This is a genomic window from Stenotrophomonas sp. TWI377, assembly GCF_039674525.1.
Lineage (GTDB): Bacteria > Pseudomonadota > Gammaproteobacteria > Xanthomonadales > Xanthomonadaceae > Stenotrophomonas.
The window spans coordinates 1-56,319 of the sequence record NZ_JBDJNT010000007.1 but is presented as its reverse complement, the minus strand read 5'-3'; the positions used below and the strand labels follow the sequence as shown (position 1 = coordinate 56,319).

56 protein-coding genes and 1 tRNA gene (1 of these 57 only partly in view) are annotated in these 56,319 nt (G+C 65.7%); 23 read left to right on the top strand and 34 right to left on the bottom strand.

Annotation, left to right across the window (positions count from 1 at the left end; all coding sequences use genetic code 11):
- Positions 1-1,323 carry the 5' end (the start) of an ATP-dependent RNA helicase HrpA gene (gene hrpA / locus ABE546_RS08325; protein WP_346463256.1) on the bottom strand. It extends 2,781 nt beyond the left edge of the window, so 1,323 of the gene's 4,104 nt are visible here — the first part of the coding sequence; its start codon is at positions 1,321-1,323; the stop codon falls past the left edge of the window.
- A gap of 96 nt (positions 1,324-1,419) precedes the next feature.
- On the opposite strand from hrpA, the gene ABE546_RS08320 reads away from it, so the two are divergent.
- From ABE546_RS08320 to ABE546_RS08295, 6 genes are all read left to right on the top strand, one after another.
- On the top strand, positions 1,420-1,971 hold the full coding sequence (locus ABE546_RS08320; protein ID WP_019185151.1) for a Dps family protein: 552 nt from the start codon (positions 1,420-1,422) through the stop codon (positions 1,969-1,971).
- A gap of 637 nt (positions 1,972-2,608) precedes the next feature.
- Positions 2,609-4,414, top strand: a complete 1,806-nt coding sequence (gene recQ, locus ABE546_RS08315; protein ID WP_346463254.1) for a DNA helicase RecQ — start codon at positions 2,609-2,611, stop codon at positions 4,412-4,414.
- Positions 4,415-4,509: 95 nt separating this feature from the next.
- Entirely contained in the window at positions 4,510-4,905 is a 396-nt protein-coding gene (locus ABE546_RS08310; RefSeq protein ID WP_346463252.1) for a CopL family metal-binding regulatory protein, read from the top strand.
- A gap of 104 nt (positions 4,906-5,009) precedes the next feature.
- Positions 5,010-6,803 carry a copper resistance system multicopper oxidase gene (locus tag ABE546_RS08305; protein ID WP_346463251.1) on the top strand — a complete coding sequence of 598 codons (1,794 nt, stop codon included), beginning with the start codon at positions 5,010-5,012 and terminating at the stop codon, positions 6,801-6,803.
- Positions 6,800-7,885: a copper resistance protein B gene (locus ABE546_RS08300; protein WP_346463249.1), complete on the top strand. Its 1,086-nt coding sequence runs from the start codon at positions 6,800-6,802 to the stop codon at positions 7,883-7,885. Before ABE546_RS08305 ends, ABE546_RS08300 begins: the two co-directional genes overlap by 4 nt.
- Before the next feature lie 100 nt (positions 7,886-7,985).
- The gene (locus ABE546_RS08295; RefSeq protein ID WP_346463247.1) at positions 7,986-8,498 is read left to right on the top strand and encodes a GNAT family N-acetyltransferase; all 513 of its coding nucleotides are present in this window, start codon (positions 7,986-7,988) and stop codon (positions 8,496-8,498) included.
- An 18-nt stretch (positions 8,499-8,516) separates the two neighbouring features.
- On the opposite strand, the gene ABE546_RS08290 is transcribed toward ABE546_RS08295, so the two are convergent.
- Positions 8,517-8,813: a zf-TFIIB domain-containing protein gene (locus ABE546_RS08290; RefSeq protein ID WP_088432901.1), complete on the bottom strand. Its 297-nt coding sequence runs from the start codon at positions 8,811-8,813 to the stop codon at positions 8,517-8,519.
- A 153-nt stretch (positions 8,814-8,966) separates the two neighbouring features.
- Between ABE546_RS08290 and ABE546_RS08285 the strand changes: the two genes are divergently transcribed.
- The 3 genes from ABE546_RS08285 (at position 8,967) to ABE546_RS08275 (ending at position 11,087) form a co-directional block, all read left to right on the top strand.
- Positions 8,967-9,731, top strand: a complete 765-nt coding sequence (locus ABE546_RS08285; protein WP_346463246.1) for a CPBP family intramembrane glutamic endopeptidase — start codon at positions 8,967-8,969, stop codon at positions 9,729-9,731.
- 133 nt (positions 9,732-9,864) lie between these two features.
- Positions 9,865-10,263: a response regulator gene (locus tag ABE546_RS08280; protein WP_313210441.1), complete on the top strand. Its 399-nt coding sequence runs from the start codon at positions 9,865-9,867 to the stop codon at positions 10,261-10,263.
- A gap of 158 nt (positions 10,264-10,421) precedes the next feature.
- Entirely contained in the window at positions 10,422-11,087 is a 666-nt protein-coding gene (locus ABE546_RS08275) for a DUF3011 domain-containing protein (protein ID WP_346463244.1), read from the top strand.
- A 21-nt stretch (positions 11,088-11,108) separates the two neighbouring features.
- Here the strand turns inward: ABE546_RS08275 and ABE546_RS08270 are convergent, their stop codons facing one another.
- A complete protein-coding gene (locus tag ABE546_RS08270; protein WP_346463243.1) occupies positions 11,109-11,798 on the bottom strand; it encodes a lysozyme inhibitor LprI family protein in 690 nt (229 codons plus the stop codon).
- Between the two features lie 327 nt (positions 11,799-12,125).
- Between ABE546_RS08270 and ABE546_RS08265 the strand changes: the two genes are divergently transcribed.
- Together ABE546_RS08265 and ABE546_RS08260 are read left to right on the top strand one after the other, a co-directional pair.
- Positions 12,126-12,884 (top strand): hypothetical protein, encoded by a 759-nt coding sequence (locus ABE546_RS08265; protein ID WP_346463241.1) that lies wholly within the window; start codon positions 12,126-12,128, stop codon positions 12,882-12,884.
- A 203-nt stretch (positions 12,885-13,087) separates the two neighbouring features.
- Positions 13,088-13,252, top strand: coding sequence for a hypothetical protein (locus tag ABE546_RS08260; RefSeq protein WP_183073690.1), 165 nt, complete (start codon positions 13,088-13,090; stop codon positions 13,250-13,252).
- Between the two features lie 209 nt (positions 13,253-13,461).
- Here the strand turns inward: ABE546_RS08260 and ABE546_RS08255 are convergent, their stop codons facing one another.
- Positions 13,462-13,932, bottom strand: coding sequence for a DUF2383 domain-containing protein (locus ABE546_RS08255; protein WP_346463239.1), 471 nt, complete (start codon positions 13,930-13,932; stop codon positions 13,462-13,464).
- Between the two features lie 199 nt (positions 13,933-14,131).
- On the opposite strand from ABE546_RS08255, the gene ABE546_RS08250 reads away from it, so the two are divergent.
- Entirely contained in the window at positions 14,132-15,607 is a 1,476-nt protein-coding gene (locus ABE546_RS08250) for a S41 family peptidase (protein ID WP_346463237.1), read from the top strand.
- Between the two features lie 89 nt (positions 15,608-15,696).
- Entirely contained in the window at positions 15,697-16,095 is a 399-nt protein-coding gene (locus ABE546_RS08245) for a DUF6713 family protein (RefSeq protein WP_313210427.1), read from the top strand.
- Positions 16,096-16,121: 26 nt separating this feature from the next.
- Here ABE546_RS08245 and ABE546_RS08240 read toward each other — a convergent pair whose 3' ends face one another.
- Positions 16,122-16,364, bottom strand: a complete 243-nt coding sequence (locus ABE546_RS08240) for a hypothetical protein (RefSeq protein ID WP_346463235.1) — start codon at positions 16,362-16,364, stop codon at positions 16,122-16,124.
- Positions 16,365-16,672: 308 nt separating this feature from the next.
- Between ABE546_RS08240 and ABE546_RS08235 the strand changes: the two genes are divergently transcribed.
- The gene (locus ABE546_RS08235) at positions 16,673-17,449 is read left to right on the top strand and encodes a hypothetical protein (protein ID WP_346463233.1); all 777 of its coding nucleotides are present in this window, start codon (positions 16,673-16,675) and stop codon (positions 17,447-17,449) included.
- Between the two features lie 669 nt (positions 17,450-18,118).
- Here the strand turns inward: ABE546_RS08235 and ABE546_RS08230 are convergent.
- The gene (locus ABE546_RS08230; RefSeq protein WP_346463231.1) at positions 18,119-18,466 is read right to left on the bottom strand and encodes a hypothetical protein; all 348 of its coding nucleotides are present in this window, start codon (positions 18,464-18,466) and stop codon (positions 18,119-18,121) included.
- A 39-nt stretch (positions 18,467-18,505) separates the two neighbouring features.
- Between ABE546_RS08230 and ABE546_RS08225 the strand changes: the two genes are divergently transcribed.
- Complete coding sequence (locus tag ABE546_RS08225) at positions 18,506-18,895, top strand: hypothetical protein (RefSeq protein ID WP_346463229.1); 390 nt, start codon at positions 18,506-18,508, stop codon at positions 18,893-18,895.
- A gap of 270 nt (positions 18,896-19,165) precedes the next feature.
- On the opposite strand, the gene ABE546_RS08220 is transcribed toward ABE546_RS08225, so the two are convergent.
- A protein-coding gene (locus ABE546_RS08220) for an IS3 family transposase (RefSeq protein ID WP_346463228.1) occupies positions 19,166-20,289 on the bottom strand; the annotation gives its coding sequence in 2 pieces (ribosomal slippage) (positions 19,166-20,013 and positions 20,013-20,289; 1,125 coding nt in all).
- Between the two features lie 224 nt (positions 20,290-20,513).
- Positions 20,514-21,212 (bottom strand): hypothetical protein, encoded by a 699-nt coding sequence (locus ABE546_RS08215; RefSeq protein ID WP_346463226.1) that lies wholly within the window; start codon positions 21,210-21,212, stop codon positions 20,514-20,516.
- Positions 21,213-21,301: 89 nt separating this feature from the next.
- Between ABE546_RS08215 and ABE546_RS08210 the strand changes: the two genes are divergently transcribed.
- On the top strand, positions 21,302-21,523 hold the full coding sequence (locus tag ABE546_RS08210) for a hypothetical protein (protein ID WP_346463224.1): 222 nt from the start codon (positions 21,302-21,304) through the stop codon (positions 21,521-21,523).
- 1 nt (position 21,524) lies between these two features.
- Entirely contained in the window at positions 21,525-22,664 is a 1,140-nt protein-coding gene (locus tag ABE546_RS08205; protein WP_346463222.1) for an integrase, read from the top strand.
- A gap of 17 nt (positions 22,665-22,681) precedes the next feature.
- On the opposite strand, the gene ABE546_RS08200 is transcribed toward ABE546_RS08205, so the two are convergent.
- The 22 genes from ABE546_RS08200 to aspS form a co-directional block, all read right to left on the bottom strand.
- Positions 22,682-23,272 carry a hypothetical protein gene (locus tag ABE546_RS08200; RefSeq protein WP_346463220.1) on the bottom strand — a complete coding sequence of 197 codons (591 nt, stop codon included), beginning with the start codon at positions 23,270-23,272 and terminating at the stop codon, positions 22,682-22,684.
- 189 nt (positions 23,273-23,461) lie between these two features.
- On the bottom strand, positions 23,462-23,869 hold the full coding sequence (locus tag ABE546_RS08195) for a hypothetical protein (protein ID WP_346463219.1): 408 nt from the start codon (positions 23,867-23,869) through the stop codon (positions 23,462-23,464).
- 2 nt (positions 23,870-23,871) lie between these two features.
- Positions 23,872-24,357, bottom strand: coding sequence for a hypothetical protein (locus ABE546_RS08190; protein WP_346463217.1), 486 nt, complete (start codon positions 24,355-24,357; stop codon positions 23,872-23,874).
- 41 nt (positions 24,358-24,398) lie between these two features.
- A complete protein-coding gene (locus ABE546_RS08185) occupies positions 24,399-24,845 on the bottom strand; it encodes a hypothetical protein (protein ID WP_346463216.1) in 447 nt (148 codons plus the stop codon).
- Positions 24,846-24,969: 124 nt separating this feature from the next.
- Positions 24,970-25,045: transfer RNA gene (locus tag ABE546_RS08180), tRNA-Lys, on the bottom strand.
- 72 nt (positions 25,046-25,117) lie between these two features.
- The gene (gene queC, locus ABE546_RS08175; protein ID WP_346463214.1) at positions 25,118-25,783 is read right to left on the bottom strand and encodes a 7-cyano-7-deazaguanine synthase QueC; all 666 of its coding nucleotides are present in this window, start codon (positions 25,781-25,783) and stop codon (positions 25,118-25,120) included.
- A gap of 114 nt (positions 25,784-25,897) precedes the next feature.
- Complete coding sequence (queE, locus tag ABE546_RS08170; RefSeq protein ID WP_259259409.1) at positions 25,898-26,596, bottom strand: 7-carboxy-7-deazaguanine synthase QueE; 699 nt, start codon at positions 26,594-26,596, stop codon at positions 25,898-25,900.
- Between the two features lie 132 nt (positions 26,597-26,728).
- Positions 26,729-27,535, bottom strand: coding sequence for a tol-pal system protein YbgF (ybgF, locus tag ABE546_RS08165; RefSeq protein ID WP_313210423.1), 807 nt, complete (start codon positions 27,533-27,535; stop codon positions 26,729-26,731).
- A 3-nt stretch (positions 27,536-27,538) separates the two neighbouring features.
- A complete protein-coding gene (pal, locus tag ABE546_RS08160) occupies positions 27,539-28,054 on the bottom strand; it encodes a peptidoglycan-associated lipoprotein Pal (RefSeq protein ID WP_121039134.1) in 516 nt (171 codons plus the stop codon).
- Positions 28,055-28,118: 64 nt separating this feature from the next.
- The gene (gene tolB / locus ABE546_RS08155; RefSeq protein ID WP_346463212.1) at positions 28,119-29,438 is read right to left on the bottom strand and encodes a Tol-Pal system beta propeller repeat protein TolB; all 1,320 of its coding nucleotides are present in this window, start codon (positions 29,436-29,438) and stop codon (positions 28,119-28,121) included.
- A 212-nt stretch (positions 29,439-29,650) separates the two neighbouring features.
- Positions 29,651-30,709 (bottom strand): cell envelope integrity protein TolA, encoded by a 1,059-nt coding sequence (gene tolA / locus ABE546_RS08150; RefSeq protein WP_313210418.1) that lies wholly within the window; start codon positions 30,707-30,709, stop codon positions 29,651-29,653.
- A complete protein-coding gene (tolR, locus tag ABE546_RS08145; RefSeq protein ID WP_019185220.1) occupies positions 30,699-31,127 on the bottom strand; it encodes a protein TolR in 429 nt (142 codons plus the stop codon). The genes tolA and tolR overlap by 11 nt, the downstream gene beginning before the upstream one ends.
- Before the next feature lie 23 nt (positions 31,128-31,150).
- Positions 31,151-31,930 carry a protein TolQ gene (gene tolQ, locus ABE546_RS08140; RefSeq protein WP_346463210.1) on the bottom strand — a complete coding sequence of 260 codons (780 nt, stop codon included), beginning with the start codon at positions 31,928-31,930 and terminating at the stop codon, positions 31,151-31,153.
- 10 nt (positions 31,931-31,940) lie between these two features.
- Complete coding sequence (ybgC, locus tag ABE546_RS08135) at positions 31,941-32,384, bottom strand: tol-pal system-associated acyl-CoA thioesterase (RefSeq protein WP_313219724.1); 444 nt, start codon at positions 32,382-32,384, stop codon at positions 31,941-31,943.
- Positions 32,374-33,414 (bottom strand): Holliday junction branch migration DNA helicase RuvB, encoded by a 1,041-nt coding sequence (gene ruvB, locus ABE546_RS08130; protein ID WP_121039149.1) that lies wholly within the window; start codon positions 33,412-33,414, stop codon positions 32,374-32,376. Before ruvB ends, ybgC begins: the two co-directional genes overlap by 11 nt.
- Positions 33,415-33,638: 224 nt before the next feature.
- The gene (locus tag ABE546_RS08125) at positions 33,639-35,489 is read right to left on the bottom strand and encodes a potassium transporter Kup (RefSeq protein WP_313210516.1); all 1,851 of its coding nucleotides are present in this window, start codon (positions 35,487-35,489) and stop codon (positions 33,639-33,641) included.
- 127 nt (positions 35,490-35,616) lie between these two features.
- Entirely contained in the window at positions 35,617-36,207 is a 591-nt protein-coding gene (gene ruvA / locus ABE546_RS08120) for a Holliday junction branch migration protein RuvA (RefSeq protein WP_313210410.1), read from the bottom strand.
- 10 nt (positions 36,208-36,217) lie between these two features.
- The gene (gene ruvC, locus ABE546_RS08115; protein WP_121039160.1) at positions 36,218-36,739 is read right to left on the bottom strand and encodes a crossover junction endodeoxyribonuclease RuvC; all 522 of its coding nucleotides are present in this window, start codon (positions 36,737-36,739) and stop codon (positions 36,218-36,220) included.
- A 129-nt stretch (positions 36,740-36,868) separates the two neighbouring features.
- Entirely contained in the window at positions 36,869-37,600 is a 732-nt protein-coding gene (locus ABE546_RS08110; RefSeq protein ID WP_313210407.1) for a YebC/PmpR family DNA-binding transcriptional regulator, read from the bottom strand.
- A gap of 83 nt (positions 37,601-37,683) precedes the next feature.
- Entirely contained in the window at positions 37,684-38,316 is a 633-nt protein-coding gene (locus tag ABE546_RS08105) for an alpha/beta fold hydrolase (RefSeq protein ID WP_313219722.1), read from the bottom strand.
- Between the two features lie 109 nt (positions 38,317-38,425).
- Positions 38,426-38,959 carry a GNAT family N-acetyltransferase gene (locus ABE546_RS08100; RefSeq protein WP_313210403.1) on the bottom strand — a complete coding sequence of 178 codons (534 nt, stop codon included), beginning with the start codon at positions 38,957-38,959 and terminating at the stop codon, positions 38,426-38,428.
- Positions 38,960-39,130: 171 nt separating this feature from the next.
- Positions 39,131-40,888, bottom strand: coding sequence for an aspartate--tRNA ligase (gene aspS, locus ABE546_RS08095; protein WP_346463208.1), 1,758 nt, complete (start codon positions 40,886-40,888; stop codon positions 39,131-39,133).
- A 171-nt stretch (positions 40,889-41,059) separates the two neighbouring features.
- Between aspS and ABE546_RS08090 the strand changes: the two genes are divergently transcribed.
- Positions 41,060-42,016, top strand: coding sequence for a DUF3011 domain-containing protein (locus ABE546_RS08090; protein ID WP_346463207.1), 957 nt, complete (start codon positions 41,060-41,062; stop codon positions 42,014-42,016).
- An 82-nt stretch (positions 42,017-42,098) separates the two neighbouring features.
- Here ABE546_RS08090 and ABE546_RS08085 read toward each other — a convergent pair whose 3' ends face one another.
- Positions 42,099-42,734, bottom strand: coding sequence for a hypothetical protein (locus ABE546_RS08085; protein WP_313219719.1), 636 nt, complete (start codon positions 42,732-42,734; stop codon positions 42,099-42,101).
- Positions 42,735-42,896: 162 nt separating this feature from the next.
- Between ABE546_RS08085 and ABE546_RS08080 the strand changes: the two genes are divergently transcribed.
- Together ABE546_RS08080 and ggpS are read left to right on the top strand one after the other, a co-directional pair.
- Complete coding sequence (locus ABE546_RS08080) at positions 42,897-44,165, top strand: MFS transporter (RefSeq protein WP_313212515.1); 1,269 nt, start codon at positions 42,897-42,899, stop codon at positions 44,163-44,165.
- 62 nt (positions 44,166-44,227) lie between these two features.
- On the top strand, positions 44,228-46,474 hold the full coding sequence (gene ggpS / locus ABE546_RS08075; protein ID WP_346463311.1) for a glucosylglycerol-phosphate synthase: 2,247 nt from the start codon (positions 44,228-44,230) through the stop codon (positions 46,472-46,474).
- A gap of 205 nt (positions 46,475-46,679) precedes the next feature.
- On the opposite strand, the gene blaL2 is transcribed toward ggpS, so the two are convergent.
- Positions 46,680-47,582: a L2 family extended-spectrum class A beta-lactamase gene (gene blaL2 / locus ABE546_RS08070; RefSeq protein WP_346463206.1), complete on the bottom strand. Its 903-nt coding sequence runs from the start codon at positions 47,580-47,582 to the stop codon at positions 46,680-46,682.
- A 204-nt stretch (positions 47,583-47,786) separates the two neighbouring features.
- Between blaL2 and ABE546_RS08065 the strand changes: the two genes are divergently transcribed.
- Positions 47,787-48,686, top strand: coding sequence for a LysR family transcriptional regulator (locus ABE546_RS08065; protein ID WP_346463204.1), 900 nt, complete (start codon positions 47,787-47,789; stop codon positions 48,684-48,686).
- 39 nt (positions 48,687-48,725) lie between these two features.
- Here the strand turns inward: ABE546_RS08065 and ABE546_RS08060 are convergent, their stop codons facing one another.
- Positions 48,726-50,588 (bottom strand): ABC-F family ATP-binding cassette domain-containing protein, encoded by a 1,863-nt coding sequence (locus ABE546_RS08060; protein WP_346463202.1) that lies wholly within the window; start codon positions 50,586-50,588, stop codon positions 48,726-48,728.
- A gap of 343 nt (positions 50,589-50,931) precedes the next feature.
- Between ABE546_RS08060 and ABE546_RS08055 the strand changes: the two genes are divergently transcribed.
- Positions 50,932-53,325, top strand: a complete 2,394-nt coding sequence (locus tag ABE546_RS08055; RefSeq protein WP_313212519.1) for a TonB-dependent receptor — start codon at positions 50,932-50,934, stop codon at positions 53,323-53,325.
- 242 nt (positions 53,326-53,567) lie between these two features.
- Positions 53,568-55,271: a YbaL family putative K(+) efflux transporter gene (gene ybaL, locus ABE546_RS08050; RefSeq protein ID WP_088433889.1), complete on the top strand. Its 1,704-nt coding sequence runs from the start codon at positions 53,568-53,570 to the stop codon at positions 55,269-55,271.
- Between the two features lie 6 nt (positions 55,272-55,277).
- Here ybaL and ABE546_RS08045 read toward each other — a convergent pair whose 3' ends face one another.
- Positions 55,278-56,159, bottom strand: coding sequence for an AraC family transcriptional regulator (locus ABE546_RS08045; RefSeq protein ID WP_313219716.1), 882 nt, complete (start codon positions 56,157-56,159; stop codon positions 55,278-55,280).
- Positions 56,160-56,319 lie beyond the last annotated feature (160 nt).

Sequence of the window (56,319 nt, the reverse complement as noted above, 5' to 3'; positions counted from 1 at the left end):
CAGGCTGGAGCGGCGGATTTCCGGATCGGTGAATTCGGGGCGCGACTGGAAATCCGCTTCGGAATACAGCCGGTAGCAGATGCCTTCGGACACGCGGCCACAGCGGCCCTTGCGCTGGTTGGCGCTGGCCTGGGAGACCGCTTCGATGTGCAGCCGGTCCAGCTTCTGGCGCGGGCTGTAACGCTTGATGCGGGCGAAACCCGGGTCGATCACATAGCGGATGCGCGGCACCGTCAGCGATGTTTCGGCGACGTTGGTGGCCAGCACGATGCGCCGGTTGGCGCCGGGGTTGAACACCAGGTCCTGATCCTTGACCGACAGCCGCGCATAGAGCGGCAGCACGTCGGTGCCACGGTACTTGCGTCGTTCCAGGGACTGGTGCGCATCGCGGATTTCGCGCTCGCCCGGGAAGAACAGCAGGATGTCGCCACGCGGGTCGATCCGGGTGATTTCATCCACCGCCGCGACCACCGCATCATTGACGGTGCGCTCGCCATCGCGCCCACCGTCAGCCTCGCCGCCGCCCTCACCTTCCAGCGGCCGGTAACGCACCTCCACCGGGAACGTGCGGCCTTCCACGCTGATCACCGGGGCATCGTCGAAATGCTGGGCGAAGCGCGAGGTATCGATGGTCGCCGAGGTGACGATCAGTTTCAGATCGGGCCGCTTCTTCAGCAGCTGCTTCAGATAGCCCAGCAGGAAATCGATGTTGAGGCTGCGTTCGTGCGCCTCGTCGACGATGATCGTGTCGTAGTTGGACAGCCAGCGGTCACTGCTGATCTCGGCCAGCAGGATGCCGTCGGTCATGAATTTGATGCGGGTATCGTCACCGACGCGATCGGTGAAGCGCACCTGGTAGCCCACCGTGGTGCCCAGCTCGGACTGCAGTTCCTGCGCAACGCGGGTCGCCACTGCACGCGCGGCGATCCGTCGCGGCTGCGTGCAGCCGATCATGCCGGCGGTGCCACGGCCGGCGGCCAGGCACAGCTTGGGCAGCTGGGTGGTCTTGCCCGAGCCGGTTTCACCGGCGATCACCACGACCTGGTGGTCGCGGATCAGCGCGGTGATGGCCTCGGCTTCACGCGCAATCGGCAGTTGCTCGTCCAGAGTGATGGTCGGCTGATTCAGCGCACGCGCTTCACGGCGCTGCACGGACGCCTGCAAGGCCTGCTCGAACGCCGCCGCCAGCCCCGTATCCGCCGGTTTGGCCCGCCAACGCGAGAGCATCCCCAGCAAACGACCGCGGTCGCGGCTCATGGCCCCGTTGATGGCGGCCTGCTGCTGGGCCAGGCGTGCTGCATGTGGTTTTTCGATAGCGCTCATCAACCGATTCGTTTAGAACTTTTGTTTACTACTGAAAGGGTAGTCTGATCTATTGTGAAGGCCATCCGATTCATCCCATCCATAAGGAGTTCTCCCATGGCGAAGACGACCAAGACCCCGGCAAAGCCCAAGACTGCCAAGCAGAAGCTCGGCGCGGCGGCCCCGTCGGCCCCGAACATCGATATCGGGATCAAGGAGGGCGATCGCAAGAAGATCGCCGATGGACTGTCGGCCTTCCAGGCCGATGCGTTCACGCTCTACCTGAAGACCCACAACTTCCATTGGAACGTGACCGGGTCGATGTTCAACTCGCTGCACACCATGTTCGAGACCCAGTACACCGAACAGTGGGCGGCCCTGGATGACGTGGCCGAACGCATCCGTGCACTGGGCTTCAATGCCCCGGGCTCGTACCGCGAGTTCGCGGCCCTGACCTCGATCGCCGAGGAGCCGGGCCTGACCGACAGCGCGGACTGGCGTGAAATGGTACGCCAGTTGGTCACCGCCAACGAGGCGGTGTGCCGTACGGCGCGCAAAGTGCTGGACGTGGCAGACGATGCGGACGACGCGCCGACCGAGGATCTGATGACCCAGCGTCTGCAGACCCACGAAAAGTACGCCTGGATGCTGCGTTCGCTGCTGCAGTAAGGGTTTGTTTTTTGGCGGGCTTGGCTGACTGACGGCAAAGGCAGAGGCAACGGCTTTGGCTGACGGGCATCTCCGTGTTGGCGAGCGGGGGCCAGGCCCCGCCGGGACGCGCCGTAAACCCATCCTTGGGGGCTCGACGTGCGCCATCCATGGCGCACGACGGTCCCGTCAGGGCCTGGCCCCCACTCGCCAGACAGATCTGGATGGACGGTTGGGCAAGCCAGAGCGGCCTCTTCGGCAAGCGGTAACAGGCCTCAGGCCACAGGTGTAAGGCAAGTAACAGCAGACAGGCGCCGATTGGCGCCTGTCTGCGTTTGACTGGCTCTCGACTGGCTCTCCTTTGAAGACCAGCCAAGTGTCGACGGCGCGGTGTGGGTGGGTCTGCAGGACCGTTGTGCGCCATGGATGGCGCACATCGAGCCCCCATGGACGGGTTCACGGCGGGTCCAGCAGACCCACCCACACCGCGCCAACCCCGTAGGAGGCCACGCCCGGCGCTTTGCGCCTTCAGCTCTGGCTCTGGCTCTGGCTCCCGCTCCGGCTTTGGCTCCGGCTTTGGCTCCGGCCTCGGCTTTCCTACACACCGATCCGGCATCCGAGGACACGGCCCGTAGCCTGGGCAAGGTAAACTAGCGCGATGTCTTCCCGCCCCGCGCACGACCTGCTCAGCCGCATCTTTGGTTACGACGAATTCCGCGGTCCGCAGCAGGCGATCGTCGAGCATGTCGCCGCCGGCAATGACGCGCTCGTCCTCATGCCCACCGGCGGCGGCAAATCGCTCTGCTACCAGGTCCCCTCCCTGCTCCGCGACGGCACCGGCATCGTCATCTCGCCGCTGATCGCCCTCATGCAGGACCAGGTCGAAGCCCTGCGCCAGCTCGGCGTGCGCGCCGAATACCTCAACTCCACCCTCGATGGCGAAACCGCCGCCCGCGTCGAGCGCGAACTGCTCGCCGGCGAACTGGAAATGCTCTACGTCGCCCCCGAGCGACTGCTGACCGGCCGCTTCCTCTCGCTGCTCTCGCGCAGCCGGATCGCCCTGTTCGCCATCGACGAAGCCCATTGCGTCTCGCAGTGGGGCCACGACTTCCGTCCCGAATACCGCCAGCTCACCGTCCTGCACGAGCGCTGGCCCGACGTCCCGCGCATCGCGCTGACCGCCACCGCCGATCCGCCGACCCAGCGCGAAATCGCCGAACGCCTGGACCTGACCAACGCCCAGCACTTCGTCAGCTCCTTCGACCGTCCCAACATCCGCTACACCGTCGTCCAGAAAGACAACGCCAAGCGCCAGCTGCTGGACTTTCTCAAGGTCCACCGCCAGGAAGCCGGCATTGTCTACTGCATGTCACGGCGCAAGGTGGAAGAAACCGCCGAGTTCCTGTGCAAGGAGGGCATGAACGCCCTGCCCTACCACGCAGGCCTGCCCGCCGAGGTACGCGCCGCCAACCAGCGCCGCTTCCTGCGCGAGGATGGCATCGTCATGTGCGCCACCATCGCCTTCGGCATGGGCATCGATAAGCCGGACGTGCGCTTCGTCGCGCATACCGATCTGCCCAAATCGATGGAAGGGTATTACCAGGAAACCGGCCGCGCGGGGCGCGACGGCGAGCCTGCCGAAGCCTGGCTCTGCTATGGGCTCGGCGATGTCGTGCTGCTCAAGCAGATGATCGAACAGTCCGAAGCCGGCGAAGACCGCAAAACGCTCGAGCGGTCCAAACTCGACCACCTGCTCGGCTACTGCGAATCCATGCAATGCCGCCGCCAGGTCCTGCTGGCCGGGTTCGGGGAAACCTACCCCCAACCGTGCGGCAACTGCGACAACTGCCTGCTGCCGCCGGATGCCTGGGATGCCAGCGTCGCCGCCCAGAAAGCGCTGAGCTGCGTCTACCGCAGCGGGCAGCGCTTCGGTGTCGGCCATCTGATCGACATCCTGCGCGGCGGTGACAACGAGAAGGTCCGTCAGTTCGGGCATACCGAGCTGAGTACCTACGGGATCGGCAAGGACCTGGATGCCCGCAGCTGGCGCAGCGTGTTCCGCCAGCTGGTCGCCTCCAGCCTGCTGGAGGTGGACAGCAGCGCGTACGGTGGCCTGCGCCTGACCGATGGGAGCCGCGAGGTGCTCAAGGGCCAGCGCAAGGTCATGATGCGCCGCGAAACACCCAAGGCCGCCCGCGAGCGCGAGCGCAGCGGCCAGCGCACCGGCCTGTCGGTGCTGCCGCAGGATCTGGCGCTGTTCAACGCGCTGCGTGGCCTGCGCGCCGAACTCGCGCGCGAGCAGAACGTGCCGGCCTTCGTGATCTTCCACGACAGCACCCTGCGCAATATCGCCGAACAGCGCCCCACCAGCGTCGACGCGCTGGGCCGGGTCGGTGGCATCGGCGGCACCAAGCTGGCCCGCTACGGCGACCGCCTGGTCGAGATCGTGCGCGAGGAAGGCTGATGCCCCGGCCTGTTCAGGCAGACCCGGCTCCAGAGTTGAACCCTGCGTTCAGCCACAGGTGCGGCCGCCAGGGTTTGGCAGTAAGGTGAGGCCCCATGTCCGCCAGTGGCCTGCTCCTGCGAGTCGTCCTGATGCTCAGCCTGTTGCTCAACGGGCTGAATGTCGCCATGGCCGGTCCCATGGCGCTGGCCATGGCCGAACCGAGCCGAGCCAGCACACCCGGCACGCCCTGCCATGGCGATGCACCGATGCCTGCCGCGCACCATCACGACGCCATGGCCACCGCCGACACCAGCGTCCAGGCCCCGCACGATGGCGACCATTGCAAGATCAAGGACTGCCTGCGCAGCTGTGCCCAGCAGCCCAGCCTGACCGTCCAGATCGCGTGGATCGCCACGCCGCCACCGTTGTCGCTGGCACCGATCCTGACCGCGCATCCGTCGCGGCCGATGCCCCCGCTGGACCGCATCACCCGCCCTCCGATCGCCTGATCCGCCGCGCTCTGCGAGCGCCTGCCTGATGCTCTGCGCGCATGCCCCGGTGTGCGTGCGTTGACGGCACTGCGTGTGCCATTCGAATCAGATCCGGAGTTGCAATGTCTTTCCCCAAAACACCCGGCACGGGCACCCCGCCCATGCCGTCGCGCCGCTTGTTCGTCCAGGGCGTGGCTGCCGGCGGCGTGGTCGCCGGCCTGGCCGCCACGGGTCTGAGCCCGCGTGCGTTCGCCGCCGCCGGCCCCGGCCTTGCCGGTGCCCCACAGGTGCTCAGCAGCCATGATGTGCAGCTGAGCATCGGCGAATCGCTGGCCAATTTCACCGGCCGCACCCGCCCGGCGATCACCGTCAACGGCAGCCTGCCCGCGCCGATCCTGCGCTGGCGCGAAGGCCAGACGGTCAACATCCGGGTCGCCAATACGCTGCAGGGCCACCCCACCTCCATCCACTGGCACGGTCTGCTGCTGCCGGCCAACATGGATGGCGTGCCCGGCCTGAGCTTCAACGGCATCGCCCCGGGCGAGGCCTACCAGTACCGCTTCACCCTCAAGCAGTCGGGCACGTACTGGTATCACAGCCATTCCCTGTTCCAGGAACAGGCAGGCCTGTACGGCGCGCTGATCATCGACCCGCTCGAACCGGCGCCGTATCACGTCGACCGCGAGCACGTGATCCTGCTCTCGGACTGGACCGACCTGGACCCCGGCGCGCTGTTCCGGCGCATGAAGAAGCTTGCCGAATACGACAACTACTACAAGCGCACCCTGCCCGACTTCCTCCGCGATGTCCGCAAGGACGGCTGGGCCGCGGCCACCGCCGACCGCGGCATGTGGGGCCGGATGCGGATGACGCCAACCGACATCTCCGACATCAACGCCCACACCTATACCTACCTGCTCAACGGCACCGCCCCGGCCGGCAACTGGACCGGGCTGTTCCGCAGCGGCGAGAAGGTGCTGCTGCGCTTCATCAACGGCGGCTCGATGACCTATTTCGACGTGCGCATCCCGGGCCTGAAGATGACCGTGGTCGCCGCCGATGGCCAGTACATCCACCCGGTCAGCATCGATGAATTCCGCATCGCCCCGGCCGAGACCTTCGATGTGATCGTCGAACCCAGCGGCCAGGACGCGTACACGATCTTCTGCCAGGACATGGGCCGCACCGGCTATGCCGCCGGCACGCTGGCGGTACGCCACGGCCTGCAGGCGCCGATTCCCGCCCGCGACCCGCGCCCGCTGCTGACCATGAGTGACATGGGCCACGACATGGGCCATGCCACCAACGGGATGGCGGGCCACGACATGAAGGGCATGGAAGGCGGCTGCGGTGCCAGCATGGGCCACGGCGCGCACGGCGCCGATACCAACGCGCCGCGTCACCCGGCCAGCGAGCAAGGCAACCCGCTGGTGGACATGCAGAGCATGGCCACCGAGCCCAAGCTGGATGACCCTGGTATCGGCCTGCGCGACAACGGCCGCAACGTACTCACCTACGGCGCGATGCGCAGCCTGTTCGACGATCCCGATGGGCGCGATCCCGGCCGCGAGGTCGAGCTGCACCTGACCGGCCACATGGAAAAATTCAGCTGGTCCTTCGACGGCATTCCCTTCGCCAGCGCCGAACCGCTGCGCCTGAACTACGGAGAGCGCATGCGCATCGTGCTGGTCAACGACACGATGATGCAGCACCCGATCCATCTGCACGGCGTGTGGAGCGATCTGGAAAACGCGGACGGCGAGTTCCACCTGCGCAAGCACACCATCGACATGCCGCCCGGCACCCGCCGCACCTACCGCGTCCGTGCCGACGCACTCGGCCGCTGGGCCTACCACTGCCACCTGCTGTACCACATGGAAGCGGGCATGATGCGCGAAGTGAGGATCGAAGAATGAGCCGCTCACCTTTCATCGCCACATCGGCCTTGAGCACTGCCCTGCTGCTGGCATTGTCGGCACCGGCCTGGGCGCAGTCGCATGCCGGCCATGCCAGCCATGCCACGACACCGACCCCGACCGATGCGCCACCGGCAGATGACGGCAACGTCGATCACAGCCAGATGGATCATTCGAAGATGGGCCACGGTAGCGTCGACCACGCCCAGATGGATCATTCGACGATGGACCACGGCAGCACTGATCACAGCCAGATGGACCATTCGACGATGGACCACGGCACGACCGATCACGGCGAGATGGACCATTCGAAGATGGACCACGCCGCGATGGGGCATGGCACGCCGAAGCCGCCTGCCCCTACCGAACCGCTCGAACCGATTCCTGTCGTGACCGCCGCCGACCGCCTCGCCGCGTTCCCGCCGATCGACCACGGCGCGATGGAGCATGCGCCGGAGATCCACAGCATGCTGCTGGTCAACCGCCTCGAACACTGGGACGGTCAGCACGGTACCGGCCAGGCGTGGGAGGCCAGCGGCTGGGTCGGCGGCAACATCCACCGGCTGTGGCTGCGCAGCGAAGGCGAGCGCAGTGACGGCCGCACCGGATCGACCGATCTGGAAGTGATGTACGGCCGCAGCGTGTCGCCGTGGTGGGACGTACTGGTCGGCGTGAAACAGGATTTCCGCCCGGCCGATTCACGCACCTGGGCGGCGTTCGGCATCCAGGGCTTGGCGCCGTACAAATTCGAGACCTCGGCCACGGCCTATGTCGGCGAAGGCGGCCAGGTCGCGGCCACGGTGGAAGTGGAGTACGAGCTGCTGCTGACCAACCGCCTGATCCTGCAGCCGCTGGTGGAAGCCCGTTTCTCGGCCAAGGACGAACCGGAGTATGGCAACGGTTCGGGACTCAACAAGGTCGAGGCCGGGCTGCGCCTGCGCTACGAGTTCAGCCGCCGCTTCGCGCCTTACATCGGCATCAGCCACGAGCGGCTGTTCGGCGATACCGCTGATTACCACGAGGCGGCCGGCGAGCGCGCGCGCGATACCCGCTGGGTGGCGGGCGTGCGGGTCTGGTTCTGATCCAGCCGCGATGACAGGTTCCGGGTACCGACGTACCCGGAACCACGGCCGACCCCAGGCGATGGCGTAAGCTGCCGGCCCCACCTGCCTGCCTTGCGCCATGATGTTGACCCTCCGCCGTGCCACCGTTGCCGATGCCGATGCGCTCTCGGCGATCGCCATCGCCACCTACACCGAAACTTTCGGCGATTCCTACCCGCCGCAGGACCTGCACGCGTTCCTGCACAGGCACTATTCGGTCGAGCCGCAGCGTCACGAACTCGCCGATCCACGCAACGCGGCGTGGCTGCTGCAAGACGGGGAACATGTGGTGGGTTATCTCGCCGCAGGGCCCAACAGCCTGCCGCATGCCGAGGCCAGCGAGGGCGATATCGAGCTCAAACGCCTCTACCTGCTCGCCAGTCACCAGCGTGGCGGCCACGGCGCGTGCCTGATGGACGCCTTCCTGGCGTGGCTCGATCAGCCACAGCGGCGCACGCTGTGGATCGGCGTGTGGTCCGAGAACCTGGGTGCGCAGCGCTTCTATGCGCGCTACGGCTGCAGCAAGGTGGGCGAATACGATTTCCCGGTCGGCGACAGCGTCGACCGGGAATTCATCCTGCGCCGCGCCTGAGCGCAGCGCAGGCGTGCATCAGAAGTCGAACAGGTCCGACAGGAAGCTCTCTTTCTTTTTCTTGCGGTAGCCCTGCTGGTCACCGTACTGCTGCTGGCCCAGGTGTCGGGTATCACGGTGCTGCACGGCAGCCGGCGGCGGCGGTGCGGCCGCGCGCACCGGCGCGGGGGCGGCGGCACCGGCCGAGCGCTCGATGATCTTGTCCAGCTCGCCTCGGTCCAGCCACACGCCACGGCACTGCGGGCAGTAGTCGATCTCGATGCCTTGGCGCTCGGACATCTGCAGCGCTTGGGTCTTGCATACGGGGCATTGCATGGGCGGCAATCCAAGGGGCAAAGCCGCACTCTAGCCGGTCATACCTGACCGTGGTGCAACGCGGCCATGACCGATGGCCCCCCGACCTATGCCCCATGCTGCGGGTGTGGCAATCGCGAACAATCCACGCCGTCCCTGGATATGGAGCGTCCCATGCCGTCCCTCCGCCTGCCCACCTGGCTGTCCGCCTGCGTGGTGGTGCTGACCCTGGCCGTGTCGATCAATCTGCGCGACCTCGCCGCGTGGCTGGGCACGCCGATTCCGAAGCTGCCGATCCCCTATGGCGGCGCCATCCTCGACAACGGCCTGGGCGTGCTGCTGGTGCTGGCCGTGGCTGCGCTGCTGCTGCGCCCCGGGCAACGCCTGCACGCACTGCTCGGGTTGCGCTGGAATGGCTGGCAGGGGCCGGGGCTGGCGCTGCTGGCCACGCTGCCCTGCTGGCTCGGCCTGTGGTGGCTGGGCGGGGTGAATCCCACCCAGGACCTGCTCGCCCTGCTGATGCTCGGCGTGCTGTTCCCGCTCGCCGAGGAAATCATCTTCCGCGGCTTCGGCTTCATCTTCGCCCATCGCCAGCAGCGCTGGCCGTGGCTGGCGGCCGCGCTGGTGCAGGCGGTGATCTTCGGTGCGATCCACTGGTGGTCGTTCGGCGGCGGCGGGGGCATGGCGCTGCAGGTGTTCGCCATCACCGGCATCGGCGGGCTGGTATTCGCCTGGCTCAACACCCTGGACGACTACACCCTGTGGAGCGGGCTGGCCCTGCACGTCTCGCTCAACCTGGCCTGGAACGTCTTCGTGATCAGCGAGGCCACCGCGGTCGGCTGGCCGGCGACAGTGCTGCGCCTGTCGGCAGCGGGGTTGGCGGTCGGGCTGGTGTGGGCCTGGCACCGTGGACGCCGGCGGTCGGCGGCCGTTGCCTGAGCGCCGTGGGCGCTACGGGCGGTACGATCCCGCCCCCGATTCACCCGGCATTTGGTCGCCGTCGACGGTCTCCTCACCGGCGGCCCGCGATACTTGCGCGCCCCTCTCCGGGGGTAAGCAGGAACCACGCTCCATGTTGTTGTCCAAGCACCATCCCGAACCGCGCGTGCTGTTGATCGAAGACACCGAAGACACCCGCGAACTGAGCCGCATGGCGCTGGAAAGCCAGGCCTGCGAAGTCGTGGCGGTCAGTTCCGCCGAAGCCGCGCTGGGCCTGCTGCAGGCCGGCGAGCGCTTCGATCTGGTGTTCACCGATGTCTGCCTGGGCGCGGTGAGTGGCATCGAGGCGGCGCATCGGGTCAAGCAGGAACAGCCCGGGCTGCCGGTGCTGGTCACCTCGGGCCTGGAGCCCTCCGTGGTGCTGCCTCAGCTCGGCCCGGGCATGCATTTCCTGCCCAAGCCTTACAGCATGAGCGAGCTGCTCGACGCGATCCGTGCCTGCTTCCAGCACCCGCTGGCGGCCTGCGCCTGAGGCGAGTCACCTGCGGGGCCCGGCGACCGTCCGGGCGCGCAGCTCGGTGATCTTCATCCGGATTTCATGTCCGCGTGGCCATCGTCGTTGCCGGGAACGGGGGTCTCCCGCTTCCCATACGATGCGACGCGCTCCTTTTCCTTGCCGGAATCGACGACATGCTCTTCCGTATGCTGCTGGCCACGCCCCTGCTGTTGATGCTGCCGTTGGAAGACGCGCGCGCGGATGACTTCGTCACCTGCGAGAGCCGCGACAACCGCTATCAATCCTGCGCCCTGCCCCGCGCGGGCTACGTCACCCTGGACCGCAAACTGTCCGGTGCAGACTGCCGCCAGGGCCGCAACTGGGACTACGACCGCCGCGAGGTGTGGGTCGACGATGGCTGCCGCGCCTCGTTCCGGGTGCACGGCGGCAGCGACCGCGATGACCGCCATGACGATGACAACCACGACGCCAAAGTCGCCGCCGGCGTATTGATCGGCGCGGCGATTCTCGGCGCGTTGGCCCACAACGCCAACAAGGATGACGCGCGCTACGACGACGAGAACTACCAGGGCGCCCGCCACACGTCCTATGTGCCCGACTGGATGGTCGGCGAGTTCGAGGGCTACAACCCGACCTTCAACGCCGACATCCGCATGCGCATCGACAGCGACGGCCGCATGAGCGCACAGACGCGTGGGCAGTCGTTGAACGGCTGGGTCAATGGCGGCCAGCTCAACGTCGGCAGCAGCGTGTTCGACATCAGCCAGAGCCGCGACGGCTTCGTCACCACCGAAGTGGGCGACCGGCAGAACGAGGTGCGCTACCGCCGCGTGCGCTGAGCAACGCGGCGGTGGCCGCCATCACTTGGCGATCTGACACTGCAGCGTGGTGCCGTAGAACTCCAGCGTGGTCTGGTCGTTGTGGGTCCGCAGGTCCACGCCTTCGCGCCCCCAGCGACCGCCGTTGTTTTCCTCGCGGGTGACCGGCACCGGGAACACGATCGCCTGGTCATTGCCCCAGCTGATCACGGCCGCAGTGGGATCGATGTCGTTGTAGAACACCGCGGTCACCGGCTTGCTGTTGTCATCGCAGCGGTACTCGACCTTGGCCGGCACCTGGATGCCGCCGGCGTTGAGGGTCAGCTCGACCAGACGCGTCTGGTAGGACTCCACCAGGCAACGGTGCGGGTCCACCGCGCGCGAACAGGCATCGCGACCCTTGATCCAGCCACGCTGCTCGGCCGCGATGTCCAGCTCGTCCGGGCTGGTCTGCACGCGCTTGTAGAGCGCGGCCAGCTGGCGGTCCAGCGCGGCCAGGCGGGCGTCGCCACACACCTGCTGCTCGGCCTCGGAGTGCGCCTTGGCGCAATCGAACGACGGCGGCTGCAGGGTCGGGCTGGCGGGGGTGGCGGGCGCGCTGGCAGCGGGGGCCGATGTGGCCGACGTGGCCGGCGCGGCAGGCTCTGCCGGAGTCGCGGTATCGGACGGCGCCGGCTTGGAACAGGCCGCGAGCGCAAGCGCCCCCACACCCAGCAGGACGAAACGGTTCATGGCACCTCCAACAACGATCAGCGAATGACTGGCTATTGTGCCCCCGTAACCGATTCTGCGGTGTGCACAGGCAGACCGCTCATGGCCCACGCCTGCATCTCCCAACCGTCATTCGAGGACAACCGATTGCCGGGCACCCGCAGGATGCCCCGGCGACGCATGCTGCGCACCGGGTTGCCGCCCTGCCCCGGGTCACCTAGGCTCCATGCCCGAATCGATCCAAGGACCATGCTCCGGATGAGTTGCAGCCTGTTTTCTTCTCTCATGCGACGACTGGCATGGCCGGCGCGTGCGTCTGCACCGACACCGCTGGGCGCGGCCCTCCTCGTGATCTTGCTGGTCCCCTCACCCGCACGTGCCGATGACATACCGCCGCAGTTCATGGCGCAGTACGAAGCCACGCGCGACTACCTGCAACTGCTGCAGCAAGCCGACGCCGACAACGCACCGGAGCAGCTCGACAGCCCACGCGCCATGCAGCTGCTGGCGGCGGTGACCAACACGACCGACGTCCTGGCGCCGGACTACGCGACGGCGGACCTGAGTCTGCTGACCAACGCGTGCCAGTACGGCGTAACGCTGTCCACCCGGTTGATGCAGTTCGGCATGGGTGCGATGCCAGCCGCCGTGCTCCTCCATTCCGGCGAGCAGGCCCGCCAAGGCAACCGCAACGCCGAGCGCTTCCAGGCACAGCTGGGCCTGCTGCTACCGTACCTGCTGCAGTGCGGCGCACGGATGCAGCCACTGGTGGATACGTGGCTGACCGTTGCAACGCCCGCAGAGCTCGCCGGTTTGGGACCGGGCGGCACCGACACCCTTCGCCGCAATGCGCAACGCCAGTACCTGGAGATGCTGGAGGTGATGCGTGCCCAGCCGGCCGGCAGCACGCTGAAGCGGACCCTGGTCCGTGCGCTGGCAGAGACGGCGGCGCCTTACGCGCAGATGCTGCAGCTCGAGCAACGGCAGCCAGTGCGTGACGCGTTGAAGGACGCGCTGGAACAGGTGGACCCAAGCGACGTTCCGCTCCTGCAGCAGGCCATTGCCGGGTTCAGCAGCGACCATTGCGGGACACTCTGCCAATCCTGATACATCGACGGCCGCAGCCTCCAACTCGGCGCCTGGGATGAAGGCACGTTGTGGACCAGCAGCGCCGTGGGTGGTCCCGCCCACGCGGTGTAGCACTTGGTCATGAGACTACCCTGACCCGATGCTCATCCCAGTGCGACCCTCGCGTAACAGCGGCAGGTCCACGCTGGGGTTGCGACATCACGTCGCCTTGGAGTCACACCATGTCCAACATGCAGAACAACGAAAACAACGTCAAGAATGCTGCTGCTGCACAGAAAGGCCCGCAGTCCGAACAGGACCGCAAGGACGCGCAGGCCAAGCAGCAGAAGCAGGAACAGGACACCAAGAACGCCCCTGACGCAGGCAACAAGCCGCAGCAGAAGTAATTCGTCTGCCGCATGGTGGGGCTGCGCATCCGCGCAGCCCTCACATGCAGACGGCGACTAGGCGCACTCGGCGCCATCCCGCACCCTTCAACGTCTCGCGTCCTTCAATCTCCTTCATCCTTCACTACGAAGCTCATTCGCGACGCTGTTGATTCGCGACGCTACGCATGCGCGTGCTTCCTTGAAGGTGTAGGTGACGGTGTGGATGACTATGCATCCCGGCCCCGCAGGTCATCTACCTCCTGGCGCATGTCGTCCCAACCGAGCCGCGTCTCCAGCAGCATGCCGTTGAGCGTTCGTCGCGCATGTGCCGTCAGTGCGCCATCGCGCGCGGCAACTTCGAGTGCCCTCACCAGACGCGCTTCAGCTGCCTGGCTCTCACTGGCGTACTGGATGCCCGCATCCCCGAGTACGGTGCCCAACCTGCCGAAGCCGCCACGGAGGCTGCCGGCCAGGGTACGGTGGCGGGCGGGCTGACCGCCGGCGTCGCGCACCAGCCGCGTGACCCCATCGATGACCTGCATTTTCGCTGCGGCCATCCGCATCATCAGCGCGTTCAACTGCGGATCCTGCGTCCCGTCGTCGGCGACGGCTCTGGCGTAGATGTCGTGGCCGTCGCGCGCGATGCCGATGATCTGGTTGAGTTCGCGTATCGCGTGGCCGGATTGGACGGTACTCATCACACCGCTCCGTGGGATCGTGGCCCACTGTGGCCGGGTATGGCCTGATCGTGCGCGCGTCGTAGGGACGGTGGCGTGATGCGACCCCGGGGACTTCCGGGGAACACGCGCATTGGCTACGATCGACCGGAGTCGATCGCACACACGATCCCGTCACCCTTGCCCCGTGCGGCACTGCGCCGGGTCGCAAGGAGGCTGTATGGCAGGGATGAGAGGGATCGTGATCACGCTGGCGATGCTGGCCATGGCATCGCCGGAAGCATGCCGTGCCACACCGGCATTCGATCGAAGCGGCTGGCAGGCCGACCACGCGGCACTCAAGCAGATCCTGGCGCACGATTACGCGCACCTGGCCTGGGTCGCCTCGCCTCAGGGCGGCGTGGATCTACCCGCGCTGGATGCCTCCGCGCAGCGCGCACTGGCCGAAGCGCATACCGATGCGCAGGCGGCCCAGGCCCTTCGCACCTTCCTGGCCGGCTTCCATGACGGCCACCTCAGCCTGCTCGACCCGCTTGAACAGGCCCCCAGCTCCCCGGCGCCCGCTGCTGTGGACCCACGGGCCCTGGGCGCTGGCGCAGGCTGTGCATTGCTTGGCGTATCCGACGAGGGTCGCCACGATTTCAGCCTGCCGCTGGACACGCTGCCGGGTTACCACCCCTTGAATGATGTGGCCGAGCCCATGCTGCGCGCCGGCACGCTGTCCTTGCCGGACGGGCACACGATCGGCCTGCTGCGGTTGCACGAGTTCGATGCGCTGCGCTATCCAGGCGTGTGCCACGCGCTGTGGCCACAGCTGCGGCAGGCCGACGCCACCGCGGAGATGCGCGGCACAGTGGGCCGCAGTTGGGTCGCTGCGATTGCCGCCAGCCTGCGGCGCTTCCAGCAGGACGGCGTGGAGGCGGTACTGGTGGATGTGGGTGACAACCCGGGCGGTGACGACAGCGGCGACACCCTCGCGCGCCTGTTTACTTCGCAGCCGGTGGCCTCCGCCGTCCTGGAGGTCAGCCAGTCGGCGGCGGGCAAACCGTATCTGGACGAGCAGTACGAACGGCTCGACGACGCGCTGCGTCATCACCACCCCAACGCGGCCGCCCGACGGCTGTTGAGCACGCAGCGCGCCGCCTTCCAGGCATCGCGGCAGGCGGTGGCCATGCCGCCCTGCGATCTGTCCTGGGCCTGGCGCACGCAGCAGGCATGGGACGCAGCACCGTGCCGGCGCCTGGTCGCGGCGGGTACGTCCGGCGGTCCGCTGCCGAGCCCTGCCGTGGACACCCTCGATGATTTCCTGATCGCCCACCGCCTGGACTGGGCACAGGATCTGCGCGGGCACTGGGGCGCATGGAATGGCCCGGTGTATGTGTTGACCAACGGAAAGACCGCGTCCTCGGCCGAAATGTTTGCCGCGCGCATGCAGGACAACCACATCGCCCGCATCGTCGGTACGCACAGCGGCGGCTATGGCTGTGGCTTCATGAGTGCAGACGCGCCGCCTGAACTCCCCCATTCGCACCTGCGCGTGCGCGTACCGAACTGCGTACGCCTGCGTGCCGACGGCAGCGACGAAGTTGCCGGCATCACCCCGGACCTGCCCGTCATTCCGCGCAGCGGAGAAAGCGCCCGGGCACGGGCGCAGCGCGTGGTGGATACGCTCGCCAGCGACATCGGGATGCATTGAGCCCGGCCCCGGCGGCGCAGGGGTCACCCCTGGTGGGCCGCTACACTACGCACGCTGCAGGATCCGCAGCGTCTGGCACCGCCCGCCTCATGGAACGACGTTACTTCGCCACGCTGCTCGCCTTGATTCTCCATCAGATCGATGCCGCCTTCTGGCGTGAGTGGGAGATGTTCCTGCTGCCGGGTGGCGTGCAGGGCTTCCTGGTGTTCAATCTGATCGCCGTGGGCGTGGTGGTGCTCGGCTACCGCCATGTGGTGCTGCAGACCGGCAAGGCACGCGGTTTCGCGAGGCTCTGCGCGGCACTGGGCCTGGCCACCTTCATCATCCACCTCGGCTTCGCGCTGTATGGCCATCGCGCATTTCATCTGCCGGTGTCGATGGCGATCATTCTTGCCTGCCTGGTGTCGGCCTTGTGCCTGCTGCGCTCGCTGCGCAGTGCAGCTGCTGCCTCGGCCGGCGGTCGCGGAGACGCCCATCCCCGCGCATGAAAAAGGCGACCTCGCGGTCGCCTTGATCATGGATGCAGTGCTTGATGGCGCTCGATCCATAGCTCGGCCCCGGCCCGGCCCTTCTCATGGGTGCTGCATGGCCGTCGGATCTGCTGCTCCCGCGGCAGGTGCTGATCCAGAGCGGCGAAGTACGGACCGCCCCAGTGTTTCTGGTATAGCCGGTCCACCCACACGCCCTCGAACGCGATCACGTCCTTTTCGTGGGCGGCGGCGGCTCTCTGCCAGCGGAACTCGGGGGGCAACGGCATGGGCGGAGGATACCGACCGAGGTCTCAAATCACGCGACGGTTGGTCAACAACGGCCAAACGACCAAACGCGGGGGCCCCTGCAGGACTTAGGGCGCCGGCATGCTGCTTGGGGCACCTTAAATCTCTCGCCCCCCCCCCCAAGCACCGTCGTGACAAATCTTTAACCATCCCCCAGAGTAGATAGCCTAAACAGGGAGTAGTTATGGGGCCATCGGCTCGCAAATCCAGACTCGGCCACTTTTCGGATTGGCACCAGGAGCTCGCGAGACTTCGCGATCACAAGCGTTGCGAAAGCCCGACCTTCTTCATGCCGTATCACTTCGCGACGATGGCACTTGTTGCAAAGGAAATGGGCCCAGGACAGCTTGTTCTCCCGAATGAAGTGACGGAATACGCTGCGAAGATTCGCTTGTGGGAGGCCATCGGGCAGGAAAGCCCAATGATCGTGGAGGGCCGCCCAGCAAGTACGCGGTACCACGACCTCACGCCAATCAGATCAAATGACGATGTCGACAATGTTGCAAGTGCCATCGCCGAAATGCTCACAAGTCACAGCGGAGCATGCACATTCGAGACAAGAAACGACCTCTTCGTGATGCTTGCTGAGTTGATTGGCAACTGCTACTCCCATGCCAGGGCCGAAGACGGGCTACATGGCTTGGTGTGCGCTCAGACGTGGTACAAGGAGTCGAGGGCCCAGTTTGCTATTGCCGATAGCGGCATAGGCATACGTGAGAGCCTGAAAGAGAATGCCGATTTGGCAGAGAAGCTGTCCCAACGAAACTCCTGCTCGTTGGCTTGTGAGTGGGGAGTCTCGAGCAAGCTCGGCGTGGGCCATCAGGGCTATGGTCTCACCGTGGCGTGCGACATGGCGCTTAACACTCCCGGATCGACCCTCTTTGTTCAGTCTTGTGATGAGGCTATTTTTATTGACAATGGAGCGGTTCAGGAGATCTCATCTTTCAAACACGGCTTTTCGGGTACGCTGGTTGTGTTCGAGTGGGACATTGGCACAAAGCTGGACCTAGCTCAGGTCTACGCTAACTGGCCACAATCACAGGGTGATAGCGATGAATACTTCTAATTTCATGGTTAAGATGATCTCGCCCTCTACCGCCACGCGGCCGAACGGACTTGCCGCTCGCCAGCGCATAAAGAGGGAGCTTGCCACGGCCGAGGCTGTGGTGGTTGACCTACAGGATGTGGTCCTGACTCCCTCATTCGCGGATGAGTTCCTAGGTGTTCTGCTAGTTGAACTAGGCGAAAGTGACTTCAGACGACGAATTCGCATCATCAATGTCGGGTCTACTTCGAGACCGTTACTGCGTCAGGTTCTCAATCACAGATCCGGCAGTTCGCCCATTGACGTCAAGGCACACGATGCATTGCATTCTAGGCATCTAGTGCCTCATCACTGAGGGCAAAGTCCAGACCGACTAAACGGCCCTACGGGGCCGTTTTTCTGTGGAAAGCTTAAGCGGCAGCTCGCTTATGACGGCCAGTAAAGCTAACAGAAACCTCGCGAAGACTAGACGCGCACCTCTATCAGCGGCAGGTTTGGCGCCACCACAACGATCCGCCCCCCAAGAACCCACACGTTGCAGGGAATGGTGCCCCCCGCAAGATGCCAATCGCCCGCATCTGCGCCCAGTCATAGGTCGTCAGGCTGCGGGTCCCATCTGAGTTATGCGCGGTGACCGTCGCCAGCAGCCGCGGGCTGGCGCTGACCAGCCCGTCAAATTGATCCCACAGTTCAGTCCGCATCGCTGTAGTGCCTCTCAAGGGTGATGGTCTGCTCGATCACGACGGCCTTCTCGCCGATGCGTGCCTCGGTCCTTACGGCCGTACACAGGCCATGCCACGTGCCTTCCTCCCCCACTACCTCGACCAGGTCGAGCGGCGGGATCCGGCCGACCTCGCCAGAGCGGAGGGGTGCGGTGAACAGGGGCAGCACCAGATCGATGGCCGCCTGCTCGCCGCGGTCCGCCAGAATGTTGCGGCCCCGCTCGGCGCCGGCGGCAGCGGTGTTGATCAGCGGGCTGCTCACCTGCTGGGCGAACAGCTGCCCGGCCTTGCCAGCACGGCGCACCTTGCAGGTCACACCCTTCCCCGCCAGCTCAAGGAGCGCGGGAAGATCAAGATGCCCTCGCCATCGAGCTACGCACGCCTGACCGCGTTCGCACGCGAACGTGGTCAGCGCGATGCACACACCGCCGGCAGTGTGGCGCCATACCTGGCCCACCTCATGGTGATCGCATACAGCTGCCGGCTGCGCGGCATTGAAGTGGTGACCCTCACCGAGGCCAATGCGACCGAGGAAGGCATCCTCAGCAACCGCCGGAAGGGTAGCCGCGACAACATCACTGGGTGGTCGCCTGCGTTGCGAGAGGCATGGGAGGCGCTGATCCAACTGCGTAAGGCCGCCGAACAGCGTCACCGCCGGCCACCGCAACTGCATGCGTCGAAGAGACCAATGTTAGTGAGTCAGCACGGCACGGCGCTTTCGAAGTCCGGACTGGACTCTGCGTAGCAACGGCTCATCAGCCTGGCGCGCGAGGGAGACGATCCGGTGCTGGCCGAGGAAGAAGTGTTTACCCTGCACGGACTGAAGCACCGTGGCATCACCGACAGCAAGGACAAGGCGTCAGGTGGTCATCGAACAGAGCGAATGCGGCAGCGATACGACCACGAGACACCTCTCGTGGAACCAGCCGAGCTCCCCGCACTCTCGATGAACACCAAAGAGCGGGGGTGATACGCCCTTCAGCCGACGTACCCCCGACCTGAGTAGTGGGTGGGTTTAGAATCCAGTGCTGATGGTATCTTTCTTCGCCGCCAACTGCGCGGCGTGCTGGGCGGGTGTTAGTCCGCCAAGCGCTATTTTGGGCCTTTCTTCGTTGTAGTCGCGCCGCCAGCTTTCGATGCTGGTACGGGCATGAAGCAATGTCGGGAACCAGTGCTCGTTGAGGCATTCATCGCGTAAACGCCCGTTGAAAGACTCCACGTAAGCATTCTGGTTCGGTTTGCCCGGCTCGATCAGACGCAGGGCAACTCCCTTGTCGTGAGCCCAGGCCACCATCGCCTTACCGCAAAACTCCTTGCCGTTGTCTGTCCTGATCACTCGTGGCAAGCCGCGCTGCATGGCCAGTCTGTCCAGCACCCTGGACACACCTTGCCCGGAAATTGCCCGCTCCACTTCGATGGCAACAGCCTCGTGGGTGGCGTCGTCGACGATGGTCAGGCACTTGATCACCCGGCCTTCCGCGGTGCGGTCGAACACGAAGTCCATCGACCACACCTCATTGGCTGCGGACGGCCGCAGGAGGGGCTGGCGCTCGCCTACCGGCACCTTCTTACGCTTTCTGCGACGCACCTGCAGGCCCGCTTCCTGATACAAGCGCTCCACTCGCTTGTAGTTCACGACCAGACCTTTCTGTCGCAGTTTCAAATGGATCATGCCCACCCCGTAGCGTCTGTGCCGATGCGCCAGCGCGGCGATCTGCTCGCGCAGCTCAACGTTGTGGTCGGCCCGAGGCTCATAGCGCAGCGCGCTAGCGCTCATCCGCACCACCTTCAGCGCCCGCCGCTCGCTCAACCCCTTCTCGACCATGCTCCGCACCAGCAGCCTGCGCGCCGGTGCGGTCACCACTTTTTTCGCAACGCATCCTTGATGACGTCGTTCTCGAAGACCTGTTCTGCCAGTAGCTTCTTCAGGCGTGTGTTCTCCGCCTCCAGGTCCTTGAGCCGCTTGGCGTCGGGCACGCTCATGCCGCCGAACTTGCTGCGCCACAGGTAGTACGAGGCCTCGCTGAAGCCGTGCTGGCGGCAGAGGTCCTTAATGGGCATGCCGGCCTCAGCTTCGCGTAGGAAGCCGATGATCTGCTCTTCGGAAAAGCGCTTCTTCACGTCCAATCTCCTTGTCATTGAGGATTGGACTCCAAACCGCTTCGCTACTCAATCTCGGGGGGACGTCGACTGGAGCCCGTCGCGCTTCCGGCCAGCGGCCACCAACGCCGCGCGCATCACCCTGGCTACCGTCAAGCCGCCGCGTGACCGGCGCACAAGGCTTCGCCCCGATGACAATTGCTCAGCGAATCAGCATGGCTAAACGGAGCTCCCCCCATAGAAAAAATCTCGATCCGATCAGCTCAAAGAAGGCTAATGAGCTTGCTGATATCGCCGACGAATCTCACCATCTTCGCCTGAAGACTAGCGTATTCCGCTGGCTCCACCGCTCTCGGCATGAAGCCGCCCAGGTCCGGGACATAGGGACCCTGCCGAAGCTTTTCCCAGTCCTCCCAGAGCACCCTGCATGCATCAACCGCCCCAGCGATCCGGCGGCACATGAGGGCTTGCTTCGGATCCACTTCCAGATGCTTTCGTACTTCCTCAAAGCTCGCTTTTGCCACGCTTGCCGCAGCGATGATGTCCAGCAACTTTGCCTCAACGTCGTCTTGCTCGCCCTGCTCGGCGGAAAAAATCCCAAGCTTAAGCTGGATTACAAGAGGCCTCATTGTATGTCGGGCCAGGTTACGGCGCGCTGCAGACTGCTGACCCAAGGCCTTATTTGCTCGCTTGAGCTCTTCATTAACGAGATCCATAGATTTCCTATGGCTCTCATTTGCAATTGCCAAATTTACCTTGTTCTGCCGCTGCCCGACGAGCATAGCGACAACGACTGCGAATGCGGACAGGATTGCTTGCGCCCATGCTGCCTGAACAACCAAAGCGTCCTCCTTTGGGAGGTCAGTCGGGTCCAAAAAGATCCTATTGCTCGCAAGCCAAGCGATCAGCGCCACAAGAGCAACCAATCCGATAAATCCTGCTATCCAACCCCACTTCTTCATAGCTCCCCTTCGCGCTTCGCCAGAAAATCTCTCAGCCAATTATCAGCACTTCACGCGAGCGAAGACAGCGTATCCGGTAGGAGCACTCTTTGATTGGTCCAATCCTCCAGTTCGAAGACCTTCAGCAGCTCTGCAAGCCGGGCGAAAGCCCCCGCCTGTCGACCGTCGAAGCATGGGCGCGGCGTTGCGGCATCCGCTATCAGTACGACGGAAAGGGCGGCATATGGACCACGGCCACCGCTCTGGACGCCGCTCTCGGCGTGAACCGAGCAGCCGCGAACTCAGACTCTTACCCTACCGACCTATTCTGAAATGACCCCACGCGCCCGAAAGCATCAACCAAATATCCCAGATCACATCGACCAAGCGAAGATCCCAAAAGGCGTCTACTGGGACCCCAGCGGCCGCGGTAGGTGGTTCGTTTTTGAGGTGGAGGGTGGCAAGAAGAAGCGGCGGACAGTTGCCGGGCCGAGCGCAAAGCTCTCCGATCTGTTTGCCATTACCGAAGCCAGCACCCAGTCGGGCACGGTCCAATGGGTCTGCGATCAGTACCATGACAGCCCCAAGTTCAAGAAGCTCGCCAAAGGAACGCGCGACGACTACAGCCAAGCTCGCGATGTCATGCTCAGCTTTCCAACTTCCCTGGGCGTCAAGTTCGGGCAGCTGCAGGTAGCGCGACTCCGCAACTCGAACTTTCAGCGACTTGTCGATCGCATCGAGGCTGACGGCACGCCGACAAAAGCCAACAAGGTACTGCGTTACTCGCGGCTGGTCTTTCGCTGGGCGCTCAACCGAGGCCTTGTCCCCCACAACCCAGCACAAGGCCTTGAATCCGCCCAGGAGCGAAAACGGCAGAGGCTACCGACGGATGCCGCTTATGACGCACTCCTTGCCTTCGCTCGCGAGCGGGGAACACGCGGCTCGCACACCGAGGGCTCTGTCCCGCCCTATCTCTGGATCGTGATGGAGATCGGCTACCTGTGCAGGCTGCGCGGCGTCGAGACAATTACCCTGACCGACGCACACGCGCATGAAGAAGGCCTGCATACCAATCGACGAAAGCGTAGTCGTGACAGCCTGGTCGAATGGTCGCCGCGCCTTAAAGCGGCTTGGGAGGCGGCGATAGCGCTGCGACAATCCGTTATTGATCGCCACGCACTGCCTGTCCAACTTCGAGCGGAGCACCGCTTCTTGATCCTTGCGCAACATGGCGAGCCAATTCAGAAGTCAAGCCTAGATAGCGCTTGGCAGCGCTTCATTCAAATGGCGCTTCGTGAGGGCGTCATTCGGGAAGACCAACGCTTTGGAATTCACGATCTGAAAAGGAAGGGTGGCACCGACACCGAAGGTAATAGAGCTGATAGGCAGGACGCCCTAGGCGTGAGCGATGCCATGATGAAGGTTTATGACAAGAGCGTTCCCCGAGTCAAGGCATCCCGCACTGTTGAGTAAGGCATTAACCAGACCGCTTACTCAGGATCAATACTTGCGAGCTGCACCTGCTCATCCTCCAACATCCTGATCGCACTTCCGATTTCTTCCTGCAACTCCCTACCTACGGGTGAAACGGACTTCCAAGATGTAGCACTATCCTCGAAGTCAATCTGCTGGACGGCATTCATACCTGCAGCGGCCAATCTACCAAGCATCTCAGCGATCTTTCGATCATGAAGTCTGGATCGCACTGGGAGCATAAAGGAAGCTTGCAGTCGCATGGCCTCCAAGTGACGCTCGAAGTCCTCTCCAACTAGTTGGTGGGCACTCAGGCTGCGCGGAGCTCGCGAGCATAGGGAGCCCGCGCGCATGAAATCCGTCACCATCGGTTGAAGCGAAAGCAGATTTGCACGCTCTGACTCTATTCGACGCGCGCGAAGTGTATCGAGCCGCACCTCCCTTCGGCTGGCCAATGCATCTTTGCGACGACTATTTTCCATGAAGTGATCGCCAATGACCTTCAGCAACCAACCCAGAAAAACACCAGCCAACGCCCCCCATCCAGGGCTACTAGGCCCTGACAGCGCTGTCGCGAAAATTAGGGTAGAAAAATAATCTCCATTCATCCCATTACACCAGCGAAAGACTATGGATGGTGCCTTTGCGGTACCAACATCTACGGCCAGACCGAACTATCTAACTCGCGATCGCCTAAACACAACGATGTCTCATGATGATCAGACGAATGGCGGAAAAATCAGGATCTACGCCGATACGTATCGGCGGTGCATCAAAGCCGCAACTGGAACCCCTGCCTAGACAGCGGCCTGACCCTCTTTCACGACGAAATCGAGCGGAACTGTCGTCTCTGCAATCCTAAGAGTAACAGCGTACTTGCCGGCCTCGGGAATTGGAAAGTCCTTGAGATGCAAATTAAGTATGTTCTCTTTTTCGGTGAACAACCGAACGGGCCCGGCATCAATTTCAGGATAGAGATCAGGCGGCCCAGAAGGAGAGCGGGCGGAGAACTTAATCGGGACCTCGCACTCTTCTAACGTTTCTAATTGAAGATAGAAATGCAAAGAAGAGAGCTTTGTAGGAAAAAGCTCCCCCTTAGGCAGCGCTATCTCTCGCCGGGGGTATACCCCGACAAGGGAGACCTTATTGTCAGCCTCTCTACGAACATCCTCGCAAATAATCGAGTTAACAATAACTAACGACATAATCACACGCTCCAAGCGGCAACGGAAATTCGTCGCTCGTCAGGCGCGAACGCCCCGACCCTTTCAGCGCCACGACTTTTTGCCCTAGAAATATTATCGATCAGACTCGTAGTTACCGACAGAGAATCATCAATAACAGCGTGTACCACTGCATAGGAAATTAGGTTTTCAACCGTAAGCAGCTCAGACTTCTGCCTCGGCCGCATGTCCGAAACAGCAAGCCCGCAGAATTGATATACGATGTGAACGTACTCCGATTCGACTTTCTTAAGCAGAACCAGTTCCGACGAACCAACACCACGAGTAGCTACCGCCACTCTTGTGCGTTTGACGACAAGCTCGACAGCATCAATTATGCGACCTAAGGCAAAAGTACCAAGCAGTATCCCAGCCACACCGCCAAAAAGAATGAGCGGAAGTAGACCCCCCGCTAGACCGTCTGCAACTGCGCCTGATTGCAGGAAATACCCCACAGTAAGTACAGACACTATGAGCCAGGCACCGCCAGAAATTAGCCGCAAAGGTCCCATTATTCCTTACTCCTGAGCATCGCGCGAACACCACACCAAGGATCTCTCCAACCGACCTCTCCAACCACCATTAGAAGCACCAGAACAGAGGCGCACCAATATATAGCAAGCCTATCTGTGCAAAGGGTGATGATCGCCGCGACCCAGGCCATAAGGATCACAAGGCGTACATGTCCAATCCGTCGCATCGTGCGAGGACAGGTGTGATCGAGCGACACCAATCCACCTCCATAGATCTCCTTGTCTTGCACTTGGCTGGTGAAGAGAGCCCAGAGCACGATAGAGGTGATGACCCCAAACATCCTAATTGCCTGCTGCAGATGGCCGGCCCCCTCGAGCGTACCCAAGCAGTACGCGATGAACCACGCGACGAATGTGCCGGCAGCGATGCCAAAGACGGGCGACATGTTCGTCGCCCAGCGCCCCCCTGTTTCAGCGTTGCTCACCATCACCCCTCCTTGAGTGGAACAATGATCGCACGATGGCTGCGTTGCCAGCCAGCTATTACGGAGCTATTTACGGAGCGCATGAAAAAGGCGCCCACCAGGCGCCTTAAGTCATTGATGCAATTGGTGGGCCGTGATGGATTCGAACCATCGACCAAAAGATTAAAAGTCTTCTGCTCTACCAACTGAGCTAACGGCCCATTGCATCCCCGACGTGACGCCGGGGGTGCGCATTCTAACGCATCTTCGCGCTCATGCGTACCCGGCCCGCATCACACGTAGTGGGTCGGGTCCGGCACGCCGGCATCGGTGAAGCCCTGCGCGCGCAGGCGGCAGGCATCGCAGTGCCCGCAGGCGCGGCCCTGGTCGTCGGCGTTGTAGCAGGACACGGTCAGGCCGAAGTCCACGCCCAGGCGAACGCCTTCACGCACGATATCGGCCTTGCTCAGGAACTGCAGCGGCGCGTGGACCTGGATGCCCGCACCTTCCACGCCCGCCTTGGTGGCCAGGTTGGCCAGCGTCTGGAAGGTCTGGATGAATTCGGGGCGGCAATCCGGGTAACCGGAATAATCCACCGCGTTGACGCCGCAGAAGATGTCGTTGGCGCCCAGCACCTCGGCCCAGCCGAGTGCGACGGACAGCATGATCGTATTGCGCGCCGGCACGTAGGTGACCGGGATGCCCTCCCCGCCCGCTTCAGGAACGTCGATGTCATCGGTCAGGGCCGAGCCACCGATGCTGCGCAGGTCGACATTGACGGTCTTGTGGGCGACCGCGCCGAGCGCGCTGGCGACGGCGGCAGCGGCATCGAGTTCGGAGGTGTGGCGCTGGCCGTAGCGCACGCTCAGGGCGTGGACGGCGAAGCCCTGCTCGCGGGCGATGGCGACGACGGCGGCGGAGTCCATGCCGCCGGACAGAAGGACGACTGCTTTTTTCATGGGGGTGTTTCCGGTGGTTTGCGGGGAACCAGCACGCTGTCCCGCGCCGGACGTCTTTACTGATGGTGAGGCCTGGTCGATGGCAAGCGCAGCGCCGTAGCGCTGCAGCCGCCGTTACCTCCCGGGTTCGTCATTCCACAACAGCTTGTGCAGCTGCATCTGGAACCGCACCGGCAGCCGATCAGCCACGATCCAGTCGGCCAGCTCACGCGGGCTGACCTCGCTCTTGCTCGGCGAGAACAGCACCATGCTGCGCTCATTGAGCCGGTGCTCGCGGACCATGCCGCGGGCCCATTCGTAATCCTCACGGCTGCACAGGACGAACTTGATCTGGTCGCGCTTGGTCAGCAGCGGCAGGTTCTCCAGGCGGTTGCGGGCCATTTCGCCGGAGCCGGGGGTTTTCAGGTCGACCACGCGCGACACGCGCGGATCGACGGCGCTGACATCCAGCGCGCCGGAGGTTTCCAGCGAGACGTCCAGGCCGGCATCGCAGAGCTTCTCCAGCAGCACCAGGCAGCGCTTCTGCGCCAGCGGCTCGCCACCGGTCACGCAGACGTGGTGAACGCCCTGGGCCAGCACCTCGTCCACGATCGCGTCGATGTCCCACCAGGTGCCGCCATGGAAGGCGTAGGCGGTATCGCAATAGGTGCAGCGCAACGGGCAGCCGGTCAGGCGCACGAACACGGTCGGCCAGCCGGCGGTATCGGCTTCGCCCTGCAGGGACAGGAAGATCTCGGTGATCTTCAGTCGCGGCAGCGGGGACTGCACGATCTCACTGGGGAGTGCGGCAGCAGCGGACAGAGTGGTGGTCATGGCGGTGATTCTTGGCGGACGGCTTCGGAAACGACAACAGCCGGGCATGGCCCGGCACGGAGGACCGGGCAGCGCCCGGTTGGCAATCCATCATTATACCGGGCCCGGCCGCAACAGCGGCCCGGGGCGGGTTCAGCGGATCTGCTGACCCAGCCGGATCGACTGAAGACGGTCCTGCGCGGTGCGCGCGGCGTCGGAGCCGGGATACGTGGACACGACCTGTTCGAGAGTCGCCTGGGCCTGGTCGACCTTGCCTTCGCCATACTGGGAAAGGCCGATCTTGAGCAGGCCACCGGACGCCTTGTCATGGGTCGGGTAGCGCGAGATGAGGTCGCGGAACTGCGCCTCAGCCAGCGGGAAATTACGGGTGGCGTAATAGCTTTCGCCCAACCAGTACAGCGCGTTGGGGGTATAGACGCCGTTGGGGTACAGCTCCAGGAAGCTCATGAACAGCTGCGCCGAGTCGTCGTACTTGCCGGCCTTGAGCGCATCGAAGGCGACATTGTAGGCGGTGCGTTCATCGCCACTGGCGGCCAGGCTGCCGGCATCGCCGTGCACGCTTGGCGGCCGCTCGGAAGCGGCCGTTGCCGGTTTCGGGGATGCAGCGGGGGCAGGCGCGGCTGCGGCCGGGGCGGCAGGAAGCACGGGGGCTCCACCTTCCAGGCGGTTCAGGCGGCTGTCCAGGTCCAGATACTGGTCCTTGGCGGACTGCTTGAGCTGGTCATTGTCGTGCTGCAGCTGCTCGACCTGCGACTGCAGGGCCTGCAACTGGGTACGCAGCTGATTCAGCTGATTGAGCATGTCCATGTTGGACTGGTTGTTGTTCGCCTGCTGCTCAAGCGCGCCGACGCGGTCGGCCAGACTCTGGCGCTGCGCATTGGCCGGTGCGGCAGCCACGAGGGCTGCCGCAACGATCATCGATAGAAATCGAAAGCGCATCTATTACTGAGCCGTGTACACGATCTCGACGCGACGGTTCTGCGACCAGCAGGACTCGCCCGACTCGGTGCAGACCGGACGCTCTTCACCGTAGGACACGACGGTCAGCTGCGAAGCCGAACCACCGTTGGCCTGCAGTGCCGAGGACACGCCGTTGCCACGACGCTCGCCCAGGGCCTGGTTGTAAGCGCGCGAACCGCGCTCATCGGTGTGGCCCTGCAGGGTCATGCGCGAGGACGGACGGTCACGCAGGTACTTGGCGTGGCACGCCATGATGGCCTGGAACTCCGGCTTGACGCTGTCCTGGTCCAGATCGAAGTACACCACGCGCTGGCGCAGGCAGGAATCGGTATCCAGATCACCCGGACCGTACAGACCCGAGGTGGACGGGCCGGTCGGAGCGGTGGTGCTGCCGGTATCAACCGGGGCAGCCGGCACTTCCTTGACCTTCTTGGAACAACCGGCCAGGGCGGCCACGGACAACAGGGAGACAAGCAGAACGCGGGTGGTCTTGTTCATGGCGATACCTTTGAGGCTCCTAAAGCCGGATGAGGGATGAATACGGCGAAATCTTAACACTCTGTTAGCGCTTTGTACGGTATGGCGACCAAGAAGGCTCGCGAACATCACCGTCCGCCAGAACCAGCCGCTGGCGCACGCGCGCATCGGCCGAAACGGCGTACAACACTCCACGACCCCCCTCACGGGCGGCGTACAACACCATGCTCGCGTTGGGCGCGAAGCTCGGCGATTCATCCAGCGACCCTGGCGACAGCGTGTTCCAGCGGGCCGAGCCCGTGCTGCTGTCCATCATCGCGATCTTGTAGGTGTTGCCGCTGCCCTGGGCGACCACCAGCTTCTTGCCGTCGTAGGACAGGCTCGGGGTGGCGTTGTAGTTGCCCTGGAAGGTCACGCGCGACGCGCTGCCACCGCTGGAAGCCACCTGGTAGATCTGCGGGCGGCCGCCACGGTCGGAGGTGAAGTAGACGCTGCTGCCATCCGGGCTCCAGGTCGGCTCGGTATCGATGGCGAAGTGGTTGGTCAGCTGGGTCAGCTGCTTGCTGCCCAGGTCCATCACGTAGATTTCCGGGTTGCCGCTGCGCGACAGCGACAGGGCCAGGCGGCGGCCATCCGGCGAGAACGACGGGGCGCTGTTGATGCCGCGGAAGCTGGTGACCAGCTCACGGCCACCGCTGGAGATGTTCTGGATGTAGATCGCCGAGTTGCCGCGCTCGAAGCTCACATAGGCCAGCTTGTTGCCGTCCGGGCTCCAGCTCGGCGAGAGCAGCGGCTCGGCCGAGCGCACGATGGTCTGCGGATTGAAGCCGTCCGAATCGGCCACCATCAGTGCATAACGCATGGCATCGCCCTTGCCGCTGGCGGTGACATAGGCAATGCGGGTCCAGAAGGCGCCGCGCACACCGGTGATCTTTTCATAGATGGCGTCGGCCATCTGGTGGGCGACATCGCGCATGGCGTTGCCACGGGCGGTCATCGCCAGGCCCAGCAGGCGCTCGCCCTTGGGCACGTCGTACAACTCGTACTCGACGCGGTAGGCGCCAGCGCCGGCGTCCATCACCCGGCCGACCACGATGTAGTTCTGCTTCAGCGCGCGCCAGGTAGCGAACTGGATCTCGCTGCCACGGGTCGGCTTTTCGACGATCTGGGCTTCCGGCAGATTGCGGAACTGGCCGGAACGGTCCAGGTCGGCACGCACCACGGCGGCCACATCGGTCTGCGGTGCACCGGCCGACCCCTGATACGGCATGGGGACGACGGTGATCGGCGTGGCGGAGGCATTGCCGCCAATGATGTCGATATCCAGCCCCTTCTGCTGCGCCATGGCAGCGAAGGGCAACAACAGGGCCGCAACAACGGCAAGCCAACGAGGCATTTTTTTCATGGAGCGCTCAATAGGGGGGAAACCAGAACGAGGGATAACAGGACCGCGGTGAACAGTTTCGCAATCATGAACCAAGGCCGTGTGAATTCCGAGTCACCGGGCGCACAAAACTCACACACCGTTAACCCCTCCAGGCGCCGTCGGCCTGCGCGGCGACCGGTGGCGCGCGGCTGCCACGACCGCTGATCCGGCGGGATCAGCGGCCTGCCGCGTCAATCCTGGGCGGTGAACGTGAAGTTGATGGTGCGCGCGAACACAGACTCGAAGCCGCGGTACGGCAACGGCTGGGCATTCAACACGGCGGCCTCGATCGAACGGCGGCCTGCCTCGTCGAACGGGCAGCTGCCGCTGACCTTGGCCTGGATCACCTGCCCACCGGGAATCTGGGTGATCGAGACCTGGCAACGCTGGCCCAGCGGGACCGAATCCGGACGGGTCCACTGTGCCGAGACCTTCTGCTGGATGGCCGCCGCGTACTTGGCGCTGAGATCGTCACTGGTGCCACCAGCACCGGCGGCCGGCTTGGCGGCACCGGTCGCCCCGGCGGTCGAGGCCGAGGCATTGGCCGCACGCGCGGCCGTGACCTGGCGCAGCTTCTGTTCGGCCAGCTTGGCTTCGTTCTCGGCCTGGGCCCGCTTGCGGCGGATTTCAGCGAGTTTCTTGTCGCGCTCGGCGTCGGCCTTGGCGTCGTTGGCCTTCTGTTCCTGCTCGGCCAGCTTCTTCTTCTCGGCTTCTTCCTGCTGCTTGGCCAGGCGCAGCTTCTGCTCGGCCTGTTCCTGGCGCTTGCGCTCGGTCAGGTCGATCTGTTCCTGGCGGCGCTTGGCTTCCTGCTCCTGCTTGGCCTTTTCCGCCGAGATCGCCAGCGCGTTGACCGCTTCCTGGTCGACCGTGTCGGGCTGGGCGATGCGCTCCTGCGCCTGCGACTGCTGCGGCGTCGGTGCGTCCTGCGGGCGCGGCTCGGGCAAGGGCTGCGGTGGCGGCACGGTGTCTTCCGGAATGGGCTCGGGCTCGGCGACCGGCTCGGGCAGGTCCGGCAGCGTTTCGGAGGCCCGCAGGGCCTGGCGGGCGGCCGAGGCTTCCGAGGCGGACAGCTGCAGGCTGGCCTCGATCGCCGGATCGCCGGCGGCCGCTTCGGTGGTGCGCTGCGGCGACCACAACCAGGCGGCGATGAAGATCAGGGCCAGCAGCAGGTGCACACCGAGCGCCAGCGCGATCGGCAGACCCCACTTCTCTTCAGGCTGACGCTGCGGTGGCAGGGCTTCAGCGTGCATCGGTCGCCAGGCCCACCTTTTCCACGTTGGCGCGCTTGATCACGTCCATGGCCGCGACCACCTTCTCATACGCCACGGCCTTGTCGGCGGCGACGATCACGCGCAGGTTCTTGTCCTGCGAAGAAAGCGCGGACAGCTGGGCCTGCAGCCGGGCCGCATCCATCGGTTCCGGATCCTTGGCCTCGGGCAGCTTCAGGCTGAGCTGGCCATCCAGGCGGACGGACACGATCACCGGATCCTGCTTGCTCTCCAGCGCCTTGGCCTGGGAGGTCGGCAGATCCACTTCAAAGCTCAGCGTGAGCAGCGGCGCGGTCACCATGAAGATGATGAGCAGCACCAGCATGACGTCGATGTACGGCACGACGTTGATTTCGGATTTGAGCTTTCGGCGCTTGCGGCGGCCAATGGCTGCGGTCATGGCAGGACTCCTGTGCTGGGCGCTTACTCGTCGCCCGCGGTCTGACGCTGCAGGATCGAGCTGAACTCTTCTGCGAAGGTTTCAAAGCGCACCGACATGCGCTCCACGCGGGTGGTGAAGCGGTTGTAGGCCCATACCGCCGGGATCGCCACGAACAGGCCGATCGCGGTGGCGAACAGGGCTTCGGAGATACCCGGGGCGACCGAGGCGATGCCGGCCTGTTCGCCGCTGTTGATCATGTCGTGCATGGTCACCATGATGCCGAACACGGTGCCGACCAGGCCCACGTACGGGGCGGTCGAGCCGATGTTGGCCAGCAGCTCCAGGCTGCGCTCCATCTGGTCCACTTCACGGGTGTAGGTGGTGCGCATGGCGCGCTGGGCGCCCTCAAGCTGGGCACGGCCATCCAGGCGACGCTTGTCGCGCAGGCGGGTGAACTCGCGGAAGCCCGATTCGAAGATCGCTTCCAGGCCGCCGACCTGGCGGTTGCGGTCGGTCGCCGAGCTGTACAGCTTGCCCAGGTCCGCACCGGACCAGAAGCGGCTTTCGAACTCGTCGGCGGCGCGGTTGGCGGCGTTGAACACGCGTGCCTTGCGGAAGATGATCACCCAGCTGATGAACGAGCCGGCCAACAGCAGCAGCACGATGATCTTCACGGGGATGCTGGCCTTGATCATCAGGTCCAGGTAATTGATGCCACCGCCATGCGCGGCTTGGGCGACAGTCTGCGCCGCGGCGCTGGTGACTTCCTGCGGCAGCGCTTCGGTCACCGTGGCCTGCAGGGCCAGGAGCATTGCGATCATCCGTTGTTCCTCAGTATGCGGATTCTGGAAATTCGAGGTGTTTCAGCGCGGCATGCAGTGCATCGTCCATGCCACGCGGTTTGAAGGTGGTTGCATCCAGCGCGGCGATCTTCACCTGCGCGGTCAGCAGTGTTTCCCCGCCCCGGCACACGGCCTGCGCGAATACCATGCTGGCGCGCTTGCACTGCACCAGCGTGGCGGTGACATCCAGCGCATCATCCAGGCGCGCCGGTTTGAGGAAATCCATGGTCATGCTGCGCACCGCGAACACCAGGCCGTGGTCGCAGCGCATCCGCTCCTGACCATACCCCAATGCGCGCATCCATTCCGTGCGCGCCCGTTCCATGAAGGCCACGTAGCGGGCGTGGTACACCACCCCGCCAGCGTCGGTATCTTCCCAGTAAATGCGTGTCGGCCAACTGAATCGGGGCTCAACCCGGGGCTCAACCGACATCCGGGACCTCCGCGAACAGGTCCGCCGGGGGGTTCTTCGGCTTCAGCCCCATGTGCCGGTAGGCCTTGTGCGTGCACATGCGCCCCCGCGCGGTGCGGATCAGGAAGCCCTGCTGGATCAGGTACGGCTCGACCACGTCTTCCAGCGTGCCACGTTCTTCGGACAGCGCCGCCGCCAGCGACTCGATGCCGACCGGGCCACCATCGAAGTAATCGACCATGGTCCGCAGCAGGCGCCGATCCAGCTCGTCGAAGCCCTCCGGATCGACCTTGAGCATCTGCATCGCGGCCTGGGCCACGTCCTGATCGATGTGGCCGGCCGCCTTCACCTGGGCGAAGTCGCGCACGCGGCGCAGCAGCCGGTTGGCGATACGCGGGGTGCCGCGCGAGCGCCGTGCGATCTCGGCCGCGCCTTCGGCGGTGCAGTCGATGTTGAGGATGCTGGCCGAACGCCGGACGATCTTCGTCAGCTCTTCCGGGGTGTAGAACTCCAGCCGGTGCACGATGCCGAAGCGGTCGCGCAGCGGCGCGGTCAGCAGGCCTGCCCGGGTGGTCGCACCAATCAGGGTGAACGGCGGCAGATCGATCTTGATCGAGCGGGCCGCAGGGCCCTCACCGATCATGATGTCGATCTGGAAATCTTCCATCGCCGGGTACAGCACTTCCTCCACGACCGGCGAAAGGCGGTGGATTTCATCGATGAACAGCACATCGTGCGGCTGCAGATTGGTCAGCAGCGCGGCCAGGTCACCGGCCTTTTCGATCACCGGGCCGGAGGTGACGCGCAGCGCGACCCCCAGCTCGTTGGCGATCACATGGCTCAGGGTGGTCTTGCCCAGTCCCGGCGGCCCGAAGATCAGCACGTGGTCGAGTGCGTCGCCACGGGCCTTGGTCGCCTCGATGTAGATCGACAGCTGCTCGCGCACTGGCGCCTGGCCGAGGTAATCGGCCATGCGCTTGGGGCGGATGCTGGCGTCGGTGCCCTCGTCTTCGCGGGTGGCACCGGCGGCGATAATGCGGTCGTCGGTCATCCCGCGATTATGCGGCAAAAAGGGGCGTGATCCGCGCCCCGGTAGTGCCGGCCGCTGGCCGGCTCCGCACGATGCAGGGGTCGTGGGGAGCCGGCCAGCGGCCGGCACTACCGGGAATGCATCGGAGGAAGCGCCCCTTGTTGTTCACGAAGGCGCGGGGATAAGGGGAAATGCCGCCGGGGCCCACGGTTTGCATCGCAAACTGTGGGCAGCGCAGGTGGAGATTAAATCTCCACCTGAGCCCCAAGCTCCACGAGCCGATTACCCGGAATCCGGAAGAACCCGGTCGCCGGCGCGGCGTTCCGGTGCATCAGCGCGAACAGTTTGTCGCGCCAGATCGGCATGCCGCGGTTGGCGGTGGCCACGATGGTCTCGCGGCTGGCGAAGAACGTGGTGTCCATCGGGTCGAAGTAGATCCCGCCGTGGTCGCACGAGCGCATCAGCGCCAGCGGCACGTCCGGGGTCTCCATGAAGCCGAAGCGCACGTAGATCCGATAGAACTCATCACCCACCGATTCGATCTTCAGGCGCTGGCCAGAGGGCGCGTACGGGACCGGCAGGGTCACCACGTGCAGGAACACGTTGCGCTCATGCAACACCTTGTTGTGCTTGAGGTTGTGCATCAGCGCGTGCGGGGCCACCGAGGGATCGGCGGTCAGGAACACGGCGGTGCCCGGTACCCGCACCGGCGGAGCCAGCATCAGGCCCGGCAGGAAGGTATCGATCCGGATGCCATCCTTGCGGATCTCATCGCGCAGCAGCTCGCGGCCACGCCGCCAGGTGCGCATCATGGTGAACAGCACGATGCCCAGCACCACCGGGAACCACGCGCCCTGCAGCAGCTTGGCGCCGTTGGCGATCACGAAGCCCAGGTCGATCACGAAGAAGATCACGCACAGCGGCAGGATCCAGTTGCGTGCCTTCGGCCACAGCGCGCGCGCGACCAGCGCCAGCAGCAGGGTATCGATCAGCATGGTGGCCGACACCGAGATACCGTAGGCCACCGCCAGATTGGAGGAGCTGCGGAAGGCCAGCACCAGCCCGATCACCATCACCGCAATGCCCCAGTTGATGCCCGGGATGTAGATCTGGCCGATGGTGTCGTGCGAGGTATGGGTAATGCGCATGCGCGGGATGTAGCCCAGCTGCATGGCCTGGCGCGAGACCGAGAATGCGCCGGTGATCACCGACTGCGAGGCGATCACCGCCGCCATCGTGGCCAGCACGATCATCGGGTACAGGCCCCACTCCGGGACCGCCTCGAAGAACGGGTTCTTGACCGCTTCGGGGTTCTTCAGCACCAGGGCGCCCTGCCCCAGGTAGTTCAGCACCAGGCATGGCAGCACGAAGTAGTACCAGGCATGGCGGATCGGCTTGGCGCCGAAGTGGCCCATGTCCGCGTACAGCGCTTCGCCGCCGGTCACCGCCAGCACCACCGCGCCGAGGATGAAGATGCCGTGCCAGCCGTGCTCCATGAAGAAGCGCAGCGCCCACATCGGGTTGAAGGCCTTGAGTACTTCGGGGGCATCGACGATGTTCCAGATGCCGATGGCCGCCAGCGAAATGAACCAGATCGAGGTGATCGGGCCGAACAGCTTGCCGATCTTGGCCGTGCCGAAGCGCTGCACGGCGAACACCGCCAGCAGCACCACCACGGTGATCGGCACGATGAAGTTGTGCAGGCCCGGGGCCGCGACCTCCAGGCCCTCGACCGCACCCAGCACGGAGATCGCCGGGGTGATCACGCCATCGCCGAAGAACAGCGAGGCGCCGAAAATGCCGAGGATGCCGACCACATAGGCCGAGCGCGACCCGTTGCGCAGCGTGCGCTGGGTCAACGCCATCAGCGCCATGATGCCGCCCTCGCCGTCGTTGTCGGCGCGCATGATGATGGTGACGTACTTGAGCGTCACCACGATGTTCAGCGCCCAGAACGCCAGCGACAGCACGCCCAGCACGGTGTCATGGTCGCTGTTGAGACCGTAGTGCGGGGAGAACGCTTCTTTCAGCGTGTACAGCGGGCTGGTGCCGATGTCGCCGAACACCACGCCGATGGCGCCGATCATCAGCGCCATGCCGCCGGCCGCGGGCGCGTGGCCGTGCGGGGCCTGGCCGTCGCTGTGCTGGGGGGAAGTGGTGGACATGAGGCTCCGGGCGGACGCGGTCGGTGGTGTCGGTGTCAGGAAATGGCAGGCGCGCGGCTCAGCGCAGCGCCGCCTGCAGGGCCTTGCGGATCACCGTGGCGACATCGTCACCCTCGGCATTGGCATCGCGCGCCATGCGCGCGGCCTCGGTCGGCTTGTAGCCCAGCTGCTGCAGGGCCACGGTCGCCTCGGAGACCGGATCGGTGGCCGGTGCCGCACCGGCGATCGGCGCGCCGCCGCCACCGAAATGGGCCGCGCGGTCGCGCAGCTCCAGCACCATGCGCTCGGCGGTCTTCTTGCCGATGCCCGGGATGCGGGTCAGCGCGGTGATGTCACCGGCCTGCAGCATGCGCGCGAACTCGTCCACGCTGACCCCGGAGAGCACGGCCAACGCGATCTTGGCGCCGATCCCGCTGACCTTCTGCACATCGCGGAACAGGCGGCGCTCACCCTCGCGCAGGAAACCGTACAGCGAGACGCTGTCTTCCTTCTGCGCGTAATGGGTGAACAGGGTGACCTCGCGGCCCAGCTCGGGCAGATCGTAGAAGGTGCTCATGGGCGCCTCCAGCTCATAGCCGACGCCATTGACGTCCACCATCAGCCACGGCGGCGCCTTGTAGGCCACGATCCCGCGCAGACGACCAATCATGCAGTGTTCCTCATTTCCGGCTCCAGGCCTGGCGGGCATTGACGCCCAGGCGCAACGCCGTCGCCCGGACGTGGGCGTGGGTGATCGCCACGGCCAACGCATCGGCAGCGTCGGCCTGCAGCTTGGTTTTCAGGTTGAGCATGAGCCCGACCATGTGTTGGACCTGTTGTTTTTCCGCGCCACCGCGGCCGACCACGGCCAGCTTGATCTCGGTGGCGGCGTACTCGCTGACCGGCAGGTCGCGCATCACCACGGCCGAGATGGCGGCGCCGCGCGCCTGGCCCAGCTTCAAGGCCGAATCCGGGTTGCGCGCCATGAACACCTTTTCGATGGCCACTTCGTCGGGGCGGTATTCCTCGACCAGGGCGGTCAGGCCGACCACCAGCAGCTTCATCCGCTGCGGGAAGTCATCCGCGCCCAGCAGCACCAGCGGCAGGTGATGCACATGCACCACCTTGCCGGCGGCGTCCACATCAATGATGCCCACCCCGGTGCGCTGCGAACCGGGGTCGATGCCGAGAATGCGGGTCATGCGGCACGCACACGGCCGCCCGTGGCCCGGAAGGGACACATGCGGCGGGGATAACAGGGAACGGCGGGAGTCATCATGGTCCGCATTGTCCGCTCACCGGTCGCGCAAAGCGACCGGTGAAGCGCCTGCTCAGGCGTAGGCGTCCGCGCCGAGCTCGGCGTTGGAGAACACGTCCTGCACATCGTCCAGGTCTTCGAGCATGTCCAGCAGCTTCTTGACCTGCAAAGCGGTGTCGCCTTCGACCTTGATGTCGTTGTCGGCGCGGTAGGTGATTTCAGCATGGTCCGGGGTGAACCCGGCGGCCTCCATCGCATCCTTGACAGCGTGGTAGCTGTCGGCCGCGGTGACCACGTCGATCGCCCCGTCTTCCGGGTAGACCACGATGTCGTCCGCGCCGGCCTCGATCGCCGCCTCGGTCACGGCTTCTTCGTCCGCACCGGCGCCGAAGTGCAGCACGCCCAGGCGCTTGAACATGAACGACACCGAGCCTTCCGTGCCCATGTTGCCGCCGCACTTGCTGAACGCATGGCGGACATCGGCCACGGTGCGCACGCGGTTGTCGGTCAGGCAGTCCACGATCACGGCCACGCCACCGGGGGCATAGCCCTCGTAGCGGATCTCTTCGTACTCGACGCCTTCCAGCTCACCGGTCGCCTTCTTGATGGCGCGCTCGATCACGTCCTTGGACATGTTCGACGACAGGCCCTTGTCCATGGCCACCCGCAGGCGCGGGTTGTTGTTGGGGTCGCCTCCACCGCCGCGCGCGGCAACGCCGATCTCGCGGATGATCTTGGTGAAAATCTTGCCGCGCTTCGCGTCAGACGCGTTTTTGCGGTTCTCGATGGAGGGGCCTCTACCCATGGGGTGACTCTCGTGTTTCTGTCAGGAACAGGGCGCGAATTCTACCTGATCCGCCGACCTGCCCGTGTCAGTGCCGGGCCCGATCAGGCGGCGTGGGCCGCGTCGTCCCGGCGGAACCGGCCATCGCGCAGGAAGGCGGCGGTCTGGCGCGCGGCATCCGGCGAGAATACCAGCCCGCTGTGGCTGGCCGGGATCACGCAGTGGTCGGCCAGGCCCGGCAACTGCGTCTCATCCAGCGCCACGGTGCCATCGGAGGCATCGCCACAGGCGCCCAGCAGGCTGCCCAGCCCGTGCGGGACGGAGCCGGCGATCAGGCCGACCTGCGCCCTGCCCTCCCAGGCCGGCAGGCCATCCAGCAGCAGTTCCGAGCTGCGCCCCAGCGCCAGCGACCAGCCGTGATCGCTCAGCGAGCGCGCGGTCACACTGCCACGCAACGGGGAGCCGAGGCAGACCACCCGCGACACCGGCAGGTCCGGCGCGCGCCGCAGCGCCTCCAGCGCGACCAGTCCGCCCAGGCTGTGCCCGACCAGCGAGACCGGGCCGCTGTCCTTGAGCCGCTCCAGCAGTTGCGGCACCGCCACCTCCGGGCCCCCGAACACGCTGGAGTACCCGAAGGTATCCACGGCGAAGCCACGGGCACGCAGACGCCAGGCCAGCGGGCCGACCCACGCGCGCGCATTCCAGATGCCATGCAGCAGTAAAACAGGGGGATTCATGGTGTCAGCCTAGCCCGTTGGGCGGGGCGCCTGCAGAAGGAAACAGCGTCATTAGACGAATGGACCGGACAACGGCAGGTGAAGCCGTCGCGGCCCTTCAGGATCCGGCTCAGGCGGCCGTTGGCGGGCGGCGCAGGATGAACTCCAGGTCGAGCACCTTGCCCACCGGGAACGCGTAGGTGCCGACCTTGCTGAAGCCGTAGCGGGCGTAGAAGCGCTGTGCACCGAAGTTTTCCGACCACACCCCCAGCCACACCGTGCGCGGGCCCTCGCGTTCCAGCCAGGCCAGCGCGGTTTCGAACAGACGACTGCCCCAGCCACAGCTCTGCTGGTCCTTGATCAGGTACAGGCGCTTGAGCTCGCCATCGCCGGGCTGCACCTCGGCATGCGGCAGTCCACAGGGGCCGGCTGCGGCGTGGCCCACGGCAACACCGTCCAGCTCCAGCAGCCAGACCGCGTAATCAGGGTGTTCGAGGATGATGCGCTGGCGCTGCGCCGGGTAGGCCTCGTCGAGGAAGGCCTGCAGGTCCTCGGGCGGGTACAGATGGCCGAAGGTTTCCACGAAGGTACGCGCGGCCAGCACCGACAGGGTCTGGGCATCGTCCGGGGTGGCGCGGCGGATGGTGTAACGGCCTGGGGTCACGGCGGGAGCATCGGCATCGGCGGGAGCCGTCAATTTACCTGAACGCTGCGGCGATGGCGCCGCGTGACGATCAACGTTTTCGATCATCACGGGCGCCACCCGCGGCCCGGCACCGACCTCCGGCCGGTACCTGCCGCACCCCACCCCGGCCCATGGCCGGCGCTTGCCGGCTTATTCCTTGACCGCGCGCGGACGGACCTGGACGTGCACTTCAGCCAGCTGCTCGTCCGGGATCGGCGACGGGGCACCGGTCATCAGGCACTGCGCGCCGGTGGTCTTCGGGAACGGGATGACGTCGCGGATCGACTCGGTACCGGCCATCAGTGCGGCGATACGGTCGATACCGAAGGCGATGCCACCGTGCGGCGGCGCGCCGAAACGCAGCGCGTCGAGCAGGAAGCCGAACTTGCCCTCGGCCTCTTCGGCCCCGATGCCCAGCAGGTCGAATACCGCGCTCTGCATGTCCGAGCGGTGGATACGGATCGAACCACCGCCGATCTCGTTGCCGTTGAGCACCATGTCATAGCCGCGCGATACGGCGGTCTTGGCATTGGCGCGCAGATCGGCGATGTCATCCACTGCCGGCGCGGTGAAGGGGTGATGCAGGGCGACGTAGCGCTGGGCTTCGTCGTCGTACTCGAACATCGGGAAATCGGTGACCCACAGCGGTGCCCAGCCGGCGGCGACCAGGTTGAAGTCCTTGCCGGCCTTCAGGCGCAGGGCGCCCATGAAGTCGGAGACCTTGTTGTAGCCACCGGCGCCGAAGAACACGATGTCGCCATTGCCGGCGCCCACCTGGGCGACCAGCGCGGCGAAAGCCTCGTCGCTGAAGAACTTGGCGATCGGCGAGCTGACGTCGCCGCTCTCGCTGATCTTGATGTAGGCCAGGCCCTTGGCGCCGTACTTGGCGGCATGCGCGGCGTACTCGTCGATCTGCTTGCGGCTCAGCGTGGCACCGCCGGGGATGCGCAGCGCGGCCACGCGGCCGTCGGCATCATTGGCGGCGGCGGTGAACACCGGGAACTCGCTGGTCTTGACCAGCTCGGCCACGTCCACCAGCTCCAGCGCGATGCGCAGGTCCGGCTTGTCCGAGCCATAGCGACGCATCGCTTCGGCCCAGGTCATGCGCGGGAAGCTGGCGGCCAGCTCCACATCGACCACTTCCTTGAAGATGGCGCGGATCATGGTTTCCACGAAGTCCTGCACGTCGCGCTCGCGCACGAAGGCGAACTCCATGTCCAGCTGGGTGAATTCCAGCTGGCGATCGGCACGCAGGGCCTCGTCGCGGAAGCAGCGCGCGATCTGGTAGTAACGGTCGAAGCCGGCCACCATCAGGATCTGCTTGAACAGCTGCGGGCTCTGCGGCAGGGCGTAGAACTCGCCCGGGTGCATGCGCGCCGGCACCAGGAAGTCGCGGGCGCCTTCCGGGGTGGCCTTGGTCAGGATCGGGGTTTCGATGTCCTGGAAGCCGGTGGCGTCCAGGTGGCGGCGCAGGGCCTGCACCAGCTTGATGCGGGTGCGCTGCATGCGCTGCATTTCCGGGCGGCGCAGATCCAGGTAACGGTACTTCAGGCGGGTTTCTTCGCCCGGGTTCTCGTGCGCGTGGAACGGCAGCGGCTCGGCCTTGTTGAGGATGGTGATGGCCGTGGCGATCACTTCCACGTTGCCGGTGCGGAGCTTGTCGTTGGCCGCGTGGCGCGCGCGCACCACGCCTTCCACCTGCAGCACGTCTTCGTAGCCCAGGCTGGCGGCCACGGCGAATACAGCGGCGTTGTCGACTTCCACCGTCACCTGCACGATGCCTTCATGATCACGCAGATCGATGAAGACCACGCCGCCCTGGTTGCGGGCAACGTCGGTCCAGCCGGCGAGGGTTACGGTTTGGCCAATCAGGGTCTCGTCGACCAGGCCACAGAAGTGGGTACGCATGGGGATAAAGCTCCGCAGGAGAGTGCCGGCGCCAAGCTGCGCCGGAAAGCCCGTTATTCTGCGGCCGCCAGCCCGGCGGGGCAAATCCGGGCGCTGCAGCCCGGCATCACACGCTCTGAACCGGGGCCATTCCTATAGTCCGCGCACCAACGACCGCACGGGGATGTCGCCATGCAACGCCGTCTGAGCACCGTCTGCCTCACCCTTGCCCTGGCCTGTATGGCCCCGGCCCTGCACGCCCAGATGAGTACCCGGGCCTATGCCCCGGAAAATCTGTCGCAGCTGTCCTCCTCCGACCGCAGCCGGGTCATCACCCAGGAATACGCCGACCAGTCCAATGGCCGCCGGATCCCGGATGACCAGCTGCGCTTCTACCTGGCCCAGGTCAATTCGGGCTGGAACTTCTCCCGCATCAAGCAGGACATCGCCACGTCGCTGCGCGGCAACGGCAACGGCAACGGGGGTGGCTGGAATGGCGGCGGCAACGGCCCCGGCAACACCGGCACGGTCCGCTGCGAAAGCCAGGACAACCGCGAGCGGGTCTGCAATACCGGCTGGCGCAGTGCCCGGCTGTCCCGCCAGATCTCCGGGACGACCTGTACCGAGGGCCGCAACTGGGGCTCGCGCAACGGGACGGTCTGGGTCAGCGGCGGCTGCCGGGCCGAATTCGTCGAGGGCCGTGGCAATGGCGGCAACTGGGGCGGCGGCGGCACCGGCGCGACGATCCGCTGCGAGAGCCAGGACAACCGCGAGCGCACCTGCAACACCGGCTGGCGCAACGCCACCCTGGTTCGCCAGATCTCCGGTACGGCGTGTGTCGAGGGCCAGACCTGGGGCGTGCGCAATGGGGCAATCTGGGTCAATCGCGGCTGCCGCGGCGAGTTTGCCGAAGCGCGTGGCAACAGCGGCGGCAACTGGGGGGGCGGTGGCGGCAACAGCAATTACAGCGTGACCTGCAGCAGCAACGACAAGCGCCAGCAGACCTGTGCCTGGGATGCCCGTCAGGGTCGCCCGGCGCTGGTGCAGCAGTTGTCGGGCACGGCCTGCGTGGAAGGCCGCAGCTGGGGCTACAGCAATGGCAGCCTGTGGGTCAGCGGCGGGTGCCGCGCCCGGTTCGGGGCGCGCTGAGCGTTCCCCTTGTGGTAGGTGCCGACCGTTGGTCGGCACGCTCGCGGTGACGCCGGCCCGCGGCCGGCATTACCGCGCTGCGTTACGGCGCGGGCGTCTCACTGCCCCACGGCGCCGGCGGCAGTGCCACCGGCTTGCTCAGGTCGAACACCACCTGGAAGTGGCGCCCGCCCGGGCGGGTCAATTCGTAGACGAAGCGCTGGTCCGGCTCCACTTCCATTGCCCAGGTGTTCTGCACCGAGGCGAGCATGTCCGCCTTGCGGAACATCGCCACCGAGTCCGAATCGACCGGGAATGACTGGCGTTGCGCGGTGCCTGGCGGCTTGCTGTCGCCACCGTACATCGTGACCGCATCCGGGCTGCCGTCTTCGTGGCGATGATCGTGCTTGAGCCGCAGCCCATGCTCGGTGCGGGTGAGCACCCAGGTCCGTGAATGGTCATCACCGACATGGAAGGGAATCCGCAGCTCATGCGCCGGGTCCTCGCAGCCACGCACGTGCATCACCAGCCGTTTGCCCTCGAAAGGATCGGGCGCATCGGTCTTGGGCTCGTTGACCGCGATGCGGCCTTCGAACGCTTTGCCGCAGTGCGCGGCCACGGCAGACATGAACGCATCGGACGGCGCCATCGAGACATCATGGCCGACCGTGTCGTTCGAACCGCTGCACGCGGTGATCGCCAGCGCAGCGGCGAAAGGAAGGAGTTTGACTACATTCATGCCCCCACCCTAACGGGCGCGAACGACCAGCGCAAACCGGACGACCCGCTGCATCGTCACGCACGCGCACCCATCGCCTGCGCTGCAACAGGGGCTTCATACCCGCTGTGGTATGGTCAATCACGTGACTTGTTCGCCTTCTTCCCCACGAAGGGCGCACGCATGTTGCGGCTGACCGCCCTGCTCGCCGGTGTGGCGCTGCTGCTGACCGGCAGCGGCCTGCTCGGCACATTGCTGGCGGTGCGCGGTGGTGAAGCCGGCTTCGGTGCCGGCACGTTGGGGTTGGTGATGTCCGGCTATTTCGCCGGTTTTTTCATCGGCACCTTCTTCGCCCCCTCGCTGATCGGCCGCATCGGCCATATCCGTGCGTTTGCCTTCTTTGCCGCCCTCGCCGCCATCGCGGTGCTGCTGCACCCTCTGTGGATCAATCCCGTGGGTTGGGGCGTGCTGCGCATCCTTACCGGCATCGCGCTGGTGGGCCTTTACACCGTGATCGAGAGCTGGCTCAACGCCGAGCCCGACCCGCGCCTGCGCAGCCGTGCTTTCTCGCTCTACATGGTGGTCAACCTCTCGGCACTGGCCCTGGGCCAGGTGCTGCTGATGCTTGGCGACGCCGGCGCGACCTCGATGTTCATGCTTACCGCGATCCTGGTCTGCGCGGCAGTGTTGCCGGTCACCGCTACGCGCCTGCGCCCGCCGGAGATTCCCTCGGTGCCGCGCCTGAAACTGGCGCGGCTGTATGCGATGGCACCGGTGGCGACGGTTGCCGCCGGCCTCTCCGGCCTGGCGATGGGCGCATTCTGGGGCCTGCTGCCGGTCTACGCCGGCGAGGTCGGCCTGGACGGCAATGGCGTCGCGATGTTCATGCTGACCGCCATCGCCGGTGGCGCGTTGCTGCAATGGCCATTGGGTCACATCAGCGACGGGCATGACCGCCGCACCGGACTGGTCGCGCTGAGCCTGGCCGCGGCGGGTATCGCCGTGGTGGCCTCGCTGCCGATGATCCAGGCGCAGACCCATCTGCTGTTCGGCCTGTTTTTCTTCTATGGCGGGCTGGCCTTCGCGCTGTATCCCTTCGCGGTCGCGCACATGCTCGATTACCTGCCGCGCGAAGATCTGCTCTCGGGCTGCTCCAGCCTGCTGCTGGTCCATGGCGTGGGCGCCGCGCTCGGCCCCGCGTTGGCGGGCGCGGCGATGCAGCAGTTCGGCGCGCCTGCACTGCCGCTGTACTTCGCGGTGGTGCTGATGCTGCTGGCGCTGTTCACCACCGCGCGCCTGCTCAGCTTCCAGCGGCTGCGCACGCATCCGGTCGGCTTCCGGCTGATGCTGCGCACTACCCCCTCGGCGCTGGAACTGATGCCCGAGACCGACACCGCGCCGCCGGATCCCGATATCCCCCTCCCCTCTGACTCCGATAAGGAAGTGCATTGACTGTTTCGACACCGACCTCCCTCACTCCAACCCGTACACCGCCGGCGCCGCCGGCCCCGCAATTGATCCTCGCCACCGATCTGGATGGCACCTTCCTCGCCGGCGATCCCGCCGCGCGTCATCGGCTCTACCGGCTGGTCGACCAGCACCCGGGTATCCGCCTGATCTTCATCACCGGCCGCGGCCTGGAAGCGGTGATGCCCCTGCTCTCCGATCCGGCCATTCCGCGCCCGGATTACGTGGTCTGCGATGTCGGTGCCACCGTCGTCGACGGCCACACCCTGCAGCCGATGCAGCCCCTGCAATCGATGATCGACGCGCACTGGCCGGGCGAGCAGGTGGTCGCCGCCGCGATGCGTCCGTTCACCGCGCTGCAGCGCCAGGACGTGCCGCAGGAACGCCGCTGCTCGTACTTCTGCGATCCCGACACGCTGGCGCCGCTGCGCTCGCAGATCCAGGCCGCCGCGCAGGCGCTGGGCTGCGATGTGCTGTATTCGGCCGACCGCTATCTGGACATCCTGCCGCCTGATACCGACAAGGGCCGCACCCTGGCCGCGCTTGCGCGCCTGCTGGAACTGCCGCGCGATCGCATCCTGGTGGCCGGCGACACCCTCAATGACCTGTCGATGTACACCTCCGGTTTCCGCGGGGTGTGCGTGGGCGATTCGGAGCCGGCGCTGACCGCCGCGACGGCCGACCTGAAGCACGCCTTCCATGCACAGGCGCCGGGGTGCGGCGGCATCCTCGAAGCGATCGAACATTTCGGCCTGCTCGCCGATGACGATCCCTTCCTGCGCCCACCGCCGCAGGCGCGCGCCGATGGCGCCGACCTGGTGATGGTCTATCACCGCCTGCCCTTCGATGAAGTGATGGAAGATGGCGTGCTGGTGCAGCGCCCGCCGCGCTCGCCCAACGGCATCATCCCCTCGCTGCTGAGCTTCTTCGAAGGCGGCCAGAAGGGGTCCTGGGTCGCCTGGGGAATCGATGAGCCCAAGCGCGGTCCGTTCCAGACCCACCTGGCAGTGGATGCCGAGCGTTACCCCACCCTGACCGCCGCGCGCGTGCCGCTGAGCAAACAGGAAGTGGACATCTTCTACAAGCGCTTCTCCAAGGAAGCGTTCTGGCCGATGCTGCACGTGTTCTGGGAACGCGCGAAATTCCGCGAAGAAGACTGGCAAGTCTTCCTGAAGGTCAACCGCAAGTTCGCCGAGGCCACCGCCGCCGAAGCCGCGCATGGCGCGACCGTGTGGATCCACGACTACAACCTGTGGATGGTGCCGGCCACGCTGCGCGAGCTGCGCCCGGACCTGAAGATCGCCTTTTTCCACCACACCTACTTCCCGTCGGCGGATGTATTCAATGTGGTGCCCTGGCGCCGCGAGATCATCGGCAGCCTGCTCAGCTGCGACTACATCGGCTTCCACATTCCGCGACAGGTGGAGAACTTCGTGGACGTCGTGCGCGGCGCGATGCCGGCCGAGCGTCTGGCCTGGGAAAGCTGCGCCCCGCGTTTTCTCACCTACGGGTGCGCAGTGGGCCTGGACACGATGACCACGCGCCTGCGCGTGGGCGACCGCGAAGTCGCCCTCGGTGCGCACCCGGTCGGCACCGATCTGCGCCGCATCCACAACGTGCTCGCACGCAGCGACGTGCGCAATGACATCTTCAAGCTGCGCCGCGAGATCGGCGCGCGCAAGCTGGTGCTGTCAGTGGAGCGCCTGGATTACACCAAGGGCACGCTGGCCAAGCTGGAGGCGTTCGAGCGGTTGCTGGAGCAGCATCCGGATCGCCAGGGCAAGGTCACCCTGCTGATGATCTGCGTACCGGCCGCACGCGAGATGACCATCTACCGCACGCTGCAGAACCAGATCGAGCAGGCGGTGGGGCGGATCAACGGGCGCTTCTCGCGGCTGGACTGGACCCCGGTGCGGTTCTTCGCCCAGGCATTGCCGTTCGAAGAGGTGGTGGCGCACTACGCCGCCGCACAGGTGATGTGGATCACCCCGCTGCGCGATGGCTTGAACCTGGTGTCCAAGGAGTTCGTGGCCACGCAGGGCATCGAGGGCAGCAACGGCGTGCTGGTGCTCAGCGAATTCGCCGGTGCGGCGGCCGAGCTGAAGGGCGCGGTGCTGACCAATCCGCATGACCCGGCCGATCTCACCGCCGGCCTGTTGCAGGCCTTGTCGATGCCCGACGATGAAGCCACCGGGCGCATGCGCCAGCTGTTTGGCAGCGTGGAGTATTACGACGTGGATCGCTGGGGCCGGGATTTCCTGGATGCGGTGCGCAACAGCCACGCCGAAGGCTGACGCTGTACGGGTAGTGCCGGCCGCTGGCCGGCTCCAGGCGGTGCCGGCTGCGGGCGGTGCCGGTTTCATGGGTTGCCGGCCAGCGGCCGGCACTACCGTGTGCGCACCGAACAACGGTGGGTGCCTACCGTGTGCGCGCCGACCAACGGTCGGTGCCTACCCTGTGCGCGCCGACCAACGGTCGGTGCCTCCCGGGCGGCATCGCCTACCCGGCGCGCTGGATGATGCCTTCGGCGATCACCGCCACCTGGCGCAGCACGTCGTTACGGCCGGCATCATCCACCGTCGCGCCCTGCAGGTAGCTGGTCAGCACCCACGGTGCACCGCCGGCGAGCGGCCACAGAATGGCGATGTCATTGGTGGTGTCCTCGCCATTGCTGCCGGTCTTGTCACCCACCCGCCACGCCTTGGACAACCCGGCGCGCAATCGCGCATCGCCGGTTTCGTTGTCGATCAACCAATCCGCCAGCTGCTGTTTCGAGGCGGACGTGAGTACGTCACCGAGCACGAAGCGCTGCAGGCTGGCCGCCATCGCCGCCGGGCTGGTGGTGTCGCGCGGGTCGCCGGGGGCGAAGCGGTTCATCTCCGGCTCGAGCCGGTCATTACGGGTCACCGCATCACCGTTGGCCCGCAGGAAGGCGGTCACGCCGGCCGGCCCGCCCACCTTGCCCAGCAGCAGGTTCGCAGCGGGGTTGTCGCTGGTGATCATGGTCGCCCGGCACAGGTCGCGCACGGTGAGATCCTTGCCTAGGTGCCGCGTGGTCACCGGCGCATGCGAGAGCATGTCCGGCTGGCGCACGGGCACGCGCTGGTCCAGCGAGAGCCTGCCCTGGTCGGCCAGGTGCAGCACCGCAGCGGACAACACGAACTTGAAGGTGCTGCACATCGGGAAACGTTCGTCCTGGCGGTTGCCGGTACGCCAGCCGGTGCCGGTATTGAGCAGGGTCACGCCGAGGCGCCCGCCGCTTGCTGTTTCCAACGCTGCGAAGTCTTTCGCCGCGACGGCCGGTTGCGGCGAGGGCAGCGGCGTCTTGGCGAAGGCGGTGGCGGCCAATGCAGACGCGGCGGCCGCGCCGGTCCATTGCAGGAACTGTCGTCGAGCGATCATGGGGTTCTCCTTGGCGAAGGCCTGAGTATTGGCAGGTTGCCGCGCCTCCACCAGCGAGGATTTTCAGCGGAAGTCATTACTTGACCTCATACCTTCTGATCCCCCTGCCGGGAATGGACGCGGAAAACAGCGTCATCTCTGCACGTCGCTCGCCGCAGCAGCCCCTCAGTGCGAAGATGCATCATCCCTGCTCACGGCTCGCCCATGCTCCGCCCCCAGCTGCCGCTCAATGCCCTGCGCGCCTTCGAGGCCGCTGCACGGCACCAGAATTTCACCCGCGCCGCCCTGGAGCTGTGCGTCAGCCAGGCCGCGCTGAGCCATCAGATCCGCGCACTGGAGGACCGGCTGGGCGTGTCGCTTTTCACCCGCTTGCCGCGCGGGGTCGCCCTGACCGATGAAGGCGCCTGCCTGTATCCGGTGCTCAACGAGGCCTTCGACCGCATCGCGGTCAGCCTGGACCGGTTCGTCGGCGGGCATTTCCGCGAAGTGTTGAGCGTGGGCGTCGTCGGCACGTTCGCCACGGGTTGGCTGCTGCCGCGCCTGGGGGATTTCAACGCGCGCCATCCGGATATCGAGCTGCGCCTGCAGACCCACAACAACCGCATCGATCTGGCCGGTGAAGGGCTGGACCTGGCGATCCGGTTCGGTGATGGCGACTGGCAGGGGCAGGTCAGCGACGCCGTACTGGATGCCCCGTTTGCGCCGCTGTGTGCACCTGCGTTGGCACGTACGCTGCGGCAACCGCGCGATCTGGCCAACGTGGCGTTGTTGCGCTCCTACCGCAGCGACGAGTGGCCACGCTGGCTGCAGGCCGCTGGGGCGCCGGAACTGGACGCGCGTGGGCCGGTGTTTGATTCGTCCCTGACGCTGGCCAGTGCCGCCGCCGCAGGTGCGGGCGTGGCGCTGTTGCCGTTGAAGATGTTCGAGCAGGATCTTGCCCAAGGTCGCTTGATCCAACCCTTCGCGCAGACCCTGGATCTGGGCAGGTATTGGTTGACGCGGCTGCGCTCGCGCGCCGAGAGCGACGCGGCGCGGCGGTTCCGGGAATGGCTGGAGGCGCAGGACGATGTGCCGACCAACGGTCGGCACCTACCGGTTGCCTGAGGGTGCCAGGGAGATGCCGACCGGTGGTCGGCATGCCGTTTACGCGTCCAGCAATTCCATCCACGTCTGCTCGGCCTTGCTGAGCAGGGTCGCGGTGGCTTCACGATCGCGGCCGAGGACTGCCATGCGGGTCGCATCGGCGTAGTTGGCCGGGTTGGCCAGCTCGCGGTCCAGGTCGGCCAGCAGCGCCTCCAGTTCGCCCACCTTGGCTTCGGCGGCAGCCAGTTTGTGGGGATTGACCGGCTTCTTCGGCGGCAGCGGCAGCGGCGGCGTCGGCGGCACCGGCTCCGGGGCCGCCGCGGCCATCTTCTGCTTGGTGCCCTGCGCGGCCGGACGCGAACGCAGCCACGCCGCGTAGGCATCCAGATCGCCGTCGAACGGTTCGACCACGCCATCGGCCACACGCCAGAACGTGTCGCAGACCAGACCGATCAGATGGCGGTCATGCGAGACCATCACGATCGCGCCCTCGAAGTCGGCCAGTGCTTCGGCCAGCGCTTCGCGCATTTCCAGATCCAAGTGGTTGGTCGGTTCGTCGAGCAGCAGCACGTTCGGCTGCTGGTAGGCGATCAGTGCCAGGGCCAGGCGCGCACGTTCGCCACCGGAGAAGCCGTCCACCGGTTCAAACGCGCGGTCGCCGGCGAAGTTCCACTTGCCGAGGAAATCGCGGAAGGACTGGTTCGGTGCATCCGGGGCCAGGTCGCGGAAGTGCTCCATCGGCGACTGCCCTTCATGCAGCGACTCCACCGTGTGCTGGGCGAAGTACCCGATGCGCAGGTCCGGATGCGCGGCGCGCTCGCCGCTGATCGGGTCCAGTTCGCCCACCAGGGTCTTCACCAGGGTGGTCTTACCGGCACCGTTCGGGCCGAGCAGACCGATGCGCTGGCCAGCCTCCAGGCCAAAGCCCACGTTGTGCAGGATCACCGAATCGGCGCCGTAACCGGCCTCGACATGGTTCAGGCGGATCAGCGAGAACGGCAGTTTGGCCGGCGGCGCGAACTCGATGCGGAACTCGCGCTCGGCACGCACCGCTTCGGTACCGGCCAGCTTGGCCAGGCGCTTCATGCGGCTCTGTGCCTGCGCGGCCTTGCTGGCCTGCGCCTTGAAGCGATCGATGAAGCTCTGCAGATGCGCGCGCTCGGCCTGTTCCTTGTCGTGGGCGAGCTGCTGCTGGCGCAGCTGTTCGGCGCGCTGGCGCTCGAAATCGGTATAGCCGCCGACGTACAGCTTGGCGCCGCCACCGTGCAGATGCAGGGTGTGGGTGGCCACGTTGTCCAGGAACTCGCGGTCATGCGAGATCAGCAGCAGGGTGCCCGGGTACTTGAGCAGCCACTGTTCCAGCCAGAACACGGCGTCCAGATCCAAGTGGTTGGTCGGTTCATCGAGCAGCAGCAGGTCGCTGGGCATCATCAGCGCGCGCGCCAGGTTCAGGCGCACGCGCCAGCCGCCGGAGAACGAGGAGACCGCGCGCGAGTGGGTTTCGGCTGGGAAGCCCAGGCCGTGCAGCAGCTTGCCGGCGCGCGCCTCGGCGTCATAGGCACCGATCTCGGCCATGCGCTGGTGGGCGGTGGCCACCGCTTCCCAGTCTTCACGCGCCGCGGCTTCCGCCTCTTCACGCATGACGGCGGCCACCTCGGTGTCGCCCTCCAGCACGAACTGCAGCGCCGGATCCGGCAGCGACGGGGTTTCCTGGGCCACGCTGGCGATGCGGATCTTGCCGGGCAGATCGACGTCGCCCTTGTCCGCCTCCAGCTCGCCCTTCACGGCGGCGAACAGGCTGGACTTGCCGGCGCCATTGCGGCCGACCACGCCGACGCGGTACCCCGCATGCAGGGTCAGGTCGACGTTGGACAACAGCAGCCGCTCGCCACGGCGCAAGGCGAAGTTACGAAGGGAAATCATCTTGGGGGTCCATATAACGGAATGGAATGTGCTCGTGAGCACCTTTCCTGCGACGTAATTCTAGCGTTAACGAATACTTGACGGGCCCCGGGATGCGCGGCAGGCCTCGTTTCTCTCTCCCACGACCCTGCCCGCGCTACCCCGGGACCCCCCTGTCAAATCCCCGGCCTCACGTAAATGGTTGCTTCTGCAACGTTTTTTACGAACGTGACCTACATTTGACAAGCGATGAATATCCCGTTAATCCGTCTATTGCGCACCGCAACACCGCCTTCGCAGACCCGATCCTCGATGCCGTGATGTCGCTTTGGTGCAGCACCGCCACTACCGGAGCCACATCCTGATGAACCGCAAGACCAGTACGCTCGCCGCCGCCGTAGCTGTCGCGCTCGGTATGTCCAGCTTCGCCGCCACCGCCCAGGACGTGCCTGCCCGGACGGCCGCCAACACCCTGGACACCATCATCGTCACCGGCACCCGCGTGGCCGACCGCACCGTGGCCGAGTCGCAATCGCCGATCGACATCATCACCCCCGAGGCGCTGCAGTCCACCGGCACCACCGAGCTGGCCACCGCGCTGGCCCGCGCCCTGCCCTCGCTGAATTTCCCGCGCCCGGCGCTGACCGATGGCACCAGCGGCATCCGCCCGGCGCAGCTGCGTGGCCTTTCCCCGGACCAGGTGCTGGTGCTGGTCAACGGCAAGCGCCGCCACACCTCCGCGCAGATCAACGTCAACGGCAGCATCGGCCGTGGCTCCTCGGCAGTGGACATCAACGCGATTCCGATCGCCTCGATCGAGCGCGTGGAAGTGCTGCGCGACGGCGCCTCCGCGCAGTACGGCTCGGATGCCATCGCCGGCGTGATCAACATCGTGCTCAAGGGCTCGTCCTCCGGCGGCAGCCTGGCGTTGGATGCCGGCCAGTACTCGGCCGGTGACGGCAACAAGTACCAGCTCTCCGGCGATACCGGGATCGGCTTCGCCGACGGCCGCGGCAGCGTGCATGTGGCCGGCCAGATCGTCCAGCAGGACGAGAGCAACCGTGCCGGCCCGTACCAGGGCACCGTGCCGAACACGAGCAACTTCCCCAACATCGGCCAGACCACCTTCGTGGTCGGTGACCCGCGCGTGGATGCGACCGCCGCGTCGGCCAACGCCAGCTTCCAGTTCAGCGACCACGTCTCGGCCTATGCCACGGCGATGGCCAGCAACCGCGACATCACCTCGTTCGCGTTCTACCGCTCGCGCAACAACCTCAACCAGGGCGCGCTGCTGGCGCAGACCTACCCGGACGGGTTCGTGCCTGAGATCAATCAGTATTCCAAGGACCGTTCGCTGGTCGCCGGTGTGAAGGGCGGCTCGGACAGCGGCTGGAACTGGGACGTCAGCTACAACTACGGCGCCAACAAGATCGATTTCCACACCCGCAACAGCATCAACTACGCGCTCGGCGTGAACAGCCCGCGCTCGTTCTACGACGGCGCGCTGGAGTACACCCAGAACATCGTCAATGCCGATGTGACCAAGACCCTGGACTGGGGCCTGGCCTACCCGGTCACGCTGTCCTTCGGCGGTGAGTACCGCAAGGAAAAGTGGGAGCAGTCAGCCGGTGAACTGAACGCCTACACCGGCAGCGGTGCGCAGGGCTTCGGCGGCTTCACCCCGCTCAACGCGGTGGATGCCGACCGTGACAACTACGCCGTCTACGCTGGCCTGGAAGCCGACCTCACCGACAAGTTCTCCGCCGGCGTGACCGGCCGCTACGAGGATTACTCGGACTTCGGCGACAAGTTCTCCGGCAAGCTCTCCGCCCGCTACGCCTTCACCGACAAGGTCGCCCTGCGCGCCACCGCCTCCAGCGGCTTCCGCGCGCCCTCGCTGGCCCAGCAGAGCTACCAGGCGGTGACCAGCACGATCATCAACGGCGTGTTCGTCGAACGCGGCACCTTCCCGACCACCAGCCCGGCCGCACAGGCCCTGGGCGCCAGCCCGCTGAAGGCCGAAAGCTCGACCTCCTACAGCCTGGGCCTGGTGCTGCAGCCGGTGGATCGCCTGTACCTGACCGTGGATGCGTACCAGATCGACATCGACGACCGCATCGTCCTGTCGACCAACATCACCACCAATGACGCCGCCAACGCGCTGCTGGCCAACCTGGGCCTGCCGGGCGTCACCGCGTTCTCCTACTTCACCAACGGCGTGGACACCCGCACCCGCGGCGTGGATGCGGTCTCCAGTTACACGATCCCGTTCGCCGCCAGCTCGCTGGAGCTGACCGCGGCCTACAGCTACAACGAGACCGAGGTGAAGAAGTTCATCGCCTCGCCGCCGGTGTTCGGCACGCTGGGCATCACCCAGTCGCTGATCGGCCGCGATGAGATCGGCCGCATCGAAGACAGCTACCCGCGCGACAAGACCATCCTCAGCGGCACCTGGCGCTCGGACCGGTGGGACCTGAACCTGGCCGCCACCCGCTACGGCTCGTTCACCGTGCGCAACTCGGCCACCGCCCTGCGCGACCAGACCTACGACGCCTCGTGGGTGCTCGATGCCTCGGCCAGCTACAAGCCGAGCGAGAACTGGACCCTGACCCTGGGCGCGGACAACATCCTGGACGAATATCCGGACCGCACCGTGGACCTGCAGAACTCCACCTGGGGCATGCTGCCGTACAGCAACTACTCGCCGTACGGGTTCAACGGTGCGTACGTCTATGGCCGCGTGACCTACAAGTGGTAACCCAAGGTAGTGCCGGCCGCTGGCCGGCAACCGCCTGATAAACCCCATGCCCCGGTTCGCCGGGGCATGGGCGTTTTGGCCGCAGGAAACCGCGATTCCGCGCATTCACCGTTCAACGCACGGGCTGTCCCGGACAGCACATGACCTGACCACGGGGACATAGCAGCATTGCGGCCATCGATGTTTGCCCGGACCGGCCGCATCGGTGAAAATCGGGGTACCCCCCCTCTTTGCGAGCCCCGATGCACCATGACACCGACCTGATCAACATCGTTGCCGTTGGCCTTGGGCTCGCCTTCATTTTCGGCGCGCTGGCCAACAAGCTGCGTTTGTCTCCCCTGGTCGGTTATCTGATTGCAGGCATCTGCGTAGGTCCGTTCACCCCCGGCTTCGTCGCCGACCAGGCACTGGCCAACCAGCTGGCCGAGATCGGGGTGATGCTGCTGATGTTCGGCGTCGGCCTGCATTTCTCGCTCAAAGACCTGATGGAGGTCAAAGCGATCGCCATCCCGGGTGCGATCGGCCAGATCCTGGTCGCCACCCTGCTCGGCTGGGGCCTGGCGGCGTTGATGGGCTGGCCGGTGATCTATGGCGTGGTGTTCGGTTTCTCGCTGGCCACCGCCAGTACCGTGGTGCTGCTGCGCGCGATGGAAGAACGGCGCCTGCTGGAAACCACGCGCGGCAAGATCGCCATCGGCTGGCTGATCGTGGAAGACCTGGCCTGCGTCCTGGCGCTGGTGATGATGCCGGTCCTGGCCGGCGTGTTCGGGCCCGATGCGGCCAATGAAACCCATACCGTCGGCAGCGTGCTGGCCAGCATCGGCTGGACCTTCGTGCAGCTGGGCCTGTTCGTGGCGGTGATGCTGGTGGTCGGGCGCCGGGTGATTCCGTGGATCCTGGAGCGCATCGCCGGCACCGGTTCGCGCGAGCTGTTCACCCTGGCCGTGCTGGCCATCGCACTGGGCGTGGCGTTCGGCTCGGCGATGCTGTTCGGCGTGTCGTTCGCACTCGGCGCGTTCTTCGCCGGCATGCTGCTCAACGAATCCGAACTGAGCCACAAGGCGGCCAATGATTCGCTGCCGCTGCGCGATGCGTTCGCGGTGCTGTTCTTCGTCTCGGTCGGCATGCTGTTCAACCCGGCCATCCTGATCGAGCATCCGTGGCAGGTCCTGGCCACGGCGGCGATCATCATGTTCGGCAAATCGGCTGCTGCGTTCGTGATCGTGCGCGCGTTCGGCCATCCGACCGGTACCGCGCTGACGATTTCCGCCAGCCTGGCGCAGATCGGCGAATTCGCCTTCATCATCGCCGGGCTCGGCGTGACCCTGGGGATCCTGCCGCCCACCGGTCAGGCGCTGGTGCTGGCCGGTGCGCTGATCTCGATCATGCTCAACCCGCTGGTGTTCGGCCTGCTCGACCGCTGGCTGCTGAAGCATCAGGAAACCGCCCCCACCACGGTGGAGACGGAATTGCCGCCGGGCCCATCGCTGGACCTGCATGACCATGCCATCGTGATCGGCTACGGCCGCGTCGGCAGCGCGCTGGCGCAGGTGCTGCGCGACCGGGGGGTGCCGGTGATGATCATCGATGACAACAAGGAACACGTCGCCGAAGCGCACGCGGCCGGCTTGCCCGGTATCCGCGGCAGTGCCGCCTCCGACCGCGTACTGGCCGAAGCCCATCCCGAGCGCGCCAAGATCGCCGTGCTGGCGATCCCGCAGCCGCTGGAAGCCGGTGAAACGCTGGCCAAGCTGCGCGCGCTCAACCCCGGCCTGACCCTGCTGGCGCGTGCACACAGCGATGCCGAGGTGAAGCACCTGCTCGCCCACGGTGCCGATGGCACGGTGATGGCCGAGCGCGAACTGGCCTACTCGCTGGCCGAGATGGTGATGTCCACCCCGCCGTACCGCACGATGGGCCAGCAGCACAGCATCCCGGTGGTCTGAGGGCCGCTACGCGACCGGCACGCAGATATCCGCGCGGAGGATGGCCTCGGGCACTTCTTCCGGATCATCCAGGTAGTGGTAGTACAGCTCCGCCTCGCGCAGGGCGTGGCCACTGTCGGGCAGCCAGTCGCGTAGCAGGGCGTCAGTGGCCGCTTCCAGGCCCGCGTAGCTGCCCACATGGCGCAGCACGGCATGCGTGCCACCACCCAGCGTCAGCGCACGCAGCGGGGCCGGGAGCGCCTGCGGTGGGCGCCCGAAGCCCATGGCGCAATCGAACACGCATTCCTGCGCCGGCGCGTCGCGGTGGTCCGTCCGCGCGATGCCGATCAACTGCTGCAGCTGTTCGGCCCAGCCCTGCTCGGCGGCCCAGGTGAAGATCGCGCCGAAGGCCTGATCCAGATCATCGAAGGCCCCTTCCCTGCGCAGCGCCACCACATCGAAGGGTTCCAGCGTGGTCACCGTGACCTGCAACGGCACCGTCCCGTCCGCGTGATCGCCCGCCGGCAGCGACAGCCGCTGCTGCCAGTGGCTGCGCAGCCCGGCATCCTCACGCAACGTGCTCGGCGTGGCATCCAGCGCCTGGCGACAGGCACGGGCCAGCGCCTGCGGGCTTTCATAGCCGACGTTCAAGGCGACCTCGGTCACCCGGCTCTCGGCCTGGCCGAGCAGCGTCAGCGCCTGCAGCAAGCGCAGGCGCGCCACGGTACGTCCGGGCGTTTCACCGGTCAGCGCACGGTACAGGCGATGGAAGTGGAACGGCGACTGGTGCGCGATCGCGGCCAGTGCCTCCAGATCGGGCAAGGGATCGCCAGCGCGCAGGCACGCCTGCAGATGGGCGATGACACGATCGATACCGTGGCGCTGGCGGACCTGGGCAATGCGGTGCATGGCGGGCTCCCTCTCGAGGTGACGCTCAGCGTGCGCCGTGCGGCGCCCCTGCGCGTGGCCGATCTTGCGCAGTTGGGGGATCGTCAGCCGATCCTAACCCTGCCGGTAGAGCCACGCCATGCGTGGCTGCGTCTTCTTCCGGCGCCGCGCAGCCACGCAT

Bases quoted from the DNA above. Each gene is read 5' to 3' on its own strand.
- ABE546_RS08320 (WP_019185151.1), top strand. From the start codon at position 1,420: ATGGCGAAGACGACCAAGACCCCGGCAAAGCCCAAGACTGCCAAGCAG.
- recQ (WP_346463254.1), top strand. From the start codon at position 2,609: ATGTCTTCCCGCCCCGCGCACGACCTGCTCAGCCGCATCTTTGGTTAC.
- ABE546_RS08310 (WP_346463252.1), top strand. From the start codon at position 4,510: ATGTCCGCCAGTGGCCTGCTCCTGCGAGTCGTCCTGATGCTCAGCCTG.
- ABE546_RS08305 (WP_346463251.1), top strand. From the start codon at position 5,010: ATGTCTTTCCCCAAAACACCCGGCACGGGCACCCCGCCCATGCCGTCG.
- ABE546_RS08300 (WP_346463249.1), top strand. From the start codon at position 6,800: ATGAGCCGCTCACCTTTCATCGCCACATCGGCCTTGAGCACTGCCCTG.
- ABE546_RS08295 (WP_346463247.1), top strand. From the start codon at position 7,986: ATGATGTTGACCCTCCGCCGTGCCACCGTTGCCGATGCCGATGCGCTC.
- ABE546_RS08290 (WP_088432901.1), bottom strand. From the start codon at position 8,813: ATGCAATGCCCCGTATGCAAGACCCAAGCGCTGCAGATGTCCGAGCGC.
- ABE546_RS08285 (WP_346463246.1), top strand. From the start codon at position 8,967: ATGCCGTCCCTCCGCCTGCCCACCTGGCTGTCCGCCTGCGTGGTGGTG.
- ABE546_RS08280 (WP_313210441.1), top strand. From the start codon at position 9,865: ATGTTGTTGTCCAAGCACCATCCCGAACCGCGCGTGCTGTTGATCGAA.
- ABE546_RS08275 (WP_346463244.1), top strand. From the start codon at position 10,422: ATGCTCTTCCGTATGCTGCTGGCCACGCCCCTGCTGTTGATGCTGCCG.
- ABE546_RS08270 (WP_346463243.1), bottom strand. From the start codon at position 11,798: ATGAACCGTTTCGTCCTGCTGGGTGTGGGGGCGCTTGCGCTCGCGGCC.
- ABE546_RS08260 (WP_183073690.1), top strand. From the start codon at position 13,088: ATGTCCAACATGCAGAACAACGAAAACAACGTCAAGAATGCTGCTGCT.
- ABE546_RS08255 (WP_346463239.1), bottom strand. From the start codon at position 13,932: ATGAGTACCGTCCAATCCGGCCACGCGATACGCGAACTCAACCAGATC.
- ABE546_RS08250 (WP_346463237.1), top strand. From the start codon at position 14,132: ATGGCAGGGATGAGAGGGATCGTGATCACGCTGGCGATGCTGGCCATG.
- ABE546_RS08245 (WP_313210427.1), top strand. From the start codon at position 15,697: ATGGAACGACGTTACTTCGCCACGCTGCTCGCCTTGATTCTCCATCAG.
- ABE546_RS08240 (WP_346463235.1), bottom strand. From the start codon at position 16,364: ATGCCGTTGCCCCCCGAGTTCCGCTGGCAGAGAGCCGCCGCCGCCCAC.
- ABE546_RS08235 (WP_346463233.1), top strand. From the start codon at position 16,673: ATGCCGTATCACTTCGCGACGATGGCACTTGTTGCAAAGGAAATGGGC.
- ABE546_RS08225 (WP_346463229.1), top strand. From the start codon at position 18,506: ATGCCCTCGCCATCGAGCTACGCACGCCTGACCGCGTTCGCACGCGAA.
- ABE546_RS08215 (WP_346463226.1), bottom strand. From the start codon at position 21,212: ATGAAGAAGTGGGGTTGGATAGCAGGATTTATCGGATTGGTTGCTCTT.
- ABE546_RS08205 (WP_346463222.1), top strand. From the start codon at position 21,525: ATGACCCCACGCGCCCGAAAGCATCAACCAAATATCCCAGATCACATC.
- ABE546_RS08200 (WP_346463220.1), bottom strand. From the start codon at position 23,272: ATGAATGGAGATTATTTTTCTACCCTAATTTTCGCGACAGCGCTGTCA.
- ABE546_RS08195 (WP_346463219.1), bottom strand. From the start codon at position 23,869: ATGTCGTTAGTTATTGTTAACTCGATTATTTGCGAGGATGTTCGTAGA.
- queC (WP_346463214.1), bottom strand. From the start codon at position 25,783: ATGAAAAAAGCAGTCGTCCTTCTGTCCGGCGGCATGGACTCCGCCGCC.
- queE (WP_259259409.1), bottom strand. From the start codon at position 26,596: ATGACCACCACTCTGTCCGCTGCTGCCGCACTCCCCAGTGAGATCGTG.
- ybgF (WP_313210423.1), bottom strand. From the start codon at position 27,535: ATGCGCTTTCGATTTCTATCGATGATCGTTGCGGCAGCCCTCGTGGCT.
- pal (WP_121039134.1), bottom strand. From the start codon at position 28,054: ATGAACAAGACCACCCGCGTTCTGCTTGTCTCCCTGTTGTCCGTGGCC.
- tolB (WP_346463212.1), bottom strand. From the start codon at position 29,438: ATGAAAAAAATGCCTCGTTGGCTTGCCGTTGTTGCGGCCCTGTTGTTG.
- tolA (WP_313210418.1), bottom strand. From the start codon at position 30,709: ATGCACGCTGAAGCCCTGCCACCGCAGCGTCAGCCTGAAGAGAAGTGG.
- tolR (WP_019185220.1), bottom strand. From the start codon at position 31,127: ATGACCGCAGCCATTGGCCGCCGCAAGCGCCGAAAGCTCAAATCCGAA.
- tolQ (WP_346463210.1), bottom strand. From the start codon at position 31,930: ATGATCGCAATGCTCCTGGCCCTGCAGGCCACGGTGACCGAAGCGCTG.
- ybgC (WP_313219724.1), bottom strand. From the start codon at position 32,384: ATGTCGGTTGAGCCCCGGGTTGAGCCCCGATTCAGTTGGCCGACACGC.
- ruvB (WP_121039149.1), bottom strand. From the start codon at position 33,414: ATGACCGACGACCGCATTATCGCCGCCGGTGCCACCCGCGAAGACGAG.
- ABE546_RS08125 (WP_313210516.1), bottom strand. From the start codon at position 35,489: ATGGCGCTGATGATCGGCGCCATCGGCGTGGTGTTCGGCGACATCGGC.
- ruvA (WP_313210410.1), bottom strand. From the start codon at position 36,207: ATGATTGGTCGTCTGCGCGGGATCGTGGCCTACAAGGCGCCGCCGTGG.
- ruvC (WP_121039160.1), bottom strand. From the start codon at position 36,739: ATGACCCGCATTCTCGGCATCGACCCCGGTTCGCAGCGCACCGGGGTG.
- ABE546_RS08110 (WP_313210407.1), bottom strand. From the start codon at position 37,600: ATGGGTAGAGGCCCCTCCATCGAGAACCGCAAAAACGCGTCTGACGCG.
- ABE546_RS08105 (WP_313219722.1), bottom strand. From the start codon at position 38,316: ATGAATCCCCCTGTTTTACTGCTGCATGGCATCTGGAATGCGCGCGCG.
- aspS (WP_346463208.1), bottom strand. From the start codon at position 40,888: ATGCGTACCCACTTCTGTGGCCTGGTCGACGAGACCCTGATTGGCCAA.
- ABE546_RS08090 (WP_346463207.1), top strand. From the start codon at position 41,060: ATGCAACGCCGTCTGAGCACCGTCTGCCTCACCCTTGCCCTGGCCTGT.
- ABE546_RS08085 (WP_313219719.1), bottom strand. From the start codon at position 42,734: ATGAATGTAGTCAAACTCCTTCCTTTCGCCGCTGCGCTGGCGATCACC.
- ABE546_RS08080 (WP_313212515.1), top strand. From the start codon at position 42,897: ATGTTGCGGCTGACCGCCCTGCTCGCCGGTGTGGCGCTGCTGCTGACC.
- blaL2 (WP_346463206.1), bottom strand. From the start codon at position 47,582: ATGATCGCTCGACGACAGTTCCTGCAATGGACCGGCGCGGCCGCCGCG.
- ABE546_RS08065 (WP_346463204.1), top strand. From the start codon at position 47,787: ATGCTCCGCCCCCAGCTGCCGCTCAATGCCCTGCGCGCCTTCGAGGCC.
- ABE546_RS08060 (WP_346463202.1), bottom strand. From the start codon at position 50,588: ATGATTTCCCTTCGTAACTTCGCCTTGCGCCGTGGCGAGCGGCTGCTG.
- ABE546_RS08055 (WP_313212519.1), top strand. From the start codon at position 50,932: ATGAACCGCAAGACCAGTACGCTCGCCGCCGCCGTAGCTGTCGCGCTC.
- ybaL (WP_088433889.1), top strand. From the start codon at position 53,568: ATGCACCATGACACCGACCTGATCAACATCGTTGCCGTTGGCCTTGGG.
- ABE546_RS08045 (WP_313219716.1), bottom strand. From the start codon at position 56,159: ATGCACCGCATTGCCCAGGTCCGCCAGCGCCACGGTATCGATCGTGTC.